Annotated in this window: 43 protein-coding genes and 2 pseudogenes; 43 read left to right on the forward strand and 2 right to left on the reverse strand. The window is 67.8% G+C overall.

All coding sequences use genetic code 11. From position 1 onward, the window contains the following. Nucleotides 1-108: 108 nt before the first annotated feature. A pseudogene (locus IEX93_RS07855) lies at nt 109-879 on the forward strand (GGDEF domain-containing protein); the annotation flags it as partial. Between the two features lie 37 nt (nt 880-916). Here IEX93_RS07855 and IEX93_RS11560 read toward each other — a convergent pair. Next, nucleotides 917-3,232, reverse strand: a complete 2,316-nt coding sequence (locus tag IEX93_RS11560; protein ID WP_229906131.1) for a penicillin acylase family protein — start codon at nt 3,230-3,232, stop codon at nt 917-919. A gap of 27 nt (nt 3,233-3,259) precedes the next feature. Between IEX93_RS11560 and IEX93_RS07860 the strand changes: the two genes are divergently transcribed. The 36 genes from IEX93_RS07860 to IEX93_RS08035 all read left to right on the forward strand — a co-directional run bounded on the left by IEX93_RS07860 (nt 3,260) and on the right by IEX93_RS08035 (nt 36,711). Then, nucleotides 3,260-3,733: an AbrB family transcriptional regulator gene (locus IEX93_RS07860; protein WP_188847663.1), complete on the forward strand. Its 474-nt coding sequence runs from the start codon at nt 3,260-3,262 to the stop codon at nt 3,731-3,733. 9 nt (nt 3,734-3,742) lie between these two features. Beyond that, nucleotides 3,743-3,952 (forward strand): CDGSH iron-sulfur domain-containing protein, encoded by a 210-nt coding sequence (locus IEX93_RS07865; RefSeq protein WP_188847664.1) that lies wholly within the window; start codon nt 3,743-3,745, stop codon nt 3,950-3,952. Between the two features lie 43 nt (nt 3,953-3,995). Further along, a complete protein-coding gene (locus IEX93_RS07870; RefSeq protein WP_188847665.1) occupies nt 3,996-4,955 on the forward strand; it encodes an aldo/keto reductase family protein in 960 nt (319 codons plus the stop codon). Between the two features lie 54 nt (nt 4,956-5,009). Continuing rightward, the gene (locus IEX93_RS07875) at nt 5,010-6,251 is read left to right on the forward strand and encodes an MFS transporter (RefSeq protein ID WP_188847666.1); all 1,242 of its coding nucleotides are present in this window, start codon (nt 5,010-5,012) and stop codon (nt 6,249-6,251) included. 10 nt (nt 6,252-6,261) lie between these two features. After that, the gene (locus tag IEX93_RS07880; protein WP_188847667.1) at nt 6,262-7,611 is read left to right on the forward strand and encodes an FAD-binding oxidoreductase; all 1,350 of its coding nucleotides are present in this window, start codon (nt 6,262-6,264) and stop codon (nt 7,609-7,611) included. Nucleotides 7,612-7,623: 12 nt separating this feature from the next. Further along, nucleotides 7,624-8,799: a mannosyl-3-phosphoglycerate synthase gene (gene mpgS, locus IEX93_RS07885; RefSeq protein WP_188847668.1), complete on the forward strand. Its 1,176-nt coding sequence runs from the start codon at nt 7,624-7,626 to the stop codon at nt 8,797-8,799. Continuing rightward, complete coding sequence (mpgP, locus tag IEX93_RS07890) at nt 8,799-9,611, forward strand: mannosyl-3-phosphoglycerate phosphatase (protein WP_188847669.1); 813 nt, start codon at nt 8,799-8,801, stop codon at nt 9,609-9,611. The genes mpgS and mpgP overlap by 1 nt, the downstream gene beginning before the upstream one ends. A 9-nt stretch (nt 9,612-9,620) precedes the next feature. After that, entirely contained in the window at nt 9,621-10,073 is a 453-nt protein-coding gene (locus IEX93_RS07895; protein ID WP_188847670.1) for a TrkA C-terminal domain-containing protein, read from the forward strand. Between the two features lie 43 nt (nt 10,074-10,116). Beyond that, nucleotides 10,117-11,628 (forward strand): alkaline phosphatase, encoded by a 1,512-nt coding sequence (locus tag IEX93_RS07900; protein ID WP_188847671.1) that lies wholly within the window; start codon nt 10,117-10,119, stop codon nt 11,626-11,628. Nucleotides 11,629-11,769: 141 nt separating this feature from the next. Beyond that, nucleotides 11,770-12,090, forward strand: a complete 321-nt coding sequence (locus IEX93_RS07905) for an antibiotic biosynthesis monooxygenase family protein (RefSeq protein ID WP_188847672.1) — start codon at nt 11,770-11,772, stop codon at nt 12,088-12,090. Then, a complete protein-coding gene (locus IEX93_RS07910; RefSeq protein WP_188847673.1) occupies nt 12,083-12,700 on the forward strand; it encodes a DUF3386 family protein in 618 nt (205 codons plus the stop codon). Before IEX93_RS07905 ends, IEX93_RS07910 begins: the two co-directional genes overlap by 8 nt. Continuing rightward, nucleotides 12,697-13,599 carry a heme/hemin ABC transporter substrate-binding protein gene (locus tag IEX93_RS07915; RefSeq protein ID WP_188847674.1) on the forward strand — a complete coding sequence of 301 codons (903 nt, stop codon included), beginning with the start codon at nt 12,697-12,699 and terminating at the stop codon, nt 13,597-13,599. Before IEX93_RS07910 ends, IEX93_RS07915 begins: the two co-directional genes overlap by 4 nt. Nucleotides 13,600-13,702: 103 nt before the next feature. Further along, complete coding sequence (locus tag IEX93_RS07920; protein ID WP_188847675.1) at nt 13,703-14,725, forward strand: FecCD family ABC transporter permease; 1,023 nt, start codon at nt 13,703-13,705, stop codon at nt 14,723-14,725. Further along, on the forward strand, nt 14,718-15,494 hold the full coding sequence (locus IEX93_RS07925; protein ID WP_188847676.1) for an ABC transporter ATP-binding protein: 777 nt from the start codon (nt 14,718-14,720) through the stop codon (nt 15,492-15,494). Before IEX93_RS07920 ends, IEX93_RS07925 begins: the two co-directional genes overlap by 8 nt. Then, a complete protein-coding gene (locus tag IEX93_RS07930; RefSeq protein WP_188847677.1) occupies nt 15,487-15,795 on the forward strand; it encodes a hypothetical protein in 309 nt (102 codons plus the stop codon). Before IEX93_RS07925 ends, IEX93_RS07930 begins: the two co-directional genes overlap by 8 nt. Nucleotides 15,796-15,803: 8 nt before the next feature. Beyond that, nucleotides 15,804-16,727: an ABC transporter substrate-binding protein gene (locus IEX93_RS07935; RefSeq protein ID WP_188847678.1), complete on the forward strand. Its 924-nt coding sequence runs from the start codon at nt 15,804-15,806 to the stop codon at nt 16,725-16,727. Between the two features lie 116 nt (nt 16,728-16,843). After that, nucleotides 16,844-17,770 (forward strand): imelysin family protein, encoded by a 927-nt coding sequence (locus tag IEX93_RS07940; RefSeq protein ID WP_188847703.1) that lies wholly within the window; start codon nt 16,844-16,846, stop codon nt 17,768-17,770. A 1-nt stretch (nt 17,771) separates the two neighbouring features. Continuing rightward, nucleotides 17,772-18,947, forward strand: a complete 1,176-nt coding sequence (locus IEX93_RS07945; RefSeq protein WP_188847679.1) for a di-heme oxidoredictase family protein — start codon at nt 17,772-17,774, stop codon at nt 18,945-18,947. Nucleotides 18,948-18,954: 7 nt separating this feature from the next. Further along, nucleotides 18,955-19,227 carry an NIPSNAP family protein gene (locus tag IEX93_RS07950; protein WP_188847680.1) on the forward strand — a complete coding sequence of 91 codons (273 nt, stop codon included), beginning with the start codon at nt 18,955-18,957 and terminating at the stop codon, nt 19,225-19,227. 44 nt (nt 19,228-19,271) lie between these two features. After that, nucleotides 19,272-20,414: an ABC transporter permease gene (locus IEX93_RS07955; protein WP_188847681.1), complete on the forward strand. Its 1,143-nt coding sequence runs from the start codon at nt 19,272-19,274 to the stop codon at nt 20,412-20,414. Beyond that, on the forward strand, nt 20,415-21,095 hold the full coding sequence (locus IEX93_RS07960) for an ABC transporter ATP-binding protein (RefSeq protein ID WP_188847682.1): 681 nt from the start codon (nt 20,415-20,417) through the stop codon (nt 21,093-21,095). It abuts the gene before it with no gap. Nucleotides 21,096-21,137: 42 nt separating this feature from the next. After that, nucleotides 21,138-22,469, forward strand: a complete 1,332-nt coding sequence (locus tag IEX93_RS07965; protein ID WP_188847683.1) for an FAD-dependent oxidoreductase — start codon at nt 21,138-21,140, stop codon at nt 22,467-22,469. Nucleotides 22,470-22,576: 107 nt separating this feature from the next. Next, nucleotides 22,577-23,884, forward strand: coding sequence for an isocitrate lyase (gene aceA, locus IEX93_RS07970; protein WP_188847684.1), 1,308 nt, complete (start codon nt 22,577-22,579; stop codon nt 23,882-23,884). Between the two features lie 69 nt (nt 23,885-23,953). Beyond that, nucleotides 23,954-26,716, forward strand: coding sequence for a tetratricopeptide repeat protein (locus IEX93_RS07975; protein WP_188847685.1), 2,763 nt, complete (start codon nt 23,954-23,956; stop codon nt 26,714-26,716). A 79-nt stretch (nt 26,717-26,795) separates the two neighbouring features. After that, nucleotides 26,796-27,548, forward strand: a complete 753-nt coding sequence (sufC, locus tag IEX93_RS07980; protein ID WP_188847686.1) for a Fe-S cluster assembly ATPase SufC — start codon at nt 26,796-26,798, stop codon at nt 27,546-27,548. Continuing rightward, a complete protein-coding gene (gene sufB, locus IEX93_RS07985) occupies nt 27,545-28,951 on the forward strand; it encodes a Fe-S cluster assembly protein SufB (RefSeq protein WP_188847687.1) in 1,407 nt (468 codons plus the stop codon). Before sufC ends, sufB begins: the two co-directional genes overlap by 4 nt. 52 nt (nt 28,952-29,003) lie before the next feature. Continuing rightward, nucleotides 29,004-30,299, forward strand: coding sequence for a Fe-S cluster assembly protein SufD (sufD, locus tag IEX93_RS07990; protein WP_188847688.1), 1,296 nt, complete (start codon nt 29,004-29,006; stop codon nt 30,297-30,299). A gap of 38 nt (nt 30,300-30,337) precedes the next feature. Next, on the forward strand, nt 30,338-30,640 hold the full coding sequence (locus IEX93_RS07995) for a Rieske (2Fe-2S) protein (RefSeq protein WP_188847689.1): 303 nt from the start codon (nt 30,338-30,340) through the stop codon (nt 30,638-30,640). A 118-nt stretch (nt 30,641-30,758) separates the two neighbouring features. Continuing rightward, nucleotides 30,759-30,959 carry a CopZ family metallochaperone gene (locus IEX93_RS08000; protein WP_188847690.1) on the forward strand — a complete coding sequence of 67 codons (201 nt, stop codon included), beginning with the start codon at nt 30,759-30,761 and terminating at the stop codon, nt 30,957-30,959. Nucleotides 30,960-30,961: 2 nt separating this feature from the next. Then, nucleotides 30,962-31,246 (forward strand): metal-sensitive transcriptional regulator, encoded by a 285-nt coding sequence (locus IEX93_RS08005; protein ID WP_188847691.1) that lies wholly within the window; start codon nt 30,962-30,964, stop codon nt 31,244-31,246. A gap of 9 nt (nt 31,247-31,255) precedes the next feature. Then, on the forward strand, nt 31,256-31,753 hold the full coding sequence (locus IEX93_RS08010) for a DUF305 domain-containing protein (RefSeq protein ID WP_188847692.1): 498 nt from the start codon (nt 31,256-31,258) through the stop codon (nt 31,751-31,753). Further along, the gene (locus IEX93_RS08015) at nt 31,738-34,122 is read left to right on the forward strand and encodes a heavy metal translocating P-type ATPase (RefSeq protein ID WP_188847693.1); all 2,385 of its coding nucleotides are present in this window, start codon (nt 31,738-31,740) and stop codon (nt 34,120-34,122) included. Before IEX93_RS08010 ends, IEX93_RS08015 begins: the two co-directional genes overlap by 16 nt. Before the next feature lie 41 nt (nt 34,123-34,163). Further along, a complete protein-coding gene (locus tag IEX93_RS08020; RefSeq protein ID WP_188847694.1) occupies nt 34,164-34,406 on the forward strand; it encodes an SHOCT domain-containing protein in 243 nt (80 codons plus the stop codon). Continuing rightward, on the forward strand, nt 34,403-35,077 hold the full coding sequence (locus IEX93_RS08025) for a winged helix-turn-helix domain-containing protein (protein WP_188847695.1): 675 nt from the start codon (nt 34,403-34,405) through the stop codon (nt 35,075-35,077). Before IEX93_RS08020 ends, IEX93_RS08025 begins: the two co-directional genes overlap by 4 nt. Next, nucleotides 35,061-36,182: a sensor histidine kinase gene (locus IEX93_RS08030; RefSeq protein ID WP_188847696.1), complete on the forward strand. Its 1,122-nt coding sequence runs from the start codon at nt 35,061-35,063 to the stop codon at nt 36,180-36,182. Before IEX93_RS08025 ends, IEX93_RS08030 begins: the two co-directional genes overlap by 17 nt. A 10-nt stretch (nt 36,183-36,192) precedes the next feature. Next, nucleotides 36,193-36,711 (forward strand): CueP family metal-binding protein, encoded by a 519-nt coding sequence (locus IEX93_RS08035; protein WP_188847697.1) that lies wholly within the window; start codon nt 36,193-36,195, stop codon nt 36,709-36,711. A 12-nt stretch (nt 36,712-36,723) separates the two neighbouring features. Here IEX93_RS08035 and IEX93_RS08040 read toward each other — a convergent pair whose 3' ends face one another. Beyond that, nucleotides 36,724-37,401: a class I SAM-dependent methyltransferase gene (locus tag IEX93_RS08040; RefSeq protein ID WP_188847698.1), complete on the reverse strand. Its 678-nt coding sequence runs from the start codon at nt 37,399-37,401 to the stop codon at nt 36,724-36,726. A gap of 139 nt (nt 37,402-37,540) precedes the next feature. Between IEX93_RS08040 and IEX93_RS08045 the strand changes: the two genes are divergently transcribed. The 6 genes and pseudogenes from IEX93_RS08045 to sufU all read left to right on the forward strand — a co-directional run bounded on the left by IEX93_RS08045 (nt 37,541) and on the right by sufU (nt 42,618). After that, on the forward strand, nt 37,541-37,780 hold the full coding sequence (locus tag IEX93_RS08045; protein WP_188847704.1) for an SHOCT domain-containing protein: 240 nt from the start codon (nt 37,541-37,543) through the stop codon (nt 37,778-37,780). Then, nucleotides 37,777-38,418: a peptidase M4 gene (locus IEX93_RS08050; RefSeq protein ID WP_188847699.1), complete on the forward strand. Its 642-nt coding sequence runs from the start codon at nt 37,777-37,779 to the stop codon at nt 38,416-38,418. Before IEX93_RS08045 ends, IEX93_RS08050 begins: the two co-directional genes overlap by 4 nt. 25 nt (nt 38,419-38,443) lie before the next feature. Then, a pseudogene (locus IEX93_RS08055) lies at nt 38,444-38,832 on the forward strand (DUF302 domain-containing protein). An 82-nt stretch (nt 38,833-38,914) separates the two neighbouring features. Continuing rightward, nucleotides 38,915-40,966, forward strand: coding sequence for a heavy metal translocating P-type ATPase (locus IEX93_RS08060; protein ID WP_188847700.1), 2,052 nt, complete (start codon nt 38,915-38,917; stop codon nt 40,964-40,966). Between the two features lie 9 nt (nt 40,967-40,975). Continuing rightward, entirely contained in the window at nt 40,976-42,190 is a 1,215-nt protein-coding gene (locus IEX93_RS08065) for an aminotransferase class V-fold PLP-dependent enzyme (RefSeq protein WP_188847701.1), read from the forward strand. A gap of 11 nt (nt 42,191-42,201) precedes the next feature. Beyond that, nucleotides 42,202-42,618: a Fe-S cluster assembly sulfur transfer protein SufU gene (gene sufU, locus IEX93_RS08070; protein ID WP_188847702.1), complete on the forward strand. Its 417-nt coding sequence runs from the start codon at nt 42,202-42,204 to the stop codon at nt 42,616-42,618. Nucleotides 42,619-42,746: the final 128 nt, after the last annotated feature.

The raw sequence follows: 42,746 nt of genomic DNA on the forward strand, positions 1-42,746 counted from the left end.
TGTATTTACCCAAGCCCCCTTCTTTATTGGCGTGTCAATGGATATGCGGGTGAATATCCGAAAGGGGGGCGATTAGACTAACTACAAATGCTCCGGGTAGTGGAGGCCATGACCCCGGAACCCCTCAGAGTGGAGCCCTGGGTCAGCGTCCGGGAGGCCTCCCGGTTCATGGCGAAACACCGGGTGGGGAGCCTGGTAGTGGTGGAAGACGGCCAGGTCCTGGGGGTGGTGACCAGCCGCGACCTCCGTGGGGCCCACCCCAACCGCCTGGTGGTGGACGTGCTTAAAGGTCCTCCAGTGACCATCTCCCCGGAAGCGAGCCTCCTGGAAGCCAAGAGCCTGATGGAGGCCAAGGGCCTGGAGCGGCTTTTGGTCATGCAGGACGGAGAGCTTCTCGGAATCCTCACCAAAGGTGCCTTGGCCTTCGCCTTGGGCCAGCACTTTGACCCCCTCACCGGCCTCCCGCGGGCCGACCTTCTGCGCCATCACCTGGAAAACCTCCTGGCCCAGGGGAAGGATCCCACCCTCCTCTTCGTGGACCTGGACGACTTTGGCCGGCTTAACAAGGAAAACGGCCACCCCTTTGGGGACCGGGTCCTAAAGACCTTGGGCCAACGGCTAAAGAGCTTCGCCCAATACCTGGGCGGGGAGGCTTACCGCTACGGGGGGGATGAGTTCGCCTTGGTCTTTCCCCACCCCAGACAAGCCCTCCTTCCTGCCCTTCCCAGCCTCCTTAGGCCCCTTGAGGTGGAGGGGAAAAGGGTGGACTTCTCCGTGGGCGTGGCCGGGGGAAGGCGGCGGCCAGGACGGATGCCGGCCAACCCCTCGGCCACGGCCGACGACCTTCTAAAGCTCGCCAGCCTGGCCTCTACCCACGCCAAGCGTCAAGGCTCAGGCTGGGCCCCGGCGGAGGCCCTCAAGGCGGAGGAAGGGGCTCCAGAAGGAGTGTCCTCCCCAAAGGAGCCCCAAAGCGCAGGGAAAGGTAATCGCCGCGCCGCCAGAGGGCGAGGAGGTCGGCGTAGTGGGGGGAGAGGAAGTGGCCCGACTGACCCATAGGGTGGACGAAGAGGGAGGCCTCCATGTCCGAAAGGTCCACGATCTGGCGGTAGCTCGGCCCGTGGTCCATGCGCAAGGTGGCGGGGTCAAAGGGGCCCACGTTCACCGTGTACCGGTCCCCGCCGAAGGCCACCTCCCGGTCGGAAAGGCGCTTTAGGGGCGTGTGGGTGAGGACGGGGTGAGCGAAGCGGGCCCGGTGGACCTCCCCCCAGGCCTTAGCCCCCAGGGCCTCCTTGCGGTCCAGGGCTTTTTCCAGGGCGAGGGCGGCGTAGTCCAGGCAGGACTCCTGGTACTCGGTCTCCGGCTGGTCGCAGTTTTTGTCCCCCTCCTCGAGGGCCTTTAGGAGGTAGCGGGGCTCGTCCCAGTAGGCCTCCCCCACCTCCTTCTCGGGAAGCCGGGTGAACTCGGTGTACCAGAGGGCGAAGACCAAGGCTTCCTCGGAGGCCTTGTCCATGGTGCCGTCCCAGGAAAGAAGGCGCCCCTTCCAGGCCTGGCCCCTCTCGGAAAGAGGGGTGAGGAGCTCCAAAACCGGGCGGAAGTCCCGGTAGAGGAGGCTTTTTTGGTCCTGCTGGATGGCCTTCATGTCCTCGAGGGAAAGCTTCTCCTTGGCGAGAAGGAGTTCCTCTATGCGCTTCGCCCGGTAGGGCTCGGCCCAGTCGTAGGTGAGGGCGTAGGGGAAGCCCTTGGGGGTCACCTTGTGGTTGGCGGTGACCACGTAGCCCTTCGGGGGGTTTAGGACCTGGGGCCACTCCTCGGGCCTCCGGTAGCCCAGCCAGTCCCACTCCCCGTTCCCCGGCACGGGCACCATCCCCGTGTGCCCCTCCTTGCGGATGGGGAACTTCCCGGGGGCGATGTAGCCGATGTTGCCGTCTATGTCGGCGTAGACGAAGTTCTGGCTGGGGGCGGAGTAGACCTCCAGGGCCCTTTGAAACTCCTCCCAGTTCCCCGCCCGGTTCACCCCCAAAAAGGCCATGAGGATGTGGTCCTCCGGGTCCAGGCTCACCCAGCGGAGGGCCATGGGGGTCTTGGGGGGGTCTTGCAGGGCGTCGGTGATCACGGGCCCGTAGACCGTCTCCCGCACCCGCAAGACCTCTTCCCTTCCCCCCTTGATGCGGATCCTTTCCTCCCGCACCCGGTAGGGGACCACCTGGCCCCTATAGCGGTAGCCCCGGCCCCCCACCTCCTCCAGGAGGTAGAGGTCCTGGACGTCCGCCCCCACGTTGGTCACCCCCCAGGCGATGCGGTGGTTGCGGCCGATGACGATCCCCGGCACCCCGGGGAGGCTAGCCCCAATGGCCTTAAGCCCCGGGGCCTCGAGGGCCATCAAAAACCAGAGGGAGGGGGCCTGAAGCCCCAGGTGGGGGTCGTCCGCCAGGAAGGGCTTCCCCGTGGTGGTGCGGCTTCCCGAGACCACCCAGTTGTTGCTGGCCTCCAGAAAACGGGGCGGGGCCATGCGGAGGAGGGCCGAAGGGGCCTCCTCCCGCTTCAGGGGAAGCCTCAGGTCCTCGGCGGAAAGCACCGTGGGGGCGTCCTCGGGGTAGGGGGGGAGGAGTTCCATGAGCCTTTCCGGGCTTATCCCCCGGGCCAAAAGGCGGTGGCGCAAAAGCTCCTCCTCCCAGTTTCCGGAAAGATCGTAACTCAACATCTTAGCCCAGACCAGGACGTCGGGGCCCGTCCAGGGCTCGGGGCGGAAACCCAGGAGCCTGAACTCGGGCGGCAGGGGGCTTCCTCTTTCCAAGAAGGCGTTCACCCCGGCGGCGTAGGCGTCCACCGCCTCCTTCTCCTCCGGGAAAAGCCTCTGGTAGGCTTCCTGGGCCGCCCAGTAGAAGCCCCAGGTGCGCAAGAAGCGGTCCTGGGAAAGCGTGGCCTCCCCCAAAACCTCGCTTAAGCGCCCCTGGCCCACCCTCCTTTGGAACTCCATCTGCCAAAGCCTTTCCTGGGCGTGGACGAAGCCCTGAGCGAAGAAGAGGTCCTTTAAGCTTTGGGCCCGGATCCGGACCACGCCCCAGCGGTCCCGCACCACCTCCACCGGGGCGGAAAGCCCCTTCAGGGCGATGCGGCCTTCCCCTTGGGGCAAGGAGGACCTGAGGTAGAGGTACCCCGAGAAGCCAAGCGCCAAGGCGAGGAGCAGAAAGAGGCCCAAAAGCCAGGCCAGAACCCTTAAAAAGCGCTTCATGGTTGCCAAGGAGCATACCATAACCCCATGGACCTCTTGCGCGCCTCCCTAAGCGGGGTGTTCCTGGGGCTTCTTTTCCACCGCCTGGGGCTTCCCGGCGGGGCCGTGGTGGGGGCCATGCTGGGCACGGGCTTAGCCCAGGTCCTCACCCCGCCCGCCCCCATCCCCAAGGGGCTAGACCTCCTGGTGCAGCTTCTCGCCGGGGTTTTGGTGGGGCTTTCCTTCCGGAAGGAGCTCCTCTCCCCCAAGCTCCTCCCCTACGCCCTCTTGGCCGCCCTCGCCTTCCTCGCCCTCACCCTCCTCCTCGCCTTCCTCCTCGCCAAGCCCCTGGGCCAGCCTCCGCAAGCCCTCCTCTTCGCCCTGGCCCCCGGGGGGATCACGGGCATGGGGCCCTTGAGCCAGGCCGAGGGGGGAAACCCCGCCCTGGTGGGGGTCTTCCACACGGTGCGGGTCCTCGCCCTCTTCCTCCTCGTCCCCCTCCTCTCCCGGCTTATCCGGTAAAGTGAGGCCATGCGGCTAGAGTTCCTGGAAAACGGTCCCATCCGGGTGGAGGGGAAGCGCTTCGTGGTGCGCCTGGGGGAAAAGGAAGAGGTCCTGGAGCGGCCCCGGGTCTTCCTCTGCCGCTGCGGGGGCTCGCAGAACAAGCCCTTCTGCGACGGTACCCACAAGCGGATCGGCTTCCAGGCCCCAGGCGGGGTTTTGGAAGTGGAAGGCGACTGACCCGCTGGTCAATCCCGGCCAAAAGGGGTAGACTCTGGGGGCCATGGGCGAGATGCGCTACCGCAAGCTGGGCAAGTGGGGCCTTAAGGTCTCGGAGATCTCCTTGGGGGCCTGGGTCACCTTCGGGGACGTGGTCAAGGACAAGGAGACGGTCCGGGAGATCGTCAAGATCGCCTATGAAGGTGGGGTCAACTTCTTTGACAACGCCGACGTCTACGCCAAGGGCCTCGCCGAGGAGATCATGGGGGAGGTCCTCAAGGAGTTCCCTCGGCACACCCTGGTCCTCTCCACCAAGGCCTACTGGCCCATGTCCGAGGACCCGAACGACCGGGGCCTAAGCCGCAAGCACCTTCTGGAAAGCATCACCAAAAGCCTGAAGCGGCTTCAGACCGACTACGTGGACATCTTCTTCGCCCACCGCTACGACCCCGAGGTCCCCATGGAGGAGATCGTCCACGCCATGCACACCATCGTGGAAAAGGGCTACGCCCTCTACTGGGGCACCTCGGAGTGGCCCGCCGCCCGGATCGCCGAGGCGGTGACCTTCGCCAAGGAAAACGGCCTCCACCCCCCCATCGTGGAGCAGCCCCAGTACTCCATGCTCTACCGGGAGCGGGTGGAAAACGAGATCCTCCCCGAGGCGGAGCGCTTCGGGATGGGCCTGGTGGTGTGGAGCCCCTTGGCCCAAGGGATGCTCACGGGCAAGTACGATGCGGGCATCCCCGAGGAAAGCCGCTTCGCCCGCTACGAGCGGTTCCGGGAGCGCTACCTCACCGAGGAGAACCGCCAGAAGGTGCTAAAGCTCAAGGCGGTGGCCGACGAGCTCGGCCTCACCCGCACCCAGCTCGCCCTGGCCTGGGTCTTAAGGCTTCCCGGGATCTCTAGCGCCATCACCGGGGCCACCCGCCCCGAGCAGATCAAGGAGAGCCTGGGGGCAGCCGGGGTGGACCTGCCCAAGGAGGCCCTGGAGAAGATTGAGGCCATCCTCAAGGGCGAGGCCTGAAGCGGGAAGGGGAAAGGGGCTAGGCTCCCCGGCCTAACCCTCTATTTTTAGGCCATGCAGGGCTTCGCCGCCTTCCGCCTCCTCTGGCTGGGCCAGGCCCTGGCCCTCGTGGGCCGGGAGATGACCTGGTTCGCCCTCACCCTCTACGCCTACGAGAAAACGGGTCTCGCCACCACGCTTTCCCTCCTGAGCTTCTTCCACTTCCTCCCCCTCATCCTCCTCTCCCCCCTGGCGGGGGCTTTGGTGGACCGCTACCCCAGGAAGTGGGCCATGCTGGTGGCGGACGGGGGCGGAGGGGTGGCCACGGGGGCGCTCCTCCTTCTCTTCCTCACGGGGCGCCTCGAGGCCTACCACCTCTACCTGGTCTCCGCCTTCACCGGGGCCCTCTCTAGCTTGCACTGGCCCGCCCTCTCCGCCGCCCTTTCCGCCCTCCTGGAGAAGAAGGACTACGCCCGGGCGAGCGGCATGATGAGCCTGGCCGAGTCCTTGGCGGGGATGGGGGCCCCCGTCCTCGCCGCCGTCCTCCTGGGCCCTTTGGGCCTTGGGGGCATCTTCGCTTTGGACCTCCTGGGGACGCTGGTGGCGGTGGCCACCCTCCTTCGGGTGCCCATCCCCCATACCCCGGCTCCAGTCCAGAAACGAACCCCCCTCTTGGAGGAGGCCCTCTTCGGCTTCCGCTTCATCCTGCAAAGGCCGCCCCTTCTAGGCCTTCAGCTCCTCTTCTTCGGCGTCAACTTCCTCACCACCCTGGCGGCCACGGTCCTCCCCGCCATGGTCCTGGCTAAGACGGGGCTTTCCGAGGCGGCCTTGGCCCTGGTGCGCTCGGCCTCAGGGCTTGGGGGGGTGGCGGGGGGGCTTCTCCTTTCGGTTTGGGGCGGCCCCAGGAAGCGGGTCCACGGGGTCTTCCTGGGCATGGCCTTTTCTAGCCTGGCCCTGGCCCTCATGGGCGTGGTGGAAGGGCCCTCCCTCTGGGCCGCCCTGGCCTTCCTGGAGGTCTTCTTCATCCCCATCCTGAACGGGTCCAACCAGGCCATCTGGCAGGCCAAGGTCCCCTTGGAGGTCCAGGGCAAGGTCTTCGCCGCAAGGCGCATGATCGCCTGGTTCGCCAACCCCTTAGGGATGCTCCTTTCCGGCCCCCTGGCGGACGGGGTCTTCGCCCCCCGTTTCGGCCAGGGGGAGGGGATCGCCCTCATGCTCCTCCTCTTCGGGAGCCTGGGCGTCTTCTGGGGGCTTTCCGGCTACCTCTTCCCCCAGGTGCGGGAGGTGGAAACCCTTCTCCCCGACGCCAAGGGCTAAACTCTATCCCATGGAAAAGCTGGAAGCCCTCAAAAGCCTCCTCCCAGGGAAGGTGGAGACCTCCCCCGCCGAGCGGCGCCGCCACGGCAAGGACGAGGGCTACCCCGAGGAGGGGGAGGTCTTGGCGGTGGTCTACCCGGAAAGCGTGGAGGACGTGCAAAAGGCCCTCCTTTGGGCAGGGGAAACGGGGGTGGCGGTGATCCCCTTCGGGGCGGGGACGAGCCTCGAGGGGGCCCTTCTCCCCTTGGGGGAGGCCATCAGCCTGGACTTAAGCCGGATGAACCGGCTCCTCGAGGTCCGCCCCCAGGACTTCCTTTGCGTGGTGGAACCGGGCCTCACCCGGAAAGCCCTCAACGAGGCCCTGAAGGGCACGGGCCTCTTCTTCCCCGTGGACCCAGGGGCGGACGCCTCTTTGGGGGGGATGGCGGCCACCAACGCCAGCGGCACCACCACGGTGCGCTACGGGGGAATGCGGGCAAACGTCCTCGCCCTCCAGGTGGTCCTGGCAAGTGGCGAGGTCCTGGAGCTGGGCCGGGGGGTGCGCAAGACCTCGGCGGGCTACGACCTCAAGGACCTCTTCATCGGAAGCGAGGGGACCTTGGGGGTCATCACCCGCCTCACCCTCAAGCTCCACCCCCTCCCCGAGCACGTCCACACCCTAAGGGTCTTCTTCCCCGGGGTGGAGGAGGCGGCGGAGGCGAGCTATAGGGTCATGGCCACAGGGCTTCCCGTGGCCAGGCTAGAGCTATTGGACGAGCTCGCCATGCGGGCGCTAAACCAATACCTGGGCGCAAGCTTCCCCGAGCGGCCCGCCCTCTTCCTGGAGTTCCACGCCTCCACCAAGGAGGCCCTTCAGGCGGAAAGCGCCTTGGCCCTGGAGCTCATGCGGGAGGCGGGGGCCCTCGAGGTAGAGGCGGCCAAGACTGAGGAAGAGCGCAAGCGGCAATGGGAGGCGCGGCACCAGGCCTACTGGGCCTTGGTCCACCTCTTCCCCGGCCACCGCTTCCTGATCACGGACACCGCCGTCCCCCTCTCCCGGCTTCCCGAGATGGTGCGCTTCGCCCAAGGCCTTCTCCTGGAAATGGGCCTCACCGGGAACATCCTGGGCCACGTGGGGGACGGGAACTTCCACACCCTGGTCCCCGTCCTCCCCGAGGACTACCCCAAGGCCGAGGTCTACGCGGAAAGGCTTGTCCAAAAGGCCCTGGCCCTTGGGGGCACCTGCACCGCGGAGCACGGGGTGGGGCTCAGGAAGAGGAAATACCTCCCCCTGGAGCACGGCCCCGCCCTGGAGTGGATGCGAAGGCTCAAGGCCCTTTTGGACCCCCAAGGGATCCTAAACCCGGGGAAGGTGGTGTAGTACCCTGGTCCTGTGAGGCTAGAGAGTCCACGGCACACGGAGCGCTTCGGCGTGGTCAAGCTCCACGAGGTCCAGAAGGTGCTGGAGCTGGACTCCGGCCGCGTTCGGGACAGGGAGCAAGGCGCCGTCCGCCAGTTCGGGGACGAGGAGATCCGCGAGGCCCTGGAGCGGATGGCGGTGGTCATCCCCACCAAGAACGAAAGGCTCAAGCTCTTTGAGGGCGTCCTTTCCGGGGTGCCCCACGAGGCCCTGGTGATCGTGGTCTCCAACAGCAGCCCGGAGCGCTTCCAGATGGAGCGGGACCTCCTCGAGGACTTCTGCCGCCTCACCGAGCGGCAGGCCCTCATCCTGCACCAGAAGGACCCCATCCTGGCCGAAGCCCTGCGCAAGGCCGGCTACACCGAGGTCCTGGGGGAGGACGGCCTGGTGCGGAGCGGCAAGGCGGAGGGCATGGTCCTGGGGCTCCTCTTCTCCCGCCTTTCCGGCAAGAACTACACCGGCTTCATTGACGCCGACAACTACTTCCCCGGGGCGGTCTGGGAGTACGTGCGGGTCTACGCCGCGGGCTTCCTCATGGCCAAAAGCCCCTACGCCATGGTCCGGATCCTTTGGCGCTACAAGCCCAAGGTGGACCTGGAGACGGAGGGCCTGGTCTTCAAAAAGTGGGGGAGGGTTTCCGAGCGGAACAACCGGGCCCTCAACGCCCTGATCTCCGCCAACACCAGCTTTGAAACCGACGTGATCAAGACCGCAAACGCCGGGGAGCACGCCTTAAGCTTTGACCTGGCGGCCCTCCTCCCCCTGGCCTCAGGGTATGCGGTGGAGCCCCAGGAGCTGGTCTCCATCCTGGAGATGTTCGGCGGGATCCTGCCCGTGCCCTACCCGGAGGTCCTGGAACATGGGGTGGAGGTTTTCCAGGTGGAGACCCGCAACCCCCATTTCCACGAGAACAAGGGGGAGGAGCACGTGGCGGAGATGTTGAAAACCTGTCTCTCCACCGTCTACCACTCCCGCCTGGCGGACGAGGAGACCAAGAACCTGGTCCTGGAGGAGCTCCGCCGGGCGGGGGCCCTGGGCGAGGGAGAGGTGCCCCCACCCCCCAGGCTCCTGCCCCCCGTGGGCACCGCCGACCTGGACGCCCTGCGCAAGGCCCTTAAAGGCCACGGGAGCCGCTACGTGGTCTACTGATGGCCTACGTTCTCTTCACCGACCTGGACGGGACCCTCCTGGACCTCCACACGGGGGAGGCGGGGCCCGCGGCCGAGGCCCTTAGGGCCCTCAAGGAAAGGGGGATCCCCGTGGTCTTCGCCTCGGCCAAGACCCGGGCGGAGCAGGAGGTCCTGCGAGGGGCCTTGGGCGTGGAAGACCCCTTCATCGTGGAAAACGGCGGGGCCATCTTTCTCCCCGAGGGCTACTTTCCCCAAAAGCCCGAAGGGGCGAAAGTGCGGGAGGGCTACTGGGTTTTGGAGCTCGGCCTCCCCTACGGGGAGATCCGAAGGCGCCTCAAACAGGCGGAGGCCCGGCTGGGGTCTCCCCTTGTGGGCTACGGGGACCTGAGCGCTGAGGAGGTAGCCCGGCGCACGGGGCTTGGCCTCGAGGCCGCCCGGTGGGCCAAGGCCCGGGAGTACGACGAGACCCTCTTCCTGGAAGAACCCGTGGAAGAGGCCCTTAAGGCCCTGGAGGCGGAGGGCCTCCGCTGGAGCCACGGCGGGCGCTTCTACCACGCCCACGGCCCTAACGACAAGGGCCAGGCGGTGCGGCTCCTCAAGGAGCTTTACCAGAGGTTCTGGGGGCCGGTGGTGGCGGTGGGCCTCGGGGACAGCGCCAACGACCGGCCCCTCCTTGAGGCGGTGGACCTGGCCGCCCTGGTGGAGCGGCCCGAAGGGGGCTGGCACCCTTTGGACCTGCCGGGGCTATGGCGGGTGCCGGGCGTGGGGCCCGAAGGCTTCGCCCGCGCCGCAAGCGCCCTCCTGGAAGGAAGGTGGGGAGAGGTCCGGTAAGCTTTGCTCGTGGCCTTGAGCTGGCGCAGGCTCTTCCTCCTAAGCCTCCTGGTGGGGTTGCTCTCAGGATTCGCCGGGGTGGGGTTCCACTTCCTGGTGGAGGGCGTGGAAACGAGGGTCCTGGAAAGGCTCGCCCCGGGCCCCGGGGAAGGGGGCCTAGGCGCTTGGCTTCTCCCCCAGGTGGCCCGGCTTCTGGCCACGGGCCGCCCCGTGCCCTTGGACGAGGGGGGAAACACCTTCCTGGTACGCCTCACCCTGCCCAAGGACCACCCCTGGGTGGGCCACACCCTGGCCGAGCTCCGCCTTCCCCCAGGGGTCCTGGTGGCCTCGGTGCTCCGCCAGGGGACGACCCTGGTGCCCCGGGGAGAAACCCGCCTCAGGGCTCAGGACCAGGTGGTGCTCCTGGGTACCCCGGAAGGGCTCAAGGAAGCGGCTGACCTTCCCCTGAAATTCTCCACCTAAGCTCCTCCTCGAGGTAAGCTCCTCCTCGAGGGAGGAGAAGCCCATGAAACGACGGGATCTCTTGAAAGGAAGCCTGCTGGCAGGCACCCTGGCCCTTCTCCCCAAGGCCCAGGCCCAGGGCGCCCCGCAAAACCGCCCTGGCCTGGGGAGGCGTTACCGGAACCTGATCGTCTTCGTCTACGATGGCTTCTCCTGGGAGGACTACGCCATCGCCCAGGCCTACGCCCGGCGCCGGCAGGGGCGGACCCTGGCCCTGGAAAGGCTTCTCGCCCGCTACCCCACGGGCCTGGTGAACACCTATAGCCTCACCAGCTACGTCACCGAGTCCAGCGCCGCCGCCAACGCCATGTCCTGCGGGGTGAAAACGGTGAACGGCGGCCTGGCCATCCACGTGGACGGCACCCCTTTGAAGCCCTTCTTCGCCGCCGCCAAGGAGGCGGGCAAGGCGGTGGGCCTGGTGACCACCACCACCGTCACCAACGCCACTCCGGCGGGCTTCGTGGTCTCCAACCCCGACCGCAACGCCGAGGAAAGGATCGCCGAGCAGTACCTGGAGTTTGGGGCCGAGGTCTACCTGGGGGGCGGGGACTGCTTCTTCAGCCCGGAAAGACGATCGGACAAAAAGGACCTCTACGCCGCCTTTGCCCAGGCGGGCTACGCCGTGGTGCGGACCCCCCAGGACCTCGCCCAAACCAACGCCGATAAGCTCCTCGGGGTTTTCAGCGAAAGCCACATCCCCTACGAGATAGACCGGCGCTTCCAAGGGCTAAGGGTCCCAAGCCTCAAGGAGATGGTCCAGGCGGCCCTGCCCCGGCTGGCCTCCTACCGGCAGGGCTTCGCCCTCCAGGTGGAGGCGGGGCGGATTGACCACGCCAACCACCTAAACGACGCCGGGGCCACCCTTTGGGACGTGCTGGCCGCAGACGAGGCCCTGGAGCTCCTCATGGCCTTTGTGGACCAGCACCCCGACACCCTCCTCATCGTGGTCTCCGACCACGCCACCGGGACCGGGGGGCTTTACGGGGCCGGGCAGAGCTACCTGGAGAGCTCCCTGGGGATTGACCTTTTGGAGGGCCAGAAGGCCAGCTTTGAGCACATGCTCCGCCTCCTGGGCTCCTCCCCGGACCCGGCCCAGGTGAAGGAGGCCTACCGGGCGCTGAAGGGGGTGGGCCTCGAGGACGGGGAGGCGGAGCGGGTGGTCCGGGCCATCCGGGAAAAGGTCTACTGGCCCGAGGGGGTGCGCCACGGCGTCCAGCCCGCCAACACCCTGGCCTGGGCCATGGCGCAACGGAACCCCGAAAGGCCCGACCGCCCCAACATCGGCTTCGCCTCCGGCCAGCACACGGCAAGCCCTGTGATGCTGGCCCTCTACGGCCAGGGCCTAGGCTTCCAGAACCTGGGGCTTCTGGACAACACCCAGGTCTTCCACCTCATGGGCCAGGCCCTGGGGATCCGCTACCAAAACCCCGCCATGAGCGAGGAGGAGGCCCTGGAGATCCTCAAGGCCCGCCCCCAGGCCCAAGGCCTCCGCCACCCTGAGGACACCCTGGCCTAACCCCAAACCCTTTCCCCGCCCCGCCCCCTAGGGGGCGGGGTTTTTGCGAAGGATTATCGTTCTCAATACTCTTAAAATCCGACCGGAATACTTGACTTTTTCTCCCTCCCCGCCTAGCCTTGACCCCTAGGAGGTGCGCCGGTGTTCGTGGTGATGAACCGCATCCCCGTAAAACCCGAGTACGCCGAGCGGTTTGAGGAGGTTTTCCGCACGCGGGCCCGCCTGGTGGACCGGATGCCGGGGTTCATCCGCAACCTGGTCCTGAGGCCTAAAAACCCCGAGGACCCCTACATCGTCCTCACCTTCTGGGAGAGCGAGGAGGCCTTCCGGGCCTGGACGGAAAGCCCCGCCTTCAAGGAAGGCCACGCCCGTAGCGGCACCCTGCCCAAGGAGGCCTTCCGGGGACCCAATCGGCTGGAGACCTTCCAGGTGGTGTTGGACTCGGAGGTGGAAGGTGATTGAAGCTCCCCCTGCCTGGGTCCTCCTCAAGTGGGCCCGGGAGCGGGTCTACACCCTCCCCGAGGACTTCCCTGGCTTCTGGGCCCGGCTCAACGTCCACCTGGACGGGGTCTGGTACGTGGGGGAGGTGGAGGCGGAGGGCTTTACCCCCAGGGTGCACCTCCCCCAAGGGGTCCAGGACCTGGCGCAAAAGGAGCTCGTCTCCCTTCTCGGCCACCGCCGGCCCGTGCCCTTCGCCGAGGGGGAGGGCCGCTACCCCATGCGCCTCTTCGCCGAGGGGCCCTTGGGCACGGGGATCGCCCTGGAAGACCCCTTCCGGTCCCGGATCTGGGTGAAGGAAGGGAGGCTTTGCCTCATTGAGCGCCACCTCCCCCAGGGGTCCTTCCGCATCCACCTGGAAAGCTGGAAGGAGGTAGGGGAAAAACTCCTCCCCCACCGCTTCCTCCTGGTCCAGCGGGACCCCCAAGGCCGCCTCCTCAAGGTGGAAAGGTTCCGGGACGAGTACGCCCCCTTCGGCCCCTACTGGCTTCCCGTGGAACGGGAGGTGGTGGCGGAGGGGGAGGGGCTTGGGGTTTTGGTCCTGCGGCTTGAGGACCTGGAGGTGAAGGCATGAGAAAGGGCATCGCCTGGCTTTGCTTGATCGGCCTGGCCCTGGCCCAGCCCTTCCGGGTGGTGGACGCCACGGGCAAGGCGGTGGAGGTGCGCTCCATAGAGCGCATCGTGAGCCTGGACGGGATCACCACCGAGATCCTCTTCGCCCTGGGGGTGGGGGAGAAGGTGGTGGGGCGGGACGACTCCAGCTACTACCCGCCCCAGGTCCAAAAGCTTCCCAGTGTGGGCTACCAGTTCCGGCTTTCCGCCGAGGGGATCCTCTCCCTTAAGCCCACCCTGGTGATCGGCCGGGAGGACGTGCGGCCCAAGGAGGTGGTGGAGCAACTCAAGGGGGTAGGGGTCACGGTGGTCCTGGTCCCCGCCGAGCCCAGCGTGGAAGGGGCTAAGGGGAAGATCCGCACCATCGCCCAGGCGGTGGGGCAGGCGGCCCGGGGGGAGACCTTGGTAAGGGCCCTGGAGCGGGACCTCCTGCTCCTTCGGGCCTTCCAGGCCCAGCACGCCCCCAAGGGGAAGCTCAAGGGGCTTTTCCTCTACCTGCGGGGCCCCGGGACCACCTTTGTCTGCGGGGAGGGGAGCACCCCGGTGGGGATGATGGAACTCGCGGGCCTGGAAAACGCCGCCAAGGGGATAAGGGAGTGCCAGCCCATGACCGCGGAAAGCGTGGTGGCGGCGAGGCCTGATGTGATCGTGGTCTTCAGCAAGGGGCTTCAGAGCGTGGGGGGCCTCGAGGGGCTCTTGCGGCTTCCCGGCATCGCCCAAACCCCCGCAGGAAGGAATCGGAAGGTGGTGGCCATGGACGACCTCTACCTGGGAAGCTTCGGCCCCCGGGCGGGAAGGGCGGCTTTGGACCTCTTCCGGGCCGCCTACCTCCTGGAGGGCTTCGTGGAGGTGAACCCGTGAGGAACCCCCTTTTCCTCCGCGCCTTCCTAAAGGCCGTTCTCCTGCTCCTCCTTTTGGGAAAGCCGGTCCCCGAAAGCCCGGAAGCGGCCTTCCGGGAGGGGGTATGGTAGGCACCTTCCCCTTCCGCCGCTACCGCCAGGCCCTTTTGGGCCTTACCCTCCTTCTGCCCTTCGCCCTCCTCCTGGGGGCGGGGATCGGGGCCTACCCCATCCCCCCCTGGGCCATCCCGGAGATCCTCCTAAAGGGCGAGGGGGTGGAGTACCAGGTCCTCACCGCCCTCCGCTTCCCCCGGGTCCTGGGGGCGGGGTTGGTGGGGGGGCTTCTGGCCTTGGCGGGGGCGGTGCTCCAGGGGCTTTTCCGGAACCCCCTGGTGGACCCCGGACTCATCGGGGTCTCCTCGGGGGCGGCCTTGGGGGCGGCCCTCTTCATCGTCCTGGTCCCGGGGGCGGGGGTTTTAGAGACCTACGCCCTCCCCCTCTTCGCCTTCCTGGGGGGGCTTTTGGCCACCCTTCTCCTTTGGCGGCTCGCCCAGACCCCCTTAGGCGTCCAGGTCACCGTGTTGCTCTTGGCGGGCATCGCCCTAAACGCCCTGGTGGGGGCGGGGATCGGCCTCCTCACCTTCTTGGCCACGGAGGAGGAGCTCAGGAGCCTCACCTTCTGGATGCTGGGAGGGTTTTCCGCCCTCACCTGGAGGCTCCTTTTGGCCGGGCTTCCCCTGGCCCTTTTGGCCCTGGCGCTCCTTTTGCCCTTGGCCCGGGGGCTTAACGCCCTTGCCCTGGGGGAGCGGGAGGCCTTCCACCTTGGGGTGGACCTGGAGCGCCTAAAGGGGCGGGCGGTGGCGGGGGCCGCCGTGGGGGTGGGGGAGGCGGTGGCCTACGGCGCCCTCTTGGGGCTTTTGGGCCTCGTGGCCCCCCACCTCTTCCGCCTCCTGGCGGGCCCCGACCACCGCTACCTCCTGCCCGGGGCCTTTTTCCTAGGGGGGAGCCTGGCGGTCCTCGCCGACCTCCTCGCCCGCACCCTGGCGGCCCCGGCGGAGATCCCCGTGGGGGTGGTGACGGCCCTTTTGGGGGGGCCCTTCTTCCTCTACCTGGTCCTGAAGCACAAGCGGGAGGTGTACCGTGCTTAAGGCCAAGAACCTGGGCTACCGTGCGGGAAGCCGCTGGCTTTTAAAGGGCGTGGACCTCGCTTTGCGGGAAGGGGAGTTTTTAGCGGTCCTGGGCCCTAACGGGAGCGGCAAGACCACCCTCTTAAGGCTCCTCGCCGGGGAGCTTCGGCCCACGGAAGGGGAGGTCTTCTTCCTGGAAAAGCCCCTCGCCACCTACGGGCCTAAGGAACTGGCCCGCAAGCGGGCGGTCCTCTCCCAAAGCCGGGAGATGGCCTTTCCCTACACCGCCTACGAGGTGGCCTTCCTGGGAAGGCTTCCCCACCTCCAGGGCCGGGAAACCCCCCTGGATCACCAGAAGACCCTGAAGGCCCTGGAGAGGGTGCGGGGCCTTCCCCTTAAGGAAAGGCTTTTTACAAGCCTCTCGGGGGGCGAGGCCATGCGGGTGGAGGCGGCCCGGCTCCTCAACCAGGAGGCCCGGCTCTTCCTCCTGGACGAGCCCACCAACCACCTGGACCCTAGGTACGCCCTCGAGCTCCTCTGCCTCTTCCGGGCCCTGGCCTACGAGGGCAAGGGGGTGGTGGCCGTGCTCCACGACCTGAACCTGGCGGGCCTCTTCGCCGACCGGGTGCTCCTTTTGAAGGAGGGGCGGGCCATGGCCTACGGCCCCCCCCAAAGCCTCCTCCACCCCGACCTCCTGGAGGAGGTCTACGGGGTGCCCTTCCGCCGCCTAGGCGACCCCAAAGGCCCCGCCTTCCTCGTCCCCGTGCCCCAGGAGGTGGCCCGTGGATGACCACCAGGAGGTGGTGGCCCGGCTCTCGGAGGCCCGCTACCTCGCCCGCTGCCCCTGCCAGGGGGGGACCTACCACCTCCACTGGGACGCCGCCACCTTCCGCCTCACCCCCGAGGGGCTCGGCTTTCTGGCCCAGGTGCTGGAGGACCTCCTGGCCCAGGGGGAGGAGGGGGTGGTGTGGCTCGGCGCGGTGGGGCTCAGGTTCCGGAAGGGGGAAGGATGGGCGCTCCTCTGGCTTTTGCGGCAGGGGACCCTTCTCCCAAAAAAGGCCCTGGAAGGAAGCTTCCGGCACGTGAACTAGGAGGAAAGATGCGTAGGCATGTAGGCGCCTTCCTGCTTTTCGGCGTGTTCCTAGGCTCCTTGGCCCTGGCCCAAGATTGCCCCGGGGGGCGGGTCCCCCACGACCTGGGGGAACTCTGCCTGCCCCAGGTCCCCAAGCGGGTGGCGGCCCTGGACTGGCGGCCCTTGGAGGACCTCCTCCTCTTGGGGGTGAGGCCCGTGGCCGGGGCGGACCTGAAGGACTTCCCCCGCTGGGTGGCCCTGGCCCTTCCCCCGGGGATCCAAGACCTCGGGGGGCGCACGGGGCCTAACCTCGAGGTCCTGGCCGCCCTGAAGCCCGACCTGATCCTGGGCTACACCGGCTTCCAGGGAAGGCTTTACCCCGAGCTCGCCCGGATCGCCCCCACGGCCCTTTACGATTACCTGCCCCCGGAAGGACAGCTTGCCGCCATGCGGCGCCACTTCCTCCTCCACGCCCGGCTTGTGGGCAAGGAGGAGGAAGGCAAGGCGGTCCTGGCCTCCTTAGACCGCTTCCTGGCGCAAAAGGCCGAGGCCCTAAAGGCGCGGGGCCTTGCGGGAAGGCCCTTCCTTTTGGTCCAGGCCTGGGCCCGGGAGAAGGTCTACAACGTCTTCACCCGCTCCACCTTGGCCTCGGAGTTTTTGGAAAGCCTCGGCCTGAAGAACGCCTGGAGGGGGAAGACCGAGGCCTTCGGCCTTTCCCGGGTGGGCCCCGAGGGGCTTGTGCGCCTGGTGCGGGAAAACCCCGGGGTCTTCGTCTTCCTCATCGCCCAGCCCGAGAACAACCCCTTCCGGGATCCCGCCGTGGGCCCCCTCCTGCGCCTGGCCCGGGCCCAAGTCCTTCCCCTCGCCCCCACCACCTGGACCTACGGCGGCCCCCACTCGGCCCGGGTCCTGGTGGAAGCGGTAACCCACGCCTTGGGAGGTACGCGATGAGAAGGATCGGTATCGGTTTGGTGGTGTTGGGTGTGGCCCTAGGCCAAGGCTTCAAGGCGGACCTCGAGGCCACGGTAGAACCCCTCCTCCTGGAGTTCGCCCGCGCCACCTAGCGCCTGGCCCAGGCGGCGGAGGCCTACGCCGAAGCCCCCACCCCCGAGGGGCTCAACCGGCTTAGGGTCCTCTGGGGCCTCGCCCGAGCGCCCTGGGAGGAGCTGGAGGCCTTCGCCTTCGGCCCCGTGGGGGAGTTTGATCCTTACCTGGACACCTGGCCCGTAAGCCCCGAGGACCTCAAGAGGACCCTGGGAAGCCCGGTGGAAAACCTCCCCCCCGAGGCGCGGGGCTTCCACGCCCTGGAGTACCTCCTCTTCCAGGAGCCCGCACGAAGCCCTGAGGCGGCCCGCCACCTCTTCCACCTCGCCCAGGACCTGGCGGAGAAGACCCGGGGCCTCGGGGAGGCCTACCGGGGCTACCTGAGAGAAACCCCCGAGGAGGACCTAAAGATGGAGCTCTACGCCGCCAGCCTAGAGCTCGCCGAGGAACTTTTCGCCGAGAAGCTCCAAAACCCGGAAAGCCCCTACGCCAAGTTCTCCGTCCATGACTACCGGGCGAACGCCTCTGGCCTTCTTAAAGCCCTGGACCTCCTTCCCCTCCCGGGAAGGGTCTGGGCCCTCGCCCTGGACCTCCAAGGGGCCATGGCCGCCCTGCCAAGCCCCCTGGAAACCGCCTGGGACCGCCCGGAGGTGGCCCTGGCCATCGCCCGGGCCAAGGACCTTTACGAGACCCTGGCCCAGGCCCCCGTGGGGTCCCCCCTGGCGCGGGCCCTGCTTTGGCTCCGCACCTTCCGGGAGGAGTACCTGGGGGAAGGGGAGGTGGACGAGGGGCTTTTCGCCCTGGAGGGGCTAAGGGCGGCCCTCGCCGGCACCCCCCAGGAGGCGGAGGCCCTTAGGCTCCTGGAAGCGCTAGAGGCCAAGGTCCAGGCCCAGGCGCCCACCCCCGAGGCGGAACCTTTGCTTAAGGCCCTGGAGGAACTCCTGCGGTAGGATGCGAAGGCTCCTTTTAGGGCTTCTTCCCCTCCTCCTCGGGGCCCTTCCCGCCCGCTATCTGGTCCAAGACGCCTCCTCCAGGGCCTTCGGCCACCCCCTTCCCGGCCTCTCCCCGGAGGCCCTGGAGGCCTTCCGCCTGGGGGACCAGGCCTTCAACCGGGTCTTCGTGCGGGAGGACGGGCTTGGCCCCCGCTTCGTCCACCAGTCCTGCGCGGGCTGCCACGTGGGGGACGGGCGGGGAAGGCCCCTCTTCGCCCAAAGAAGCGAGGCCCTGGTGCGCACCCGGGCCCAGGACGGCAAAACCCCCCACCCCCTCTTCGGCCTCCAGCTCCAGGACCACGCCCTGCCCGGGTACGCCCCCGAGGGCCGGGTGGAACTCCGGTGGGAAGCGGTGGAGGGCCGCTACCCCGACGGCACCCCCTACCGCCTAAGGCGCCCCCGCCTGAGGGTCCTGGACCCCGAGGGCCGGCCCGTTCCCGGGGCCTATAGCCTCCGCATCGCCCCGCCCGTCTTCGGGACCGGCCTTTTGGAAAAGGTCCTCGAGGCGGCCATCCTGGCCCTAGAAGACCCCCAGGACCAGGACGGGGACGGGATCTCGGGAAGGGCGGCCCGCCTGGAAGGGGGCCTCGGCCGCTTCGGCTGGAAGGCGAGCGTGGAAAGCCTTTTGGTCCAAACCGCCCTCGCCTACCGGGAGGACATGGGGCTTTCCACCCCCCTCTTCCCCGAAGGCGGGGCCGAGGTGGGGGAGGAGGAGCTTAAGCGGGTGGTCTTCTACCTGGAGAACCTGGCGGTGCCCGCCTTTAGGCACCTCCCCGAGGATCTCCGGGGGAAAAGGCTTTTCCGGGAGGTGGGGTGCGCAAGCTGCCACGTGGAGCGCCTCGCGGGGCTTCCCGCCTACACCGACCTCCTCCTCCACGACCTGGGGGAGGGCCTCGCCGACGGGGTGGCGGAAGGGGCGGCCTCCCCCTCGGAGTGGCGCACCCCGCCCCTTTGGGGGATCGGCCTCACCCGGAAGGTCTTAGGGGAGGAGGTCTACCTCCACGACGGGCGGGCGAGAAGCCTCGAGGAGGCCATCCTCTGGCACGGGGGAGAGGCCGAGGAAGCCAAGCGCCGCTTCATGGCCCTCCCCAAGGAGGACCGGGAGGCCCTCCTCCGCTTCCTCCAGGGGCTATAGTAGACCCATGGTCCAGATGCGCCGCTACCGCCTGAAGGAAGGGGCCAAGGAGGCCTTTCAGAAGGTCTTCCTGGAGACCGTCGTCCCCTTGCGGAAGGCCCTGGGGTTTGAGGTGCTTGGGGCTTACTGGCTTTCCGAGCGGGACTTCCTCTGGTTCGTGGCCCACGAGAACTTTGAGGAGGCGGAGAAAGCCTACTACGCCCACCCGGAAAGGCAGAAGGCGAACCCTAGTGCCTTCCTGGAGGAGGTGGAGGCCCGCTTCGTGGAACGCCTGCTGTAGTCCAGACCACGCCCCAAGAGGCCCCAGGGCGTAGGCTTAGGGGGATGGAGGTTTTTCACCTGGTTTTGCGCAACCTCCTGGCCCGTCCCGTGCGGAGCCTCCTCACCCTCCTCGGGGTCCTCATCGCCACCGCCAGCATGGTCCTCTTCCTCTCTTTCGGGGAGGGCCTTAGGCGGGCCCTTTTCCAGGAGCTCTCCCGGGTAGGCCCCGCCATCCAGGTGGTGCCGGAAGGGGCGGAAGGGTTCGCCTTTAGCGCCTACCCGGAGATCACCCCGGAAGCCCTTCGGGCCTTGGAGGAAGCGGGCAAGGCCCTGGGGGTTAAGGCCCTCATCCCCACCCTCCTCCTGGCCCGGGGAGGCTTTGACCCAAAGACGGGCTTCTTCTTCCAAGGGCTTCCTCCCGGCGTGAGCCCGAGCCTCCTCTACCCCGGGCTAAGGGTTCGGGAAAGCCGCCTCCTGCCCTCGGCCCAAGGGGCCGTGGCGGGGGCCAAAATCGCCCAGCGGGGCGGGCTTACCCTGGGAAGCCCCTTGCGCCTTTCCCCCAAGGTGGCGCTCAAGGTGGAGGGGATCCTGGAGGAAAGCGGGGGCCTGGCGGACAACCTCCTCTTCGCCCCCCTTCCCGCCCTCCAGGCGGTGCTGGGCACAAAGAACGTGGGCGCCGTCCTGGTGGCCTTAAGGCCCGGGCAGAAGGCGGAGGAGGTGGCCCGGGCCCTGGAAGGGGCCGTCCCCGGCCTAAAGGCCCAGACCACCGGGGAGGTGATGCGCTTCGCCGAGCGCGCCCTAAGGATCAGCGACCTGGTGCGCTTCGGCATCAGCCTGGTGGCCCTGGTGGTGGGGGGGCTTCTCGTGGCCAACACGGTGATGATGTCGGTGTACGAGCGCACCCGGGAGTTTGGGGTCATGCGGGCCCTGGGGGCGAGAAGGGGCTTCATCTTCCGCCTGGTGGTGCTGGAGGCCCTTTTCCTGGCCCTTTTAGGGGGGGTGGGGGGGCTTCTTTTGGGAAGCCTGGCCTCGGCGGCCATCAACCTTTACACCCTGAAGGAGGTGGGCCTCGCCCTTTCCGCCATCACCCCAAGGCTTGCCCTCTTCGCCTTAGGGGTGGCCTTGGGCCTAGGGATCCTGGCCGGGCTTTTCCCCGCCCAGCAGGCAAGCCGCCTCCCGGTGGTGGAGGCCTTGGGGAGGGTCTAGGTGCTGAGGGCGGAGAACCTCACCAAGCGCTACCGGCAAGGGGATAAGGAAGTGGTGGCCCTCCTCGGCTTCACCCACGCCTTCCCCCAAGGGGCCACGGCGGTGGTGGGGCCCTCGGGAAGCGGCAAGACCACCCTCTTAAACCTCCTTGCGGGCCTGGACCTGCCCACGGAAGGCGGGGTCTACCTGGGGGAGATCCCCCTCCACCGCCTTTCCGAGGACGAGCGGGCCGGGGTGCGCCTCAGGCACATGGGGTTTGTCTTCCAGCAGTGGAACCTCATCCCCACCCTCACCGCCTGGGAGAACGTGGCCTTCCCCCTCCTCCTTGCGGGCTGGCCTTTGGGGAAAAGGCGGGCCCGGGCCCTGGAGCTACTGGAGGGGGTGGGGCTTTTAAAGCGGGCCCACCACCTGCCAAGCCGCCTCTCAGGGGGGGAGCAACAACGGGTGGCCCTGGCCCGGGCCCTGGCTCTGGACCCCCCCATCCTCTTCGCCGACGAGCCCACGGGCAACCTGGACGCCGAGGCCAAGGAGCAGGTGGCCGCCCTTCTCTTTAAGGCGGGGAAGGAGCGCACCCTCATCCTGGTCACCCACGACCTGGAGCTCGCCCGGAGGGCGGAGCGGATCCTCCACCTGAAGGGGGGGAGGCTCCTGTGGGAAGAGGTACCTAGCCCAAACCCCTAAAAGGGACACTTGGCCCACGGCCCCTGTGGCAAAATACCCCCCATGGGCAAGCGAATGGTGGTGGTCGGGGGGGTGGCGGGCGGGGCCTCCGCCGCCGCCAAGGCCAAGCGGGAAAACCCGGAGCTGGAGGTGGTGGTCTACGAGAAGTCACCCCACGTCTCCTACGGGGCCTGCGGCCTTCCCTACGTGCTTTCCGGGGAGATCCCGAGCCTTACGAAGCTCATCGCCCGCACCCCCGAGGCGTTCCGGAAGCAAGGGGTGCTGGTCCACACCCGCCACGAGGTGGTGGAGATAGACCCCGAAAGCCGCACCCTCACGGTCTTTGACCATGGGGAGGGGCGCACCTTCCAGGACCGGTACGATCACCTGGTCCTGGCCACCGGGGCGAGGCCCCAGATCCCTCCCATCCCGGGGACGGAGCAGGAAGGGGTCTACACCCTGAGGACCTTGGAGGACGGGGAGAGGCTCCTCCAGGCCCTGGAAGGGGCGAAAAGGGCGGCCATCCTGGGGGCGGGGTACATCGGCCTCGAGGTCGCCGAGGCCTTCCGCAAGCGGGGCCTGGAGGTGACCCTCCTGGAGGCCAAGGACCGCCCCCTCCCCCACTGGGACGAGGAGGTGGGAGGGCTCCTCAAGGAGGAGCTGGAGCGCCACGGGGTGGAGGTCTGGACCGGGGTGAAGGTGGAAGCCTTTCGGGGGATGGGCCGGGTGGAGGCGGTGGAGACCTCGGAAGGCGTGGTGCCCGCGGATTTGGTCCTTTTGGCCACGGGGATCCGGCCCAACACCGGGCTCGCCCAGGCCATGGGGGTGGCCTTAGGCCCCACGGGGGCCATCGCCACCGACGAGAGGATGCGCACCAACCTGGAAGGGGTCTACGCCGCCGGGGACGTGGCGGAAAGCTTCCACCGGGTGCTCAAGCGCCCCTACTGGCTCCCCTTGGGGGACGTGGCCAACAAGCACGGGCGCACGGCGGGAAGCGTCATCGCCGGCAAGGAGGCCCGCTTCGGGGGCGTGGTGGGCACCGCCATCTTCAAGGCCTTTGGCCTGGCCGTAGCCACCACGGGGCTTCCCCTGGAAAGGGCCCTAAAGGAGGGGTACCGGGCCAAAAAGGTCTTCATCCAAAGCCAAGACGGGGCCCACTACTACCCGGGAAGCGCCCCCCTTTGGGTGGAGCTGGTCTACGAGGAGGGGACGGGGAGGCTCTTAGGGGGCGCGGTGGTGGCCCACGGCCACGGGGCCTTGCGCATAGACACCCTGGCCGCCCTCCTCCACCGGGAGGGGACCCTGGAGGACCTTCTGGCCCTGGATCTGGCCTACGCCCCGCCCTATAGCCCCGTCTGGGACCCCCTCCTCATCGCCGCCCAGCAGGCCCGCTAGTGGTGTAGTTTTCCTGCGAACACACCGCCCGGGTGTGTGTAGCTTTAAGGCTTACACGGGTTCCGGGAAGGGCCTCCGCCGCCAGACTGGACCTAGGAGGTGAAGCCGTGGAGCTTTTGACCCCCGAGATGCGGCAAGAGGCCGAGGCGTTGCGCAAGGAGTGGGAGACCAACCCCCGCTGGAAAGGGGTTCGGCGGGACTACCGCCCCGAGGACGTGGTGCGCCTAAGGCCCAGCGTCCAGGTGGAGTACACCCTGGCCAAGCGAGGGGCGGAGAGGCTCTGGAAACTCCTCCACGAGCGCCCCTACGTCCACACCTTCGGGGCCTACACCGGGGCCATGGCGGTGGAGATGGTGCGGGCGGGCCTCGAGGCCATCTACCTCTCCGGCTGGCAGGTGGCCGCCGACGCCAACCTGGCCTGGCAGACCTACCCCGACCAGTCCCTCTACCCCTACAACTCCGTGCCCCAGATCGTGAAGCGCATCAACAACGCCCTCATGCGGGCCGACCAGGTGGAGCGGATTGAGGGCAAGGTGACCCGGGACTGGTACGTGCCCATCGTGGCCGACGCCGAGGCGGGCTTTGGCGGGGCCCTCAACGTCTTTGAGCTCACCAAGGCCATGATTGAGGCGGGGGCCGCCGGGATCCACTACGAGGATCAGCTGGCCAGCGAGAAGAAGTGCGGCCACCTGGGAGGCAAGGTCCTGGTGCCCACATCCCAGCACATCCGCACCCTCCAGGCCGCCCGCCTGGCGGCGGACGTCATGGGGGTGCCCACGGTGATCATCGCCCGCACCGACGCCGAGGCCGCCACCCTCATCACCAGCGACATTGACGAGCGGGACAAGCCCTTCATCCTCTCCGACGAGCGCACCCCCGAGGGCTTCTACCGCTTCAAGAACGGCCTCGAGGCCTGCATCGCCCGGGCCCTGGCCTACGCCCCCTACGCCGACGTCATCTGGATGGAGACCTCCAAGCCCGACCTCGAGGAGGCCCGGAAGTTCGCCGAGGCGGTGAAGAAGGAGTTCCCCGACAAGCTCCTCGCCTACAACCTCTCCCCCTCCTTCAACTGGAAGAAGTTCCTGGACGACGAGACCATCGCCAAGTTCAACCGGGAGCTGGGGGCGATGGGCTACAAGTTCCAGTTCATTACCCTGGCGGGCTGGCACACCCTCAACTACTACATCTGGGAGCTGGCCAAGGGCTACAAGGAGCAGGGCATGCCCGCCTTCGTGGCCCTGCAGGAGAAGGAGTTCGCCGCCCAGAAGGAGGGCTTCACCGCCGTCAAGCACCAGCGGGAGGTAGGGGCCGGCTACTTTGACGAGGTGGTCCTGGCCCTGACCCAGGGAGAGGCCTCCACCCTGGCCCTCAAGGGCTCCACCGAGGAGGCCCAGTTCAGCGAGCCCGTGCACTAAGGGCTTTTCCCCCTCGGGCCCCCGCTAGCGGGGGCCCTTTCGTTTTATACCTGGTATAGTGTAAACAGGGTGAGCGAAGGAGCTACACCATGGCTCCGCTACCTGGAGGCCCTGCGCCCCCACCTGGTGGGGCGGGACCACCGGGGCAAAAGGGGGTCTTTGCGCTGGCTCGAGGCCCTGGTGGCGGAGCGGGGCGGGCGGGCAGGGACGGTGCGCAACATCCTCTACAAGGACCTGGGAAGCCCCGAGGAAAAGGAGCGGCTCTACCGCATCCTGGCCGACCTCTACCAGGAGGCGGGCCTGAAGCCCCCGCCGCCCCCGGCGGAGCTCTTCTTGGAAAGCGCCCGCAAGACCCTGGGCCGGGACAAGCGGCGCATCTTCCGCGCCTTCCTCAAGGACCTGGAGGCGGGGAAGAACCCCCAGGTGGTGGTGGTGGGCGGGGCGGCCACGGGCAAGGGGGTGCTCCTCTCCGCCCTGGGACAGGCCCTGGCGGCCTTCCCCGAGCGGGAACCCTTCACCTTGAACCTGGGGGGGGAGTTGGCCCAGGCCCTCGTGCCCCTGGCGGAGGCCTTGGGGGTGGCGGAGGAGGTGCGGGGGCTTTTGGCCCAGCTCTCCCCCACCCAGCCCTTCATCCTCCAGGGGGCCTTGCAGGGGGAGATTTTAGGGCTTCTCGCCAAGGCCCTCAACCAAAGGGGGCGCCCCCTCCTCCTCCGGGCCGAGCCCGAGGGCACCCTGGAGGGCCTCCCCTTGCGGGGGCCGGACGGGGGGAAAAGGCGGCTTGCCGCCTGGCTTGAGCCCTTCCTCAAGGGCCTCACCATCCCCTACCTGGCGGCCCTCTCCGAGCCCCCGCCCACCCTCCCCTACCAGCCCCTCTCCCCGCCCAGCCGGGAGGAGGCCCGCCGCTTCGTCAGGGAACGTCTCCCCCACCTACCCCCGGAGCGCCTCGAGGCCCTGGTGAACCAGGCGGGGCGGAACTTCGGGGAGCTCTCCCGCCTGGTCCTCCTGGAGGCCGCCAAGCACGACCCCAAGACCCCCCTCCAGGACGACCCGGCGCTAAAGCCCATCCTCCAGGCCCTGGCCGCCTTCAGCCCCGAGGCCGACCCCGCCTTCCCTCTGGAGCTTCTGGAAAAGGCCCTGGGAAGGCCCTTGGAAAAGCTCTCCCAAGCGGAAAGGGCCCTTTTGGAATGGGTGGGAGAGGGCCTGGTCCGCCCCTCCTTAAGGGCCCTCCTCCCCTCCGAGGCCCCCAAAAGCCTCCACCGCCTGGCCCTGGCCTACTTTCCCAAGGAGAACCTCTTCCGCAGGCTCTACCACGCCCGGAAGGCGGGGGAAAGGGAGGAGCTCTTGCGCCTCCTCCAGGAAGACCCCACCCGGCTCGCCCTGCTTCCCGGGCTTTGGGAGGAGGCCCGGTCCTGGCCCCGGGAGGACCGGGAGGTCCTGGCCTCGGTGGTGGTCCGCTACCGGGCGGTCCTGGGCCAGTACGCCCACCCCGAGGCGGAGGAGGCCCTAAAGGTCTTGGCCCAGGCCCAAAACCCCTCCCTGCGCACCTGGTCCCGGATCAAGGGAGCGGAGGCCAAGGTGGACGCCGGCCACTACCGGGAGGCGGAGACCCTCCTCCCCCCCAAGGAGGACCTCCTCCACCTGGAGGAGACGGCCCGGGCCGAGGGCCTCCTGGTCATGGCGGCGGTGGAGCGGTGGAAGGGGGATTACGAGCGGGCCGCCCGGCTCGTGGAGGAGGCGGAGGCCCTCCCCGTGGCCCCTCTTCTCCGGGACCGGGTTCAGCTTTGGCGGGGCCTGGTGGCTAAAGACCTAGGCCGCTACGAGGAGGCCCTCGCCGCCCTCGCCCAGGTGGGGCACGACCCCCTCCTCCTAGGCCGGGCCCGCTACCAGATGGGGGACCTCCTCATGCGCTTGGGCCGCCTCGAGGCCGAGCCCCGGATGCGGGAGGGCCTGAAGGCCCTGGAAGAGGGGGGCGCCCCCCGGGACGAGATCGCCCGGGTCCGGGCCCGCTACGCCACCCTCCTGAGGCGCCTCGGCCGCTACGAGGAGGCGGAAGAGGCCATCCAGAGGGCCCTGGCCGAGGCGGAGGACCCCTTCACCCGGGCCCGGGTGGAAAGCGAGGCGGGGATCCTCGAGGCCGCCCGGGGCCGCCCCCTGGAGGCCCTGGCCTTCCTGGAGCGGGCCGAGGCCTACTTCCGCACCACGGGAGAAAGGCCCAAGGAGGCCCGGTACCGCCACCTCCGCACCCTCTTCCGCCTGGGGGCCGCCTACCTCCTCCTGGAGGCGGGCCAGCCCTACCGCCCCCCCTTCCTGGGAGGGCTTTTTTCCCCCGAGGCCAGGCGCCTTCTGGAAGGGCTTCTTCGGGACATCCCCGCCGAGGCCACGGACCGCTACACCGCCCTGCGCCTGGACGCCGCAGGCCTCCTCGCCCTCCTCCTCCCGCCGGAGGAGGCCCTGGCCCTCCTCAAGCCCCTCCTCAACCCGGAAAACCCCTACCTCCGGGCCCAGGCCCGCCTGGGCTACGCCGAGGCCCTGGCCCGCCGGGAAAGCTTCGGGGAGGCCCTGGCCCAGATCGTGGCCCTTCCCCCCCTGGAGGACCCCGGGCTTCTGGCCCAGGCCCGGGCGGTGGAGGTCCTGGCCCTTTGGGGCCTGGGAGAGGAGGAGGCCGCCTGGCAGAAGCTTCGGGAGGTCCGCCAAGGGGCCCTACCCCCCGCCTTCCGCTTCCAGCTGGGCCGGGCCTTGGGGCGCCTCTGCCCTGGGCTTGGGAAAAGGCTTCCCCCAAGCCCCCTGGCCCTCCCCGAGGCCCTGGGGTTCTTCCTGGCAAATCCCGACTGAATCACTATACTTTTGGCGGCGCAGGGGCTATACTCTTATTGCGAACGGGTTGCACTAAGCAGCCCGCGGGAGGGTAAGCATGAGCCAACTGGAGATCCGCGACCTCTGGGCTTCCATTGACGGCGAGACCATCCTCAAGGGCGTGAACCTGGTGGTCCCCAAAGGGGAGGTCCACGCCCTCATGGGCCCCAACGGGGCCGGGAAGAGCACCCTGGGCAAGATCCTGGCCGGGGACCCCGAGTACACGGTGGAGCGGGGGGAGATCCTTCTGGACGGGGAGAACATCCTGGAACTCTCCCCGGACGAAAGGGCCCGCAAGGGGCTTTTCCTCGCCTTCCAGTACCCCGTGGAGGTGCCCGGGGTGACCATCGCCAACTTCCTCCGCCTGGCCCTCCAGGCCAAGCTGGGACGGGAGGTGGGGGTGGCGGAGTTCTGGACCAAGGTGAAGAAGGCCCTGGAGATCCTGGACTGGGACGAGGGCTACCTCTCCCGCTACCTCAACGAGGGCTTCTCCGGGGGGGAGAAGAAGCGGAACGAGATCCTGCAGCTTTTGGTCCTCGAGCCCACCTACGCCGTTTTGGACGAGACCGACTCGGGCCTGGACATTGACGCCCTCAAGGTGGTGGCCCGGGGCGTGAACGCCATGCGGGGGCCCAACTTCGGCGCCTTGGTCATCACCCACTACCAGCGGATCCTCAACTACATCCAGCCCGACAAGGTCCACGTGATGATGGACGGCCGGGTGGTGGCCACGGGCGGCCCCGAGCTCGCCCTGGAGCTGGAGGCCAAGGGGTACGAGTGGCTTAGGGAAAAGGTAAAGGAGGGCGCATGAGCGAGCTGGATATCCGCCAGATCGGCGAGGAGTACCGCTGGCACTTCATTGACGAGATCCGGCCCGTCTTCAAGGCGGAAAAGGGCCTCACCCGCCGGGTGATTGAGGCCATCAGCTACCACAAGGGTGAGCCCGAGTGGATGCTGAAGTTCCGCCTGCGGGCCCTGGAGATCTTCCAGAAGAAGCCCATGCCCACCTGGGGCCCCGACCTCTCGGGCCTGGACCTGGACAACCTGGTCTACTACGTGAAGCCCGCCGAGGTGCGGGACGCCAAGAGCTGGGACGAGGTCCCCGAGGAGATCCGCAGGACCTACGAGCGGCTTGGCATCCCCGAGGCGGAGCGCAAGGTCCTGGCGGGGGTGGGGGCCCAGTACGACTCGGAGATGGTCTACCACCGGGTCAGGGAGGAGCTGGAGCGGCAGGGGGTCATCTTCGTGGCCATTGAGGAGGGGATGAAGAAGTACGAGGACCTCTTCAAGGAGTACTTCGCCAAGGTGGTCCCCCCCGAGGACAACAAGTTCGCCGCCCTGAACTCCGCCGCCTGGTCCGGGGGCTCCTTCGTCTACGTGCCCCCCGGGGTCAAGGTGGAGCTCCCCCTGCAGGCCTACTTCCGGGTGAACACCCCCGAGTTCGGCCAGTTTGAGCGCACCCTCATCATCGTGGACGAGGGGGCCGAGGTGCACTACATTGAGGGCTGCACCGCCCCCATGTACTCCACGGAAAGCCTCCACACGGGGGTGATTGAGATCGTGGTCAAGCGGGGGGCGCGGAGCCGCTACACCACCATCCAGAACTGGTCCACCAACATGTACAACCTGGTGACCCAAAGGGCCCTGGTCTACGGGGAGGCCTACCACGAGTGGGTGGACGGCAACCTGGGCTCCAAGGTCACCATGAAGTACCCCTCCAGCTACCTCCTGGAGCCGGGGGCCAGGAGTGAGATCCTCTCCATCGCCTTCGCCAAGACGGGCCAGCACCAGGACACGGGCGGCAAGCTCATCCTGGCCGCGCCCCACACCTCGGGGACCATCGTCTCTAAGAGCATCTCCAAGGGGGAGGGGCGGGCCAGCTACCGCGGCCTGGTGAAGGTGATGGAAGGGGCCCGGCACGCCAAGGTCAACGTGGAGTGCGACGCCCTCCTCATTGACCCGGAAAGCCGCACCGACACCTACCCCTACATTGAGATTGAGGAGGAGTCCGCCCACGTGGGCCACGAGGCCACGGTCTCCAAGATCAACGACGAGCAGATCTTCTACCTCCAGTCCCGGGGCCTCGAGGAGGACGAGGCGGCGGCCCTTATCGTGCGGGGCTTCATTGAGCCCATCGCCAAGGAGCTCCCCTTGGAGTACGCCGTGGAGCTCAACAAGCTCATTGAGCTGGAGATGGAGGGTTCCGTCGGCTAAAGGCCAAGCCTTGGGGGAGGCCTGAGGCCTCCCCCTTTTTTCGGGAGGAAGCATGCAGGTACTGGACAAGACCCAGGTGGAGGCCGTCTCCAAGGCCCTAGGGGAGCCGGGCTGGCTTCTGGAGAAAAGGCTTAAGGCCCTGGAGGCCTTCGCCCGGCTACCCTACCCCAGCAAGAAGGACGAGAACTGGCGCTACACCGACCTCTCCGAAGCCCCCTTGGAGCAGGAAATAGAGACCCCCAAGGGGCTTCGCCTAAGCCGGGACCAGCTTCCCGAGCCTGTCCGGCGCAGGCTGGAAAGGACCGACGTCTCGGGGTTTTTGGTCTTCGTGGGGCCGGATCTGGTCTACGCCGAGGTACCGGAGGAACTGCGGCAAAAGGGCCTCGTCTTCACCTCCTTGGCCGAGGCCCTGAAGACCCACCCCGAGAAGGTGCAAAGCGCCCTCTTCCAAGGGGTCTACACCGAGGACAAGTTCGCCGCGGAGAACAGCGCCTTCTTCACCCACGGGGCCTTCCTCTACGTGCCCGCGGGGCTAGAGGTGGAAAAGCCCCTCGGGGTCTTCAAGGTCCTCCTGGAAGGGGGCAAGGCCTCGGCGGGCCGGAGCCTCCTCTTCCTCGAGGACAACGCCAAGGCCGCCTACATTGAGGAGTACCTCTCCTTGGACCTTCCCCCCACCCTCCACCTCTCCGCCACGGAGATGGTCTTAAGGCCCGGGGCCCGCCTGCGCCACGCCCACGTGCAGACCTTCGGGGAGGGGGTGTGGCACTTCCACCGGCAAAGGGCCCTCTTGGAGCGGGATAGCGGCCTCAACGACCTGGTGGTGAACCTAGGAGGGGCCTACGCCCGGAGCGAGGTGGCCTCGGAGCTTTTAGGCCCGGGCTCGGAGAGCGAGATGCTGGGCCTCTACTTCGGCCACGGGCGCCAGCAGTTTGACCACTACACCCTGCAGCACCACACCGAGCACCACACCCGAAGCGACCTCCTCTACAAGGGGGCGGTGAAGGACGAGGCCCGGGCGGTCTTCTCCGGCCTCATCAAGCTGGAAAAGGGCGCCCAGAAGACGGACGCCTACCAGGCGAACCGCAACCTCCTCCTCTCCCCCACCGCCCGGGTGGACTCCATCCCCCAGCTGGAGATCGGGGCCAACGACGTGCGCTGCACCCACGGCTCCACCACCGCCCCGGTGGACGAGATGCAGCTTTTCTACCTCCAGTCCCGGGGGCTTCCTCGAGGCCTCGCCCAGGAGCTTCTGGTCAAGGCCCACCTGGCGGACGTCCTCTCCCGCATCCCCTTGAAGGCGCTTAGGGCCCACATTGAGGCCATCATTGAGGAGAAGGTGCGGATCTAAGCCCTAGCCGGGGCCACCCCATGCGGAGGTAAGGGGCTATGTGGACCCCTGTGGCCAAGCTCAGCGAGTTCCGGGAGGGCCGCCTGGTGGTGAAGCGGCCCGAGCACAGAAAGCCCATCCTCCTTCTCTACACCGGGGAGGAGGTCTTCGCCCTCGAGGACGTCTGCACCCACGACGACGGCCCCCTCCACGAGGGGGAGGTGGAGGACGGGGCCATCGTCTGCCCCCGGCACGGGGCCCGCTTTGACCTGAGGACGGGGCGGCAAACCCTCCCCGCCCCTAGGCCCGTGAAGGTCTTCCCGGCCAAGGTGGAGGGGGATACCGTCCTGCTGGACCTTTAGCCCCAGAGGGGTAGGGTAGGCCCAAGGGTTCCCCTTGGGCCTTTTTTCCTTGACCTCCCCGGGCAAGAGGGGGTAAGGTGGAAATACCCACCCCACCAGGGGTGGGGGGAGGTGAAGGATGCTGAAGCTCAAGGTGGAAGGCATGACCTGCAACCATTGCGTCATGGCGGTGAAGAAAGCTCTGCAAAAGGTGCCCGGCGTGGAGAAGGTGGAGGTCTCCCTGGAGAAGGGGGAGGCCCTGGTGGAGGGAACGGCCGACCCCAAGGCCCTCGTCCAGGCGGTGGAGGAAGAGGGGTACAAGGCCGAGGTCCTGGCCTAACCATGCCCCATTCCCACCTGCACCTGGACCCCAAGACCCGGGAAGAGGCGAAAAAGCGCCTCCTTTCCGTCAAGGGCCACCTGGAGGGCATCCTCCGCATGCTGGAAGACCCCAAGGTCTACTGCGTGGACGTCCTGAAGCAGCTGAAGGCGGTGGAGGGGGCCTTAGACCGGGTGGGGGAGATGGTCCTAAGGGCCCACCTAAGGGACCACGTGGCCACCGCCCACGAGCGGGGGGACGTGGAGGAGATCGTAGAGGAGCTGATGGAGGCCCTCAAGTACCGCTAGGAGGTGAGGATGCGCTACCTGTGGATGCTTTTGCTCCTTCTACCCGCCTTGGCCCAACACGCCCACCCCGCCCCCCAAGACGCGGGGGAGCGCGCCTTCCTCTCCGCCATGATCGCCCACCATGAAGGAGCCTTAGAGATGGCCCGCTACGCCTTGAAAAGGACCAAGGACCCCGCGGTCCGCACCTGGGCCGAGGCCATCCTCAAGGACCAGGAGCGGGAGATCGCCCTCATGCGCTCCTGGCTTCCCGGGTTTGGCGGGCTGGAGCCAACCACCTACGAGGCCATGCGCCGGGAGATGGCCTCCATGCTCCAGGCCCTGCAAAAGGCCCCAAACCCCGACCGGGCCTTCGTGGAGGGCATGCTCCTCCACCACAAAGGGGCCGTGGAAATGGCCTTAAAGGCCCTGACCACGGCAAAGGACCGCCGCGTCCTGGACCTGGCCCGGGACATCGTCCTGGCCCAGGCCCAGGAGATGCACGCCTTTAGGCTATGGCTCTTGAAGTGAAGGTGGGCGTTAAGGGCATGACCTGCGCCGCCTGCGTGGCCCGGGTGGAGAGGGCCTTGAAGCGGGCGGAAGGGGTGGAGGAGGCCCGGGTCAACCTCACCACCGAGGAGGCCTTCCTACGCCTCCAGGAGGGCGTGGACCTTAAGGAGGTCCTCAAGCGGGTGGAGGAGGCGGGCTACGAGCCCGTGGTGGCCAAGGCGGAAATCCCCGTGAAGGGCATGACCTGCGCTGCCTGCGTGGCCCGGGTGGAACGGGCCATAAAAAAGCTTCCTGGGGTGGTCTCGGCCACGGTGAACCTCGCCGCGGAGAAGGCCTTCGTGGAGTACCTGCCGGACACGGTGAGCCTCGCCCGGATCCGCCAGGCCATCCGGGAGGCGGGCTACGAGCCTTTGGAGGGGACGGAGGAGGCGCGGAAAGAAGCGCCCACCTACCGCAAGGACCTCCTCCTCGCCCTCCCCTTCGCCCTCCTCACCCTCCTCCTCGCCATGGGGCCTATGCTCTTCCCCCTGCCTCACCTCTCCCCCTGGCTCCAGGCGGCCGCGGCCCTTCCCGTCCTCTACGCCGGTAGGCGCTTCTTCCGCCAAGCCTTGGCCGAGGTCCGGCACCGGGCCTTGGGCATGAGCACCCTGGTGGCCTTGGGCTCGGGAAGCGCCTACCTCTACTCCTTCCTGGTCCTCCTCTTTCCGGGGCTTTTCCCCGAGGAGGCCCGCCACCTCTACTTTGAGGCCGGGGCGGTGATCCTGGCCCTGATCCTTCTGGGCAAGCACCTGGAGGAAGGGGCCAAGGGGAAGGCCTCGGAGGCCATAAGGAAGCTCCTCGCCCTAAGGCCCAAGACGGCCCGGGTGGTCCAGGAAGGCGGGGAAAAGGAGATCCCCGCCGAGGCCCTGATCCCCGGGGACCGGGTGCGGGTGTTGCCGGGGGAGCGGATCCCGGCGGATGGGGTGGTGGAGGAGGGACAAAGCCACGTGGACGAGTCCATGCTCACCGGGGAGTCCATCCCCAAGGCCAAGGGCCCGGGGGACGAGGTGGTGGGGGGCACGGTGAACGGGGAGGGCGTCCTGGTGGTGCGGGTCACCCGGGTGGGGGAGGCCACGGTCCTGGCCCAGATGGCCCGGATGGTGGAGGAGGCCCAGGGGCACAAGCCCAAGGTGCAGGAACTGGCCGACCGCATCGCGGGCGTCTTCGTCCCCGTGGTGCTGGGGGTGACCCTCCTTACCTTCACCCTTTGGCTCCTCCTGGGGCCCGGGCTATCCCACGCTTTTGTGGCGGCCCTTTCCGTCCTCCTCATCGCCTGCCCCTGCGCCATGGGCCTCGCCACCCCCGCCGCCATCGCCGTGGCCACGGGGCGGGCGGCCCAGATGGGGATCCTCTTCCGCAAGGGGACGGCCCTCGAGGCCCTGGCCCGGGCGGACACCGTGGTCCTGGACAAGACGGGCACCCTCACCCTGGGCCGCCCCACCCTCACCGAGGTCCTCCCCTTCGGGATGGAGGCTAAAACGGCCCTCCGCCTGGCCGCCGCCCTGGAGGGGCAGAGCACCCACCCCATCGCCCAGGCGGTGCTGGAAGCCGCCCAAGGCCTTCCCCCCCTGGCCGCCGAAGGGGGAAAGGCCCTGCCCGGGGAAGGGGTGATGGGCAGGGTGGAGGGAAGGACCCTCTACCTGGGCGGGCCCGCCCTCATGGAGCGCCTGGGGGTGGCCCTGCCCCAGGAGGCCTTGGCCCTGGCGGAAAAGGGCTACACCCCCCTCTACTTAAGCGACGGAGAGCGCCTGCTCGCGGCCTTCGCCGTCTTTGACCCCCCAAGGCCCGAAGCTAAGGAGGTGGTGGCGGCCCTCAAGGCCCTGGGCCTCAGGCTCGTCCTCCTCACCGGGGACCACCCCGCCCCGGCCAGGCGGGTGGCCGAGGCTTTAGGCATCCCCAAGGTCCAGGCTGGGGTGAGGCCCGAAGGGAAGGTGGAGGCGGTGCGCAGGCTCCAGGCCGAGGGCCGCAAGGTGGTCTTCGTGGGGGACGGGATCAACGACGCCGCCGCCCTGGCCCAGGCGGACGCGGGCATCGCCATGGGAAGCGGCACGGACATCGCCCTCGAGGCCGGGGATGTCATCCTCCTCACCCCGGACCTCAAGGGGGTGGTCACGGCCTTCCTCCTGGCCCGCAAAACCCTACGCACCATCTACCTCAACTTCTTCTGGGCCTACGCCTACAACGTGGTCCTCATCCCCGTGGCCGCAGGGGTCCTTTACCCCTTCACCGGCCTCCTCCTCAACCCCATGCTGGCGGCGGCGGCCATGAGCCTAAGTAGCCTCTTCGTCCTCACCAACTCCCTGAGGCTAAGGGGCTTCCGCCCTTACCGGGGGCTAACCGCCGCTCTCTAGGCTAAACCCCGGGGAGGCTTCCCCCGGAAAGGAGGTGAAGGATGGTAGCCCTGGCGCAAGGATGGTGGTACGGGTGCGGTCCCCACGCCTTCGGCTGGTGGGGGTGGCTTTACCCCCTCCTCTTCCTAGCCCTTCTCTTCCTTGGGGTCTACCTGGTGGCCAAGGCCCTGAGGGGCGAGGCCTCCCGGACCGGGGACCGGGCCTTGGAGGTCCTGAGGGAGCGCTACGCCCGCGGGGAGATTGACAAGGAGACCTTTGAGCGCATGAAGCGGGACCTGGCATGAAGGTCCTCCTGGTGGACGACGACCCGGCCCTCCTCGAGGTCCTCGGGGCTTACCTGAGGGGGGCCGGGTTTGAGGTCCTTTTGGCGGAGGACGGGGAGAAAGCCCTGGAGCTCTTCCCCACCGCCGATCTCGTCATCCTGGACCTGATGCTCCCCAAGGTGGGGGGCCTCGAGGTGGCCCGCCTCCTCCGCCAGGAGCGCCCCGAGCTTCCCCTCCTCATCCTCACCGCCAAGGGAGAGGAGGAGGACCGCATCCTGGGCCTGGAGCTAGGGGCCGACGACTACGTGGTCAAGCCCTTTAGCCCAAGGGAGGTGGTGGCCCGGGTCAAGGCCCTGTTGCGCCGCGCCGGGCTTAAGGAGGAGCTCGTCTACGGCCCCTTACGGATCCTCCCCAAGGCCCGCCAGGCCTACCTGGAGGGCAGATCCCTCCCCCTTTCCCGGCTGGAGTTTGACCTCCTTTTGACCCTCGCCCAACACCCGGGGATGGTCTTCAGCCGGGAAAGGCTTTTGGAAAAGGTCTGGGGGCCGGACTTCCCGGGCGTGGACCGGGTGGTGGACGTGCACATCGCCTCTTTAAGGAAAAAGCTCGGGGACGACCCGGAAAACCCCCGCTTCCTGGAGACGGTTCGGGGGGTGGGGTACCGCTTCAAGGAGGATGCGCCTTCTCCTTAAGCTCTTTTTAAGCCACTTCCTGGTGGCCTCCCTGGCCCTCCTCCTTCTCTTCCTCCTGGCCGAGGCCCTCGCCCCTTCCTTCTACCGGGGGCACGTGGAGCGCATGTACCACGCCCTGGCCATGATGGGCGGGGGGATGATGGCCGAGACCCTAAGGCAGGACCTGGAAAAGGGCCTGCGCTCCACCCTCACCACCGCCCTCCTCTCCGCCCTTCCCCTTTCCGCTTTGGGGGCCCTCCTCACCGCCCTCTTCGCCAGCCTCCGCCTTTACCGCACCGCCAAGCTTCTCGCCGAGGGGAGCCGGCGCATGGCCCAGGGGGAGTACGGAATCCGGCTTCCCCTCTTGGAGCGGGACGAGCTCGGGGAGCTCGCCCTCCACTTCAACCGCCTGGCCGAGGCCCTGGAGAAGGTGGAGCGAACCCGGGCCGAGCTCATCGGCACCGTGGCCCACGAGCTCAGGACCCCCCTCTCCGCCCTCCAAGGCTACGCCGAGGGGCTTATGGACGGGGTCCTCTCCAAGGAAAAGGCGGCCGAGGGGATCCTGCGGGAGGTCAAGGCCATGAGGCGCCTGGTGGAGGACCTCTCCCTGGTCTCCCGGGTGGAGGCGAAGGCGGTGGAGATCCGCCCGAGGCCCCTAGACCCCAAAGCCCTCCTTCAGGAGGCCCTCATGCGCTTCCAAAGCGCCTTCCAGGCCAAGGGGGTGGCGCTTCGCCTGGAGGTGGCGGAGGGACTGCCTTGGGTGTGGGCCGACGAGGAAAGGGTCCTCCAGGTGCTGGCCAACCTCCTAAGCAACGCCCTCCGCTACACCCCCGAAGGGGGCGCGGTGTGGCTTAGGGCCTTCCGCCACGGGGAGGCCGTGGCCTTCCAGGTGGAGGACACCGGGCCCGGCATCCCCGAGGAGCACCTGCCCCACATCTTTGAGCGCTTCTACCGGGTGGACAAGGCCCGCAGCCGCAAGGAGGGGGGAAGCGGGGTGGGGCTCACCGTCGCCAAGGGCCTGGTGGAGGCCATGGGGGGAAGGATCCATGTGGAAAGCCAGGTGGGAAAGGGAAGCCGCTTCACCTTCACCCTCCCCCTTTACACGGGCTTAACATCCAGGGGCTAGGGTTTGGGGCATGAAAAGGATCTTGGCGTTGGTCGGCACGGCGTTGGCGCTAGGTCTGGCCCAAGCCCCTTCCCCCGAGGCCCTAAGGGGTGCCTCCCCCGAGGAGGCCCTCCTCCTCGCCCAGCGCTTCCGGGAAGAGGGGGCGCAGGTGGTGAGCTACGTGACCCCGGAGGCCTTCTTCTTTGAGTTCCCGGACGGCCGCAAGGCCCGGGTGGCCCTGGGCGATAAGTTCCTGGTGGCCGTGGCCCCCTACCGCCAAAGGACCCACCCTTGCCAGGTCCACTACTTCTCCAGCTGCACCGGGGAGCTTGCGGGGGAGACCTTCACGGTACGGGTCCTAGAGGGGAACAAGGAGGAGCTGAGGACCCAGGTCCAGACGGGTAAGGACGGCTTCTTCACCCTTTGGCTTCCCCGGAACCGCCGCTACACCCTCGAGGTCCGCCAGGGGGACTGGGTGGCCCAAGGCGCCCTCACCACCTTCGCCCAAAGCCCCACCTGCCTCACGGGGCTTAGGCTTTCCCGGAGGTGAAGTCAGGCTCCCCTAAGATGAGGGGCTTTTACCCCTGGCTGGCTCTGGTGGGGCTTGGGGCCCTCCTTCTTTGAAGGCAAGCCCCGCCACGTGGGGAGCCACCACGGGGAGGGGAAGGGAGAAGGCCTCCGCCTCCACCCGGGGAAAGCGGGCCCGGATCAGGGCGAGGGTCTCCCGATTAGGGTGGCATCCGTCCCCGAAGAAGGCGAAGCAAGGGGTGGCCACCTCCTGGAAGAAGCGGAGAGGGGTCCTTTTGGGAGCGGCCACGTGCTCCAGGAAGAGGTAGGCCCCCCCCGGCCGCAAGACCCGGTGGACCTCTTCCAGGGCCTTTTCGGGGTCTTCCACCGAGCAGAGGACCAGGGTGGCCACCACCAGGTCCACGCTTCCCTCGGGCAAGGGTATGGCCTCGGCCCTCCCGGGAAGGAGGGTGAGGTCCACCCCCAGGGCCCGGGCCTTGGCCTTAAGGAGGGGGTGGAAAAAGGGGTTGGGCTCGAGGGCCAGGTACTGAACCTTCCCCGGGAGGTAGGCCAGGTGGGTCCCCGGCCCCGGCCCGATCTCCAGGACCGCCTTGGGGTCCACCGCCTCCCAGGCCCTTTGGAAGAGGGCCCTCTTCCGCTCCGCCACCAAGGCCTCGTGCCGGGCGGAAAGCCCCGGGTAAAGGCAGGCGAAAAGGCGCTTTCGCCAGACCATGCCCTTACCCTACTCCTTGGGGCCCCCACCGCGGCGAAAGCCACGGTGGGGTACTTAGCCCCGTTAAGCCCCGGTAAAGCGCCCTTTACGCAACCTTAACAATACCGGGCTAGGGTATAGGTGGAGGTGAACGATGGGCATGATGGGTTGGGGTGGAATGGGCGGCTTCGGAGGCTTCTTCGGGCTTTTCAACATGCTCCTTTTCCTGGCCCTTCTGGCCTTCCTGGTCTACCTGGGCTTTAGGGCTCTGGAAAGGTGGGAAGGCCCAAAGGGCAAAGACGAGGCCTTGGAAGCCCTTAGGCTCCGCTACGCCAAAGGGGAGCTAGACGAGGCAACCTTTAAGCGGCTCAAGAAGGAGCTGGAAGGAGGGGAAGCATGAAACGGACCGGCTTGGTTTTGGGTCTCGTGGTCCTCGGGCTTTTGGGACTCGCCCTCACCCAGGGCATGATGGGGGGCTACGGCCCCGGCTACGGGATGATGGGCCCCGGGATGATGGGCTACGGGATGATGGGGATGGGGGGCATGGGCATGATGGCCGTCTACCCCCCCGAGGCCAAGCCCATCCCCGAGGAGGTGGCCAAGGCCCGGATGGAGGCCTACGCCAAGCGCCTTTACCCGGGGGCGCGCCTTAAGGACTTCATGGCCTTCAGCCAGAACTACTACGCTCAGGTGGTGGACGAACGGGGCCAGGGGCTTTTTGAGCTCATCGCCGACCGCTACACCGGGGTGGTCTCCCCCGAGCCCGGGCCCAACATGATGTGGAACACCCGCTATGGGATGATGGGAGGCCCCACGCAGGCGCCGGTGCGCTACGGCCTCGAGGAGGCCAAAAAGCTGGCCGCAACCTTCCTCCAAGGCTTTCTCCCCGGGGCCCGGGTGCTGGAGGAGGGGGCCTTCCCCGGGTACTACACCTTTGACTTCGGCCGCAAGGAGGTGGAGGGGATGCTCTCCGTGAACGCCTACACCGGGGAGGTCTGGGTCCACACCTGGCACGGGCCCTTCCTGGGGGAGCGTTGAGCTAAGATAGGGGGGGAGGGTATCTATGACGACGCTCCGCAAAACCCTAAAGGAAAGCCTCCCCGAGGCCCGCGCCCGGGTGGAGGCGGCCCTGAAGGAGGAAGGCTTCGGCATCCTCACGGAAATTGACGTGGCGGCCACCCTCAAGGCCAAGCTGGGCCTGGAAAGGCCCCCTACCGGATCCTCGGGGCCTGCAACCCCCACTTGGCGGCCAAGGCCCTCGAGGCCGAACCCGAAATCGGCCTCCTCCTCCCCTGCAACGTGGTCCTCCGGGAAACCGAAGAGGGCGTGGAGGTCCTCATCCAAGACCCCGAAGCCATGTTCCGGGTCCTCCCGGAGGCCACCCAAAGGGCCTTAGCCCCCGTGGCCGAGGAGGCCCGGGCCCGGCTCTCCCGCGCCCTTTCCCGGCTCTAAAGGCCCCTTCCCGCTTCCCCCTACCCCTCCCCTGGAGGGAGGGGGTAAAATCTCCTTAAGAAGAAGCGAAGGAGGTGCCCATATGAAGGACAAACACACCCGCCACGAACACGAGCATCACCACCCCTCCCCTTCCGAACCCAAGCACGTCCACCCTCCCCACACGGGCCACGACAAGCACGCCGGGCACACCCCGGAGATGTTCCGGGACCGCTTTTTCGTAAGCCTCCTCCTCACCCTCCCCATCCTCTACTTCTCCGAACAGCTCCAAGCTTGGTTCGGCTACCAGGCAGCCCAGTTCCCGGGAAGCGCCTGGGTGAACCCCGTCTTGGGCACGGTCCTTTACTTCTACGGCGGCTCGGTCTTCCTGAAGGGGGCGCTTCGCGAGCTTCGGGCGCGCACCCCCGGGATGATGACCCTCGTCGCCTTGGCCATCACCGCGGCCTACGGCTATAGCCTCGCCGTCTCCTTGGGGCTTCCTGGCATGCCCTTTTACTGGGAGCTCGCCACGCTCATAGACGTGATGCTCCTCGGCCACTGGCTGGAGATGGCCTCGGTGCAGGCGGCAAGCCGGGCCCTGGAGGAGCTCGCCAAGCTCATGCCCACCACCGCCCACCGAATCACGGGGGACCGCATAGAGGATGTCCCCATCTCCGCCCTCAAAGAGGGGGACCTCATCCTCGTCCGCCCGGGGGAACAGGTGCCCGCGGACGGGGTGGTGGTGGAGGGCGCCTCCACGGTGAACGAGGCCTTCCTCACCGGGGAGTCCCGGCCCGTGCCTAAGGGCGTGGGGGACGAGGTCCTCGCCGGAGCGGTGAACGGGGAAGGAAGCCTCAAGGTCCGGGTCACGCGCACGGGCGAGGCCACCACCCTAAGCCAGGTGATGCGGCTCGTACAGGAGGCCCAGGCCTCCCGGAGCCGCTTCCAGGCCCTGGCGGACCGGGCGGCGGGGTGGCTTTTCTACATCGCCGTGGCCTTGGGCACCCTCACTCTCCTCGTCTGGCTCGCCCTGGGACGGGACTTCAACTTCGCCCTCTCCCTGGCGGTAACCGTGCTCGTCATCGCCTGCCCCCACGCCCTAGGCCTCGCCATCCCCCTGGTCACGGTGAACGCCACCGCCCTGGCCGCCCGGCACGGCATCCTGGTCCGGAACCGGGAAGCCTTTGAGCGGGGCCGGGAGATCCGCTTCGTGGCCTTGGACAAGACCGGGACCCTCACCGAGGGGCGCTTTGCCGTGCGGGCGGTCTACGCCCACGGGGTTTCCGAGGAGGAAGCCCTCTCCCTGGCGGCAGCCCTCGAGGCCCTCTCGGAGCACCCCTTGGCCCAGGCCATCGTGGAAGCGGCGGAAGGCAGGGGGCTTCCCCGCCCCGAGGTCCGGGACTTCCAGGCGGTCCCCGGAAAAGGGGTGGAGGGCACCTCGGGGGGCAGGCGGTACCGGGTGGGCCGGCCCGAGTGGGCGGAGGAGCTTGGCCTAAAGGTACCCGAGTCCCTAAGGCAAGGTTTGAAAGAGGCCGAAAGCCGTGGGGAGAGCGTGGTGGCCCTGATGGACGAGGCGCGGGTTTTGGCCTTTCTCGCCCTGGCCGACCGCATCCGCCCCACGGCCAAGGAGGCCATCCGCCGCCTCGCCGCCATGGGGATCACCCCGGTCATGATCACGGGGGATGCGGAGGCCGTGGCCAAGACCGTGGCCGAAGCGCTCGGCATCGCGCGGTACCACGCCCGCGTTCTCCCCCAGGACAAAGCCAGGATCGTGCGGGAGCTCAAGACCCAAGGCCCCACCGCCTTCGTGGGCGATGGGATCAACGACGCCCCCGCCCTCCTCGAGGCCGACCTTGGCATCGCCATCGGGGCTGGAACCAACGTGGCCATTGAGTCCGCGGACCTCGTGCTCGTGGAAAACGACCCCCTGGACGTGGTCCGCGCCCTCCTTCTGGCCCGGGCCACCTACGCCAAGATGGTGCAGAACCTCTTCTGGGCCACGGGCTACAACGCCCTCGCCCTGCCCCTGGCCGCCGGGGTGGCCTACCCCTGGGGGATCGTCCTTTCCCCGGCGGTGGGGGCGCTTTTCATGAGCCTCTCCACCGTCATCGTGGCCCTAAACGCCACGCTCCTCAGGCGGGTGCACCTGGACTAGACTTAGGGCATGGACCTAAGCGCCCTGAGGGAGGACTTCCCCCTGATCGCCGGGCAGCCCGACCTGGTCTACCTGGACTCCGCCGCCACGAGCCAGAAACCAAGGCGGGTCATAGAAGCCCTGAAGCGCTTCTACGAGACCCTAAACGCCAACGTCCACCGGGGGGCCTACCGGCTTTCCGCCGAGGCCACCGAGGCCTACGAGGAGGCCCGCAAAAGGCTTGCCCGCTTCCTGAACGCAAGCCCCAACGAGATCGTCTTCGTGCGCAACACCACCGAGGCCATGAACCTGGTGGCCTACGCCTGGGGCTTGAGGAACCTGAAGGAAGGAGACGAGATCCTGGTCACCGAGATGGAGCACCACGCGGGCCTCGTCCCTTGGCACCTGGTGGCGGGCCTCACCGGGGCCAAGGTGAAGGCCATCCCCCTCACGGAGGAGGGAAGGCTAGACCTAAGCGCCCTGGACCACCTCCTCACCGAGAGGACCAAGGTGGTCTCCCTGGTGCACATGTCCAACGTGCTGGGCACCATCAACCCCGTGGCCGAGGTCAGCAGGAGGGCCAAGGAAGCGGGGGCCTTGGTGGTGGTGGACGGGGCCCAGTCCGCCCCCCACCTCCCCGTGGACGTGAAGGCCCTGGGGGCCGACTTCTTCGCCCTCTCCGGCCACAAGATGCTGGGCCCCACGGGGGCTGGGGTGCTTTGGGGAAGGTACGAGGTCCTGGAAGGGATGATGCCCTTCTTGGGGGGCGGGGAGATGATCCGCGAGGTCCACGTGGACCGCTCCACCTACGCCCCCCCGCCCCAGCGCTTTGAGGCGGGCACCCCCCCCATCGCCGAGGCCATCGCCCTGGGGGAGGCCGCCTGCTACCTCATGGAGGTGGGGATGGAAAGGGTCTTCGCCCACGACCGGGCCCTTCTGGAATACGCCCTAAAGCGCCTGGAGGAGGTCCCCAGCCTCAAGGTCTACGGGCCCAAAGGACCGGACCGGGGCGGGGTCATCCCCTTCACCCTAGGCCGCCTCCACGCCCACGACCTCGCCACCTTCCTGGACCAGGAGGGGATCGCCGTGAGGGCGGGCCACCACTGCGCCCAGCCCCTCCACCGAAGGCTCGGCCTTGCGGCCACGGCCCGGGCGAGCTTTTACCTCTACAACACCCAGGAGGAGGTGGACCGCTTCGTGGAAGCCCTTCTAAGGATAGAGGCCAAGTACCGGGCCTGGCTATAATGGAGGAATCCATGAGCGTCCTTGACGAGGTTTACCGGGAGATCCTCCTGAACCACTACCAAAACCCCAGGAACTTTGGGGTCCTGCCCGAGGCCTCGAGGCGGGCCGGGGGGATGAACCCCTCCTGCGGGGACCAGGTGGAGGTGATGGTGCGCCTGGAAGGGGACACCATCGCCGAGATCCGCTTCCAGGGGCAGGGGTGCGCCATCAGCACGGCGAGCGCCTCCCTCATGACCGAGGCGGTGAAGGGCAAAAAGGTGGCGGAGGCCCTGGAGCTTTCCCGCAAGTTCCAGGCCATGGTGGTGGAAGGCGCTCCCCCGGACCCCTCCTTGGGGGACCTCCTCGCCCTTCAAGGGGTGGCCAAGCTCCCCGCGCGGGTGAAGTGCGCCACCCTGGCCTGGCACGCCCTGGAGGAGGCCCTTCGGTGAAGCGCTACCCGGCCCACAAGGTGACGCCCCTTCTGGTCCAGTACCCCGACCTTATGGAGCAGGGCTTTACCCAAAACTCCTTCCTCGCCCTCCCTTAGCCTGCTTCAAGAGTTCTTGGGTGACTTCAT

Origin of the sequence: Thermus composti (assembly GCF_014647535.1) — a bacterium.
GTDB classification, from domain to species: Bacteria; Deinococcota; Deinococci; order Deinococcales; family Thermaceae; genus Thermus; species Thermus composti.

What these genes read in the sequence shown, in the direction of transcription:
- IEX93_RS11560 (WP_229906131.1), bottom strand. Translation starts at nt 3,232, where the DNA reads ATGAAGCGCTTTTTAAGGGTTCTGGCCTGGCTTTTGGGCCTCTTTCTG.
- IEX93_RS07860 (WP_188847663.1), top strand. Translation starts at nt 3,260, where the DNA reads ATGGACCTCTTGCGCGCCTCCCTAAGCGGGGTGTTCCTGGGGCTTCTT.
- IEX93_RS07865 (WP_188847664.1), top strand. Translation starts at nt 3,743, where the DNA reads ATGCGGCTAGAGTTCCTGGAAAACGGTCCCATCCGGGTGGAGGGGAAG.
- IEX93_RS07870 (WP_188847665.1), top strand. Translation starts at nt 3,996, where the DNA reads ATGGGCGAGATGCGCTACCGCAAGCTGGGCAAGTGGGGCCTTAAGGTC.
- IEX93_RS07875 (WP_188847666.1), top strand. Translation starts at nt 5,010, where the DNA reads ATGCAGGGCTTCGCCGCCTTCCGCCTCCTCTGGCTGGGCCAGGCCCTG.
- IEX93_RS07880 (WP_188847667.1), top strand. Translation starts at nt 6,262, where the DNA reads ATGGAAAAGCTGGAAGCCCTCAAAAGCCTCCTCCCAGGGAAGGTGGAG.
- mpgP (WP_188847669.1), top strand. Translation starts at nt 8,799, where the DNA reads ATGGCCTACGTTCTCTTCACCGACCTGGACGGGACCCTCCTGGACCTC.
- IEX93_RS07900 (WP_188847671.1), top strand. Translation starts at nt 10,117, where the DNA reads ATGAAACGACGGGATCTCTTGAAAGGAAGCCTGCTGGCAGGCACCCTG.
- IEX93_RS07915 (WP_188847674.1), top strand. Translation starts at nt 12,697, where the DNA reads ATGAGAAAGGGCATCGCCTGGCTTTGCTTGATCGGCCTGGCCCTGGCC.
- IEX93_RS07920 (WP_188847675.1), top strand. Translation starts at nt 13,703, where the DNA reads ATGGTAGGCACCTTCCCCTTCCGCCGCTACCGCCAGGCCCTTTTGGGC.
- IEX93_RS07935 (WP_188847678.1), top strand. Translation starts at nt 15,804, where the DNA reads ATGCGTAGGCATGTAGGCGCCTTCCTGCTTTTCGGCGTGTTCCTAGGC.
- IEX93_RS07945 (WP_188847679.1), top strand. Translation starts at nt 17,772, where the DNA reads ATGCGAAGGCTCCTTTTAGGGCTTCTTCCCCTCCTCCTCGGGGCCCTT.
- IEX93_RS07950 (WP_188847680.1), top strand. Translation starts at nt 18,955, where the DNA reads ATGGTCCAGATGCGCCGCTACCGCCTGAAGGAAGGGGCCAAGGAGGCC.
- IEX93_RS07955 (WP_188847681.1), top strand. Translation starts at nt 19,272, where the DNA reads ATGGAGGTTTTTCACCTGGTTTTGCGCAACCTCCTGGCCCGTCCCGTG.
- IEX93_RS07965 (WP_188847683.1), top strand. Translation starts at nt 21,138, where the DNA reads ATGGGCAAGCGAATGGTGGTGGTCGGGGGGGTGGCGGGCGGGGCCTCC.
- sufC (WP_188847686.1), top strand. Translation starts at nt 26,796, where the DNA reads ATGAGCCAACTGGAGATCCGCGACCTCTGGGCTTCCATTGACGGCGAG.
- sufB (WP_188847687.1), top strand. Translation starts at nt 27,545, where the DNA reads ATGAGCGAGCTGGATATCCGCCAGATCGGCGAGGAGTACCGCTGGCAC.
- sufD (WP_188847688.1), top strand. Translation starts at nt 29,004, where the DNA reads ATGCAGGTACTGGACAAGACCCAGGTGGAGGCCGTCTCCAAGGCCCTA.
- IEX93_RS07995 (WP_188847689.1), top strand. Translation starts at nt 30,338, where the DNA reads ATGTGGACCCCTGTGGCCAAGCTCAGCGAGTTCCGGGAGGGCCGCCTG.
- IEX93_RS08000 (WP_188847690.1), top strand. Translation starts at nt 30,759, where the DNA reads ATGCTGAAGCTCAAGGTGGAAGGCATGACCTGCAACCATTGCGTCATG.
- IEX93_RS08005 (WP_188847691.1), top strand. Translation starts at nt 30,962, where the DNA reads ATGCCCCATTCCCACCTGCACCTGGACCCCAAGACCCGGGAAGAGGCG.
- IEX93_RS08010 (WP_188847692.1), top strand. Translation starts at nt 31,256, where the DNA reads ATGCGCTACCTGTGGATGCTTTTGCTCCTTCTACCCGCCTTGGCCCAA.
- IEX93_RS08015 (WP_188847693.1), top strand. Translation starts at nt 31,738, where the DNA reads ATGGCTCTTGAAGTGAAGGTGGGCGTTAAGGGCATGACCTGCGCCGCC.
- IEX93_RS08020 (WP_188847694.1), top strand. Translation starts at nt 34,164, where the DNA reads ATGGTAGCCCTGGCGCAAGGATGGTGGTACGGGTGCGGTCCCCACGCC.
- IEX93_RS08025 (WP_188847695.1), top strand. Translation starts at nt 34,403, where the DNA reads ATGAAGGTCCTCCTGGTGGACGACGACCCGGCCCTCCTCGAGGTCCTC.
- IEX93_RS08030 (WP_188847696.1), top strand. Translation starts at nt 35,061, where the DNA reads ATGCGCCTTCTCCTTAAGCTCTTTTTAAGCCACTTCCTGGTGGCCTCC.
- IEX93_RS08035 (WP_188847697.1), top strand. Translation starts at nt 36,193, where the DNA reads ATGAAAAGGATCTTGGCGTTGGTCGGCACGGCGTTGGCGCTAGGTCTG.
- IEX93_RS08040 (WP_188847698.1), bottom strand. Translation starts at nt 37,401, where the DNA reads ATGGTCTGGCGAAAGCGCCTTTTCGCCTGCCTTTACCCGGGGCTTTCC.
- IEX93_RS08045 (WP_188847704.1), top strand. Translation starts at nt 37,541, where the DNA reads ATGATGGGTTGGGGTGGAATGGGCGGCTTCGGAGGCTTCTTCGGGCTT.
- IEX93_RS08050 (WP_188847699.1), top strand. Translation starts at nt 37,777, where the DNA reads ATGAAACGGACCGGCTTGGTTTTGGGTCTCGTGGTCCTCGGGCTTTTG.
- IEX93_RS08060 (WP_188847700.1), top strand. Translation starts at nt 38,915, where the DNA reads ATGAAGGACAAACACACCCGCCACGAACACGAGCATCACCACCCCTCC.
- IEX93_RS08065 (WP_188847701.1), top strand. Translation starts at nt 40,976, where the DNA reads ATGGACCTAAGCGCCCTGAGGGAGGACTTCCCCCTGATCGCCGGGCAG.
- sufU (WP_188847702.1), top strand. Translation starts at nt 42,202, where the DNA reads ATGAGCGTCCTTGACGAGGTTTACCGGGAGATCCTCCTGAACCACTAC.